The sequence below is a fragment of the Streptomyces sp. NPDC058579 genome (assembly GCF_042718575.1).
Taxonomy (GTDB): domain Bacteria; phylum Actinomycetota; class Actinomycetes; order Streptomycetales; family Streptomycetaceae; genus Streptomyces.
Map to the genome: position 1 here is coordinate 1 of NZ_JBHXPI010000002.1, position 57,671 is coordinate 57,671.

General features: G+C 71.1%; 44 protein-coding genes and 2 pseudogenes (1 of these 46 running past the window's edge). 32 read left to right on the plus strand and 14 right to left on the minus strand.

All coding sequences use genetic code 11. The features are described from left to right. The 7 genes and pseudogenes from ACFWRO_RS03110 to ACFWRO_RS03140 form a co-directional block, all read left to right on the plus strand. Window positions 1-170: SOS response-associated peptidase family protein (locus ACFWRO_RS03110; RefSeq protein WP_384504478.1), on the plus strand; the 170-nt coding region annotated here is incomplete at its 5' end. Between the two features lie 487 nt (window positions 171-657). After that, the gene (locus ACFWRO_RS03115) at window positions 658-984 is read left to right on the plus strand and encodes a hypothetical protein (protein ID WP_384503759.1); all 327 of its coding nucleotides are present in this window, start codon (window positions 658-660) and stop codon (window positions 982-984) included. A gap of 176 nt (window positions 985-1,160) precedes the next feature. After that, window positions 1,161-1,832, plus strand: a complete 672-nt coding sequence (locus ACFWRO_RS03120; protein ID WP_384503761.1) for a TetR/AcrR family transcriptional regulator — start codon at window positions 1,161-1,163, stop codon at window positions 1,830-1,832. After that, a complete protein-coding gene (locus ACFWRO_RS03125) occupies window positions 1,832-2,416 on the plus strand; it encodes a DUF2867 domain-containing protein (protein WP_384503763.1) in 585 nt (194 codons plus the stop codon). Before ACFWRO_RS03120 ends, ACFWRO_RS03125 begins: the two co-directional genes overlap by 1 nt. Window positions 2,417-2,523: 107 nt before the next feature. Next, the gene (locus tag ACFWRO_RS03130) at window positions 2,524-3,054 is read left to right on the plus strand and encodes a hypothetical protein (protein ID WP_384503765.1); all 531 of its coding nucleotides are present in this window, start codon (window positions 2,524-2,526) and stop codon (window positions 3,052-3,054) included. A gap of 227 nt (window positions 3,055-3,281) precedes the next feature. Then, window positions 3,282-4,034: pseudogene (locus ACFWRO_RS03135) on the plus strand (transposase family protein); the annotation flags it as partial. Window positions 4,035-4,777: 743 nt separating this feature from the next. Continuing rightward, window positions 4,778-6,196, plus strand: a complete 1,419-nt coding sequence (locus ACFWRO_RS03140; RefSeq protein WP_384503767.1) for a DUF2252 domain-containing protein — start codon at window positions 4,778-4,780, stop codon at window positions 6,194-6,196. Window positions 6,197-6,435: 239 nt separating this feature from the next. Here ACFWRO_RS03140 and ACFWRO_RS03145 read toward each other — a convergent pair whose 3' ends face one another. Continuing rightward, on the minus strand, window positions 6,436-6,765 hold the full coding sequence (locus ACFWRO_RS03145) for a hypothetical protein (protein WP_384503768.1): 330 nt from the start codon (window positions 6,763-6,765) through the stop codon (window positions 6,436-6,438). Between the two features lie 490 nt (window positions 6,766-7,255). On the opposite strand from ACFWRO_RS03145, the gene ACFWRO_RS03150 reads away from it, so the two are divergent. Further along, window positions 7,256-7,687 carry a hypothetical protein gene (locus ACFWRO_RS03150; protein WP_384503770.1) on the plus strand — a complete coding sequence of 144 codons (432 nt, stop codon included), beginning with the start codon at window positions 7,256-7,258 and terminating at the stop codon, window positions 7,685-7,687. Between the two features lie 418 nt (window positions 7,688-8,105). Here the strand turns inward: ACFWRO_RS03150 and ACFWRO_RS03155 are convergent, their stop codons facing one another. Next, on the minus strand, window positions 8,106-8,369 hold the full coding sequence (locus ACFWRO_RS03155) for a hypothetical protein (protein ID WP_384503771.1): 264 nt from the start codon (window positions 8,367-8,369) through the stop codon (window positions 8,106-8,108). After that, entirely contained in the window at window positions 8,359-8,571 is a 213-nt protein-coding gene (locus ACFWRO_RS03160; protein WP_384503773.1) for a hypothetical protein, read from the minus strand. The genes ACFWRO_RS03155 and ACFWRO_RS03160 overlap by 11 nt, the downstream gene beginning before the upstream one ends. A gap of 263 nt (window positions 8,572-8,834) precedes the next feature. Between ACFWRO_RS03160 and ACFWRO_RS03165 the strand changes: the two genes are divergently transcribed. The 4 genes from ACFWRO_RS03165 to ACFWRO_RS03180 all read left to right on the plus strand — a co-directional run bounded on the left by ACFWRO_RS03165 (window position 8,835) and on the right by ACFWRO_RS03180 (window position 10,808). Further along, a complete protein-coding gene (locus tag ACFWRO_RS03165; RefSeq protein WP_384503775.1) occupies window positions 8,835-9,143 on the plus strand; it encodes a hypothetical protein in 309 nt (102 codons plus the stop codon). A 135-nt stretch (window positions 9,144-9,278) separates the two neighbouring features. After that, entirely contained in the window at window positions 9,279-9,959 is a 681-nt protein-coding gene (locus ACFWRO_RS03170; RefSeq protein WP_384503777.1) for a hypothetical protein, read from the plus strand. 161 nt (window positions 9,960-10,120) lie between these two features. Next, window positions 10,121-10,576 (plus strand): hypothetical protein, encoded by a 456-nt coding sequence (locus ACFWRO_RS03175; protein ID WP_384503778.1) that lies wholly within the window; start codon window positions 10,121-10,123, stop codon window positions 10,574-10,576. Then, window positions 10,569-10,808, plus strand: coding sequence for a hypothetical protein (locus tag ACFWRO_RS03180; RefSeq protein ID WP_384503780.1), 240 nt, complete (start codon window positions 10,569-10,571; stop codon window positions 10,806-10,808). Before ACFWRO_RS03175 ends, ACFWRO_RS03180 begins: the two co-directional genes overlap by 8 nt. A gap of 304 nt (window positions 10,809-11,112) precedes the next feature. Here ACFWRO_RS03180 and ACFWRO_RS03185 read toward each other — a convergent pair whose 3' ends face one another. After that, window positions 11,113-11,379 (minus strand): hypothetical protein, encoded by a 267-nt coding sequence (locus ACFWRO_RS03185; RefSeq protein WP_384503782.1) that lies wholly within the window; start codon window positions 11,377-11,379, stop codon window positions 11,113-11,115. Here ACFWRO_RS03185 and ACFWRO_RS03190 point away from each other — a divergent pair. Both ACFWRO_RS03190 and ACFWRO_RS03195 read left to right on the plus strand, forming a co-directional pair. After that, on the plus strand, window positions 11,374-11,802 hold the full coding sequence (locus ACFWRO_RS03190; RefSeq protein WP_384503784.1) for an RNA polymerase sigma factor: 429 nt from the start codon (window positions 11,374-11,376) through the stop codon (window positions 11,800-11,802). The two genes, ACFWRO_RS03185 and ACFWRO_RS03190, sit on opposite strands and share 6 nt — an antisense overlap. A gap of 283 nt (window positions 11,803-12,085) precedes the next feature. Further along, entirely contained in the window at window positions 12,086-12,361 is a 276-nt protein-coding gene (locus ACFWRO_RS03195; protein WP_384503786.1) for an Imm21 family immunity protein, read from the plus strand. Window positions 12,362-12,465: 104 nt separating this feature from the next. Here the strand turns inward: ACFWRO_RS03195 and ACFWRO_RS03200 are convergent. Continuing rightward, window positions 12,466-12,546 (minus strand): annotated as a pseudogene (locus ACFWRO_RS03200) (IS5/IS1182 family transposase); the annotation flags it as partial. Between the two features lie 1,223 nt (window positions 12,547-13,769). On the opposite strand from ACFWRO_RS03200, the gene ACFWRO_RS03205 reads away from it, so the two are divergent. Next, complete coding sequence (locus ACFWRO_RS03205; protein ID WP_384503788.1) at window positions 13,770-14,789, plus strand: abortive infection family protein; 1,020 nt, start codon at window positions 13,770-13,772, stop codon at window positions 14,787-14,789. 625 nt (window positions 14,790-15,414) lie between these two features. On the opposite strand, the gene ACFWRO_RS03210 is transcribed toward ACFWRO_RS03205, so the two are convergent. Continuing rightward, window positions 15,415-17,358: a recombinase family protein gene (locus tag ACFWRO_RS03210; RefSeq protein ID WP_384503790.1), complete on the minus strand. Its 1,944-nt coding sequence runs from the start codon at window positions 17,356-17,358 to the stop codon at window positions 15,415-15,417. Window positions 17,359-17,934: 576 nt separating this feature from the next. On the opposite strand from ACFWRO_RS03210, the gene ACFWRO_RS03215 reads away from it, so the two are divergent. From ACFWRO_RS03215 to ACFWRO_RS03240, 6 genes are all read left to right on the plus strand, one after another. Continuing rightward, window positions 17,935-19,533: an FtsK/SpoIIIE domain-containing protein gene (locus ACFWRO_RS03215; RefSeq protein WP_384503792.1), complete on the plus strand. Its 1,599-nt coding sequence runs from the start codon at window positions 17,935-17,937 to the stop codon at window positions 19,531-19,533. Window positions 19,534-19,676: 143 nt separating this feature from the next. Beyond that, window positions 19,677-20,657 carry an NlpC/P60 family protein gene (locus tag ACFWRO_RS03220; RefSeq protein WP_384503793.1) on the plus strand — a complete coding sequence of 327 codons (981 nt, stop codon included), beginning with the start codon at window positions 19,677-19,679 and terminating at the stop codon, window positions 20,655-20,657. Next, window positions 20,657-20,932 (plus strand): hypothetical protein, encoded by a 276-nt coding sequence (locus ACFWRO_RS03225; protein WP_384503795.1) that lies wholly within the window; start codon window positions 20,657-20,659, stop codon window positions 20,930-20,932. The genes ACFWRO_RS03220 and ACFWRO_RS03225 overlap by 1 nt, the downstream gene beginning before the upstream one ends. 11 nt (window positions 20,933-20,943) lie before the next feature. Then, window positions 20,944-22,236, plus strand: a complete 1,293-nt coding sequence (locus ACFWRO_RS03230) for a hypothetical protein (RefSeq protein ID WP_384503797.1) — start codon at window positions 20,944-20,946, stop codon at window positions 22,234-22,236. A 14-nt stretch (window positions 22,237-22,250) separates the two neighbouring features. After that, the gene (locus tag ACFWRO_RS03235; protein WP_384503799.1) at window positions 22,251-23,321 is read left to right on the plus strand and encodes a hypothetical protein; all 1,071 of its coding nucleotides are present in this window, start codon (window positions 22,251-22,253) and stop codon (window positions 23,319-23,321) included. Beyond that, window positions 23,318-25,501 (plus strand): hypothetical protein, encoded by a 2,184-nt coding sequence (locus ACFWRO_RS03240; protein ID WP_384503801.1) that lies wholly within the window; start codon window positions 23,318-23,320, stop codon window positions 25,499-25,501. The genes ACFWRO_RS03235 and ACFWRO_RS03240 overlap by 4 nt, the downstream gene beginning before the upstream one ends. A gap of 344 nt (window positions 25,502-25,845) precedes the next feature. Here ACFWRO_RS03240 and ACFWRO_RS03245 read toward each other — a convergent pair whose 3' ends face one another. Genes ACFWRO_RS03245 through ACFWRO_RS03255 form a run of 3 tightly spaced genes read right to left on the minus strand, consistent with a single transcriptional unit; the run spans window position 25,846 to window position 29,503 of the window. Continuing rightward, window positions 25,846-28,221: an FtsX-like permease family protein gene (locus tag ACFWRO_RS03245; RefSeq protein ID WP_384503803.1), complete on the minus strand. Its 2,376-nt coding sequence runs from the start codon at window positions 28,219-28,221 to the stop codon at window positions 25,846-25,848. Window positions 28,222-28,232: 11 nt separating this feature from the next. Continuing rightward, window positions 28,233-29,000, minus strand: coding sequence for an ABC transporter ATP-binding protein (locus ACFWRO_RS03250; protein ID WP_384503805.1), 768 nt, complete (start codon window positions 28,998-29,000; stop codon window positions 28,233-28,235). Continuing rightward, complete coding sequence (locus ACFWRO_RS03255) at window positions 28,997-29,503, minus strand: PadR family transcriptional regulator (RefSeq protein ID WP_384503807.1); 507 nt, start codon at window positions 29,501-29,503, stop codon at window positions 28,997-28,999. The genes ACFWRO_RS03250 and ACFWRO_RS03255 overlap by 4 nt, the downstream gene beginning before the upstream one ends. Window positions 29,504-29,665: 162 nt before the next feature. Between ACFWRO_RS03255 and ACFWRO_RS03260 the strand changes: the two genes are divergently transcribed. From ACFWRO_RS03260 to ACFWRO_RS03295, 8 genes are all read left to right on the plus strand, one after another. After that, window positions 29,666-30,937 carry an ABC transporter substrate-binding protein gene (locus tag ACFWRO_RS03260; protein WP_384503809.1) on the plus strand — a complete coding sequence of 424 codons (1,272 nt, stop codon included), beginning with the start codon at window positions 29,666-29,668 and terminating at the stop codon, window positions 30,935-30,937. A 228-nt stretch (window positions 30,938-31,165) separates the two neighbouring features. Beyond that, window positions 31,166-32,842 (plus strand): glycoside hydrolase family 13 protein, encoded by a 1,677-nt coding sequence (locus tag ACFWRO_RS03265; protein ID WP_384503810.1) that lies wholly within the window; start codon window positions 31,166-31,168, stop codon window positions 32,840-32,842. 38 nt (window positions 32,843-32,880) lie between these two features. Next, on the plus strand, window positions 32,881-34,215 hold the full coding sequence (locus ACFWRO_RS03270) for an ABC transporter substrate-binding protein (RefSeq protein WP_384503812.1): 1,335 nt from the start codon (window positions 32,881-32,883) through the stop codon (window positions 34,213-34,215). Window positions 34,216-34,228: 13 nt separating this feature from the next. After that, the gene (locus ACFWRO_RS03275; protein ID WP_384503814.1) at window positions 34,229-35,557 is read left to right on the plus strand and encodes an ABC transporter permease subunit; all 1,329 of its coding nucleotides are present in this window, start codon (window positions 34,229-34,231) and stop codon (window positions 35,555-35,557) included. After that, entirely contained in the window at window positions 35,554-36,474 is a 921-nt protein-coding gene (locus ACFWRO_RS03280) for a carbohydrate ABC transporter permease (RefSeq protein WP_384503816.1), read from the plus strand. Before ACFWRO_RS03275 ends, ACFWRO_RS03280 begins: the two co-directional genes overlap by 4 nt. 54 nt (window positions 36,475-36,528) lie before the next feature. Next, window positions 36,529-37,479 (plus strand): 2-hydroxyacid dehydrogenase, encoded by a 951-nt coding sequence (locus tag ACFWRO_RS03285; RefSeq protein WP_384503818.1) that lies wholly within the window; start codon window positions 36,529-36,531, stop codon window positions 37,477-37,479. Between the two features lie 11 nt (window positions 37,480-37,490). Beyond that, a complete protein-coding gene (locus ACFWRO_RS03290) occupies window positions 37,491-38,693 on the plus strand; it encodes an acyl-CoA dehydrogenase family protein (RefSeq protein ID WP_384503820.1) in 1,203 nt (400 codons plus the stop codon). Window positions 38,694-38,705: 12 nt separating this feature from the next. After that, complete coding sequence (locus tag ACFWRO_RS03295; protein WP_384503822.1) at window positions 38,706-39,458, plus strand: SDR family NAD(P)-dependent oxidoreductase; 753 nt, start codon at window positions 38,706-38,708, stop codon at window positions 39,456-39,458. Between the two features lie 13 nt (window positions 39,459-39,471). Here the strand turns inward: ACFWRO_RS03295 and ACFWRO_RS03300 are convergent, their stop codons facing one another. The 4 genes from ACFWRO_RS03300 to ACFWRO_RS03315 all read right to left on the minus strand — a co-directional run bounded on the left by ACFWRO_RS03300 (window position 39,472) and on the right by ACFWRO_RS03315 (window position 50,147). Further along, the gene (locus ACFWRO_RS03300) at window positions 39,472-42,267 is read right to left on the minus strand and encodes an AAA family ATPase (protein WP_384503824.1); all 2,796 of its coding nucleotides are present in this window, start codon (window positions 42,265-42,267) and stop codon (window positions 39,472-39,474) included. A gap of 188 nt (window positions 42,268-42,455) precedes the next feature. After that, window positions 42,456-44,012, minus strand: coding sequence for a hypothetical protein (locus tag ACFWRO_RS03305; protein ID WP_384503826.1), 1,557 nt, complete (start codon window positions 44,010-44,012; stop codon window positions 42,456-42,458). A gap of 58 nt (window positions 44,013-44,070) precedes the next feature. Beyond that, window positions 44,071-46,767 carry a hypothetical protein gene (locus ACFWRO_RS03310; protein ID WP_384503828.1) on the minus strand — a complete coding sequence of 899 codons (2,697 nt, stop codon included), beginning with the start codon at window positions 46,765-46,767 and terminating at the stop codon, window positions 44,071-44,073. Then, window positions 46,764-50,147, minus strand: coding sequence for a right-handed parallel beta-helix repeat-containing protein (locus ACFWRO_RS03315; RefSeq protein WP_384503830.1), 3,384 nt, complete (start codon window positions 50,145-50,147; stop codon window positions 46,764-46,766). Before ACFWRO_RS03315 ends, ACFWRO_RS03310 begins: the two co-directional genes overlap by 4 nt. Window positions 50,148-50,371: 224 nt before the next feature. On the opposite strand from ACFWRO_RS03315, the gene ACFWRO_RS03320 reads away from it, so the two are divergent. Then, window positions 50,372-51,547: a S8 family serine peptidase gene (locus ACFWRO_RS03320; RefSeq protein WP_384503832.1), complete on the plus strand. Its 1,176-nt coding sequence runs from the start codon at window positions 50,372-50,374 to the stop codon at window positions 51,545-51,547. Window positions 51,548-51,610: 63 nt separating this feature from the next. On the opposite strand, the gene eccCa is transcribed toward ACFWRO_RS03320, so the two are convergent. Continuing rightward, complete coding sequence (gene eccCa / locus ACFWRO_RS03325; protein ID WP_384503834.1) at window positions 51,611-55,558, minus strand: type VII secretion protein EccCa; 3,948 nt, start codon at window positions 55,556-55,558, stop codon at window positions 51,611-51,613. 185 nt (window positions 55,559-55,743) lie between these two features. Between eccCa and eccD the strand changes: the two genes are divergently transcribed. Together eccD and eccB are read left to right on the plus strand one after the other, a co-directional pair. Next, the gene (eccD, locus tag ACFWRO_RS03330; protein WP_384503836.1) at window positions 55,744-57,135 is read left to right on the plus strand and encodes a type VII secretion integral membrane protein EccD; all 1,392 of its coding nucleotides are present in this window, start codon (window positions 55,744-55,746) and stop codon (window positions 57,133-57,135) included. 106 nt (window positions 57,136-57,241) lie between these two features. After that, window positions 57,242-57,671, plus strand: partial view of a type VII secretion protein EccB gene (eccB, locus tag ACFWRO_RS03335; protein ID WP_384503838.1) — the 5' end (the start) only. The gene runs 1,103 nt beyond the window's last position; 430 of the gene's 1,533 nt are visible here — the first part of the coding sequence; its start codon is at window positions 57,242-57,244; its stop codon lies off the right edge, out of view.

Sequence of the window (57,671 nt, forward strand, 5' to 3'; positions counted from 1 at the left end):
TCACCCCTGACCACTACGACGCCTGGCTCGACCCCCACCACCAGAACACCGAAGACCTCCGAGCCCTGCTCACCCAACCCGCGGAAGGACAACTCAACGCCCGGCCTGTATCAACGGCCGTGAGCAACGTCCGCAACAAGGGTCCGCACCTCGTCGACCAGGTCACCTGACACCTTCCCGGCGGCTACGTGAACGTTTGGCCGGTGAGGAGGGAGGGCGCTCGTTGGGGACGCGGCCAAGAAGTTGCCGCCCTCCTCAAGCAGGCCGAGGGGCCTTCGCAGTGGCGGAGCCCCTGTCCGGGGTGGGCGCACTGGTCCGTGGTGTGGGCCGGGGGAGTTCACGCGCAGATCGGTGATGCCCGGCGGCGGCCGACCGCCGGGCCTCCTCCCGTTCCCCGATCTGTGCGTGCACTCGGCGTCGGCCCGGTCGTTGGTCGGGTGTGACCTCCTCTTCCTCGCCGCCCGTAGTTCACCGGCAGCTCCCATCCGCTCCCGCCGTCTGCCATCTGTGCGGGACGACGCTGGACAACACCGGCACGCCCACGCGGTCCGTGCTCGTCCAGTACGGCAGCCTCGGGCTGCCCGCCCGGTGCCGCTGTGCGCACCGTGCTGGACGGGGCGCCCCGGGCGCGGGTCGGCCGACCTGGAGAGCACGGACGTGGCCTGGCGCTCGCTCGTCGAGCGGTGCGAAGCAGTGACGGACAACTACCTGGCGGGCCGCTGGCTACCCTCCCTGTGCGAGGTGGAGGTCGCGGAGGCTTTGGGCCGTACGACGTGGTCCGAGACGACGATGACCACCTCCCGCGACGCCGTCGCGTCCGTGCCAACTGGTCTGACGGCCGGCCTGCTCGCCGCCGCCTGCATCCAGCAGGTCACCCTCGAGAACCAGCACCTGCGACAGCAACTTGATGACGCCGTCGGCGTCACCGCCCTGTCTGCACGGCGAACAGCGAGGGCGACGGCCACTGGCAGACGCGGAGACTGACTTGCCAGCGCTGCACCCCAATCAAGCAACGGCCACTTCGTCAAGGCGTGATCAAGTGGTGTCCGCGTACTCGTAGTAGAAGTGCTCAGCCAGGTACAGATGAACGTGCCCAGCTGTCAGGTGCGGCTCTGTGGCCCAGTCGGGCGGCCACCCGGGGCGCCCGCTAACATACATACATGCATGTACGAAACCAGTTGGACCGGTCAGCCGGGCGGGGCTCGGCCAGTCGTCCCCGTTCCAGCCCGACCGGACGCAGCGCGCAGACCCGCGGCGCCCTGCTGGAGTCCGCCGCCCGGGGCTTGTCCCGGTACGGCTACGGCAACCTCGTGCTGGAGCAGGTGGCCAGAGACGCCGGGTACACCCGGGGGGCCCTCTACCACCAGTTCAAGGACAAGCAGGACCTGACCCTGGCCGCGCTCCACTGGATCCTCGACACCTGGGAGCAGGAAGTGGGCCGCCTCGTCGGCCAGGAGTCGGAGCCCGTCGCGGCGCTGCTGGCCATGGCGCGCGGACACGCCGTCTTCTGCCGACGCGACTTCGCCCGCATGGCGATCGCGCTGCGGCTGGAGTTCACCGGGCAGGACCATCCCGTCGGGCGCGAGGTGGAGCGGAGCTACGACGAGCTCGTCACCCACTGCGTCCAGCTCATCGACGCCGGCCGCGCGGCGGGAACGATCCCGTCCGGCCCTCCGGCCCGTACTCTCGCGCTCGCCTTCGTCGGCGCCCTTGAAGGAACCGTCGTTGCCCTGGCTGGCCAGGCTCCGCATGACGAGCTGCTCGCCGAACGCGCCGTCGCCGGCGTGCTCGGACTCGCCCCTGCTGCCCCCGACCGGACGGAGGACCACTGATGAGAATCCCGAAGAGCGCGCACACGTCCCTTCACTGGCGCATCCACGAGATCGCCCCGGACTTTCGCGTCGAGGACGTCTGGGTCCTCCCGACGCCCGGCGGCCCCGACGACCTTCCACTGCTGGTGGATTGGTTCGCGAAGGACGACGGCCCGAACCCGTTCTCCGGTGTCGCCCGTGTCCTCTTCGCGATCCGCTGGCGCCTCGGGAAGCTGTTCGGCTGGGACAAGGCCGGCTCCGGCGTCGGCTCCCGGGTGCCGACGCTGCGTACTCGGTTGCCGGAAGATCTGCGCGAGGGTCCGTGCGGGCCGGATCTCCAGTCGGTGCCGTTCACCTCGGTCTACCTGACGGGCACCGAGTGGACGGCCGAGAGCGCCAACAAGACCGTGCACACCGTGATGCACATTGGCTGGGTCCCGGATGACGCCGGCGGCTACCGGGGTCAGATGGCTGTGCTCGTGAAACCGAACGGCCTGCTCGGCACGATCTACATGGCCGCAATCGTGCCGTTCCGGTACCTGATTGTGTACCCGGCGCTGATGCGCATGATCGGACGCGGGTGGCGGGTCGGCACGCCGACCTGACTGCGGGCACCTCAGCAAGACCCAAGACCGTACCCGGCCAGTCGATGAAGACGCCGCTACTCGCACTCGCCCGAGGCAAGTTCCCGAGGGAAGTTAAGGAGATGAAGGTGGAAGCAGGAACCAACCATCCCGTCCACCGAGACGGAGCGAACGGGGATGATCGCGTGCTGACCGTCCGTCAACAGCACAACATTCCCCAGGTGATCCGCGCTCTCAGCCCGACCGACCCCGACTACATCGACGTCTTCACGCTCACCACGAATGACGCCTCACACAGGTCACCGGATCAGTGGGCCCGCGCGGCGTTGGAAGACGTCGCGGGCCTCAAAGGCCAATTCATCTGGCGGGTACTTCTTGGCCTGCGTCTGAAGCGGCGGGCATCACCGGACCACGTGGCCGGATGGATGATCGCTGACCGCTGCGACAGAGGGATCCGGCTCGAAGCCCACTCCTGGATGCTGACCGGCCACCTCGTCGTCCACGTCGATGACGAGCAGGTGTCGCTGGCCACGATCCTCCGCTACGACCGGCCGATAGCGGCACGCATCTGGTCGCCGCTGTCCGCAGTACACCGCCGATTGGCGCCCGACCTGCTGCGCGACGCGCACAGGGTTCAGCAGCCGAGGCAACACCGATGACCCCGTCCGCGAAGTACGACGAGATCGCGCGGACGGCACAGGTCCTACTAGCAGAGCAGAGCGGGCCAGGAAGCTCGGACACAGGAACTGGGCACGTTCACCCGTACGTGGGCTGAGCACTCCGTGATCCTCGGCCCGTCCAAGACCTCCGAACAGATCCGCAGGCAGATCTTCTTCGACCTGCTAGAGGGTGTTGCAGAAGGCTCAGTTCCGGGCATTTTCCCTGTATGGGTGGGGTGTTGCGGGCTGAGCCGGTGTGGGTGGAGACGTTCACGGGCTTGCGAATCGAGCGATTCGCGAAGCTGGTGAATGTAGTGAAGGAGCGGGGCGGGAACGGTCCCGGTGGTGGCAGGCCGTGGTGCCTGCCGCTGGCCGACCGGGTCCTGCTGGTGGCCGTCTACTACCGCACCAACGTCACCATGCGGCAGCTCGCCCCGCTCTTCGGGATCTCCCCTGCCACCGTCTGCCGGGTCATCCACCGCCTGCGTCCGTTGCTGGCCCTGGAGCCCGCCCCGCGGCCGGTCGCCGACGTCGACCGGCTGTGGATCGTGGACGGAACCTTGATCCCGGTCCGCGAACGGACCGTGGGAGCCTCCTCCCGCAACTACCGGTTCTCGGCGAACGTGCAGGTCATCATTGACGCGGACAGCCGCCTGGTCGTCGCCTCGGCCCGGCCGGCGCCGGGCAACAAGGCCGACGCCCACGTGTGGCGAGAGTCAGGCCTGCCGGGCACGGCGGCCGGGACGACGGTGATCGCGGACGGCGCCTACCTCGGCACCGGCCTGATCGTCCCGCACCGCACAAGGGCCGGACGTCCCCTCCTGCGCGGCCAGGAAGAAGACAACGCCGTACACCGACGCGTCCGTGCCCGCGTCGAGCACACCTTCGCCCGGATGAAGAACTGGAAGATCCTTCGCGACTGCCGCCAGAAAGGAGACGGCCTCCACCACGCGGTCCAGGCCGTCGCCACCATGCACAACCCTCGCCATGACACGGTGAAACAACAGGCCAGACGCCACTTCGACCTGCCGAAACCGGACCTTCTGCAACACTCTTTAGAGGAGATGGTTGACTACCCCGAGCAGGGCGTCCGGACCGCTGCCGAAGGGCTGATGGAGGCCATTGCACAGTGCGCAGGGGACCAAGGCGCCAAGAGCGATTGAACCCCGACAACGGTCAACGGTCACATCTAAAGTCTGGCCACAACCAGCGCGGCCATCAGGTCGACGACCTGCCCGGCCGCCGACGCTGGCGTTCACCGCGGCGGGCAACAACTTCGAACTCGCCATTGCGGTCGCCATCGCCACCTTCGGCCAGGCCCTTGGCCGAGGCTCCCGCGCACGAGGGAGTAACGACTCAGTGACGCATAGTCAAGTGCTCGGCGGTGCAAACCAGAACGGGCCCGGGGCCGGAGCTGGTCCTGGGGCTCATCGTGATCAGCCCCAGGACCCTCCTGGAACCGATTCCGCTCGTGGCGTTCATTCTGCTGTTGTCCGCCGAGCGGCGCGTGTGTAAGGGGCGGGCTCCTTCACTCGCCTGGTTGGCCTGCCTGGTCACGGTGATCACCGACGCAGTCCAGCAGGACACGGCTTCGCCCTCTACCGAGCAGTCCCCGGCTTCCGGGTACGGACCAGACGGGCGCGGCCCTCCGCACCGGCCTAGAGTGGGACGGGGAGGTCCGGAACGCAACGCGTGTACCTCGTCCGGGACGGAGGATATCCCGATGACCAGCGACACCGGGACCCTTGAGGGCCACCCTCATCCGAGCCCACGTGAACGCGCTGCTGTCGGCAAGGCCGCCCGCGCCCGGGTGCCTCGGTCGAGCCATGCCGAGTACTCCCCCTCGAAGCGTCGGGTCGATCCGCTGGAGATCCTCGAGAGGCAGGCGACCGCGAGGGTCCAGGAGCTGGTGCCGATCCGCCGCAGCCGGATGAGGGAGTCGCCGTTCCGGTACTACCGCGGCGCGGCCGCGCCCATGGCGGCCGACCTCGCCAACACCCCCGTCACCGGGATCAGGGTCCAACTGTGCGGCGACGCGCACGTGCTGAACTTCGGGCTCTTCGCCTCTCCCGAGCGCCACCTGGTGTTCGACGTGAACGACTTCGACGAGACCCTGCCAGGCCCTTGGGAGTGGGACGTCAAGCGGCTTGCGGCCAGCCTGGCCATCGCCGGCCGGGAGAACGGCTTCACCGACCTGGAGCGCGCGTACATCGTCTCGGCCGCGGTGCGCTCGTACCGCGAGTGGATCCGGACCTTCGCCGGCATGCACAACCTCGACGTCTGGTACGCCCAGACCAAGATGGAAGGGATCGAGGCCCTTGTGGCCGACCAGCTCGGGAAGGGCAAGCGCAGGAAGCTCTCGAAAGTCATGGAGAAGGCCCGCGGGCGGGACAACATCCAGGCGTTCGAGAAACTCACCGGCATCGTCGACGGGGAGCGCCAGATCATCCCCGCCCCGCCGCTCGTCGTGCCGATCGGCGACCTGCTCCCGAATGTCGAGCGCGCCGCCCTGGAGCACGAGATCCGCGCGCTGATCGCGCGGTACGCGGGCACGCTGCGGCCGGACTACCGGCAGCTGCTCTCACAGTTCCGCCTGGTCGACATGGCGCGCAAGGTGGTCGGCGTGGGCAGTGTGGGCACCCGCTGCTGGATCATCCTCATGCTCGGCAGGGACGAGGAGGACCCGCTGCTCATCCAGGTCAAGGAGGCCGAGCGATCGGTACTCGCCGAGTACGCCGGAGAGAGCGAGTACGACAACCAGGGGCAACGCGTGGTCGCCGGACAGCGCCTGATGCAGGCCGCCAGTGACATCTTCCTCGGCTGGGAGCGCGCCACCGGCATCGACGGCCGAGAGCGGGACTTCTACGTCCGGCAGTTGCGGGACTGGAAGGGCAGCATCGACACCGCGGTGATGTTGCCGGAAGGCCTGCGGATTCTCGGCGAGCTGTGCGGCTTCTCGCTGGCCCGGGCTCACGCCCGGTCAGGTGACCGGATCGCCATCGCGGCCTACCTGGGCGGCGGCGACTCCTTCGACCGGGCGTTGACCGACTTCGCGGAGAACTACGCGGACCAGAACGAGCGCGACCACGAGGCTCTGGTCGAGGCGGTCGACTCCGGTCGGCTCGTCTCGGACGCCGCGTGAACGAGATGTGCCTGGAGAGAGCCTGACAGTCGGTCGGGCATTCCGTGAACCACGCCGGGGTGGTTCAGCGCGCCACCCGCGTGGAAACCCGGCGGATCCGGCTGCATGACACCTACTCACGGGCGCCGCGCAGGCGGGCACAGTTCCGTGGCGGTCCGCTCCCGGGTCGCCCCGCGACGGACGTCACCGGCGGCGGCGACCTTGATCGACAACATGCTGTGTCGGGCGCCCCGACACGGTCAGGAGTACCAGTCGGCCTCCGTCGGGCGCGCCCGCCGTGGCACCTCCCGAGCGGGCATGGGTCTGCGTTCGCCACCCGCGAGCAGGGTGCTTGCCGGGTCGCCGCCGAAAGCGCGCGGGAGCGCCACCTCGACCTCGATACCGCGCGGCGGGTCGGTGGGCAGGATTGTGGTCATCACCATCGTCTGGGCGTGGTGTCCATGGGCGCGGGCGGCGGCGACCTGCTTCCCGTCCACGAGGAGCTCCAGCTCCCGCGTCCCGCCCATCCGCAGGTCCACGGTGACCGAGCAGCCAGCGTGCTCACAATGAAACTGATACTCGCGGCTCATGATTGCCTCCCTGAAGCGCCTGGCATCAAAGCCTCTTCCCTCCATCGTGACACCGGGTGGTGGCTGCGTCGGTCCTGGATCTCGCTCCCGCGGTCGTCACCGTGATCCTCACCCGCTACGCCACCTCTCCCAACCGCCCGCACCACCATCGCCGAGCAGGGGAGGGCTCCGGCGTCCTTCCCCTCGGACAACGACAGCCACCGCGACCAGATCGCCGTGCCTCCCCGTTGGGCGCCCCACCCACAAGCTGGTGCCCTGAGCTTCAGGTCTGACGGCCTTAACAGACCCACCATCGCCCCAGCCCGCACCAGCGGCCGGGCCTCGCCCGCAGGCGACCCTCCGCCGCAGACACCTCCGGGCGCGCCCCAGGAGAGCGGGCATGGGGCAGTCCGGAGGTGCCGCCCGGCCTCCGTCATGGCAGCCTGGATATGGAGTGCTCCGACCAGGTCGCCCGATTCGGCGACGAGGTCTTTCTCGAAGGAGCCCGGACATGGCCACCACCGTCAGCGGAGCGCCGACGGGTGCCCAGCCTTCCCGACGGCCGTTTGCGACCGGCTGGACCGTCTTCGCCGCAGTTCTGATGATCTTCGGCGGCGCCATGGCGATCTTCGAGGGGATCGCCGCCATCGCCAAGGACGACCTCATTGTCGTCACCCGCGACTACGCCTACAGGATGAACACCACCGGCTGGGGCTGGATCCATCTCATCTTGGGCATCCTCATCGTTCTGGCGGGTCTTGCCCTCTTCACCGGCGCCATGTGGGCACGCATCGTCGGTATCGCCCTCGCCGGGCTCGGCATGATCGCCAACTTCCTGTGGCTGCCGTACTACCCGTTCTGGGCCATCGTGCTGATCGCCATCGACATTTTCGTGATCTGGGCTCTCTGCGCCGGAACGACCAGAACAGCCGGGCAGGATTGATTCGCCGCCGCCGGCCCGCGACGCGCGAGACCGGTGGCGCAGGGCTGACCGAGAGATGACCTCGTTCAAGGAGCCCGGGCCCTGACGGAGACGGCGGACCCTCGCCCGAGTCGTATTCCTGGCCTGGCATGTGGCCCGGTTGTGCCGCCACAGAGAGTCGTCCCCCGCCGCAGATGCCCGGCGGTGTAGGAGTTGACGATCCGACAGGCTGGCGCGTACGGAATGCGGACGAGGGTTCGGTCGGGACCGAGCTGCAGAGGAGAAGGGCATGGCGAAGGACTACAAGGGGAAGATCGCCCTCGACACGTGCGAGACCACCGTCGTCCACTACACGCCGGCCCCGTAGCCGCAGAACCACGACGAGCGCGGACCCGCGTGGGGTCCGCGCTCGTTGCTCATCCAGCGCTGGGCGGTCGTATCAGTCGACGTCGACGTACGTGACGATCAGGATGCTGCCGAGCGCGGTCGCGAAGAACACGATCCGGACGCCGGAGTGCTCGTAGTCGCGCACCGCCGTCGCCGTGGCGTGCGGCTTCACGTCGGCCGGGTCGGCGGCGATCTCGTTCAACGCCACGTCCAGCTGCGCCACCTGGACGGTGGTGAGGGTGCGGACCTGGGTCTCGGCCGGCTCGATGAACACGATGCGCGGCCGCCGACCGCCGCGGGAGTGCTTAGGCGACATGCGGGTCCTGGTCGCTTCGGTCACTGTCGGGCAAGCCGCGCTCGGCGCGGATGTCCTCCCAGTCGCGGCACCGGTCGAGGTCGATGCCTTCGGACGCGAGGTTCTCGAGGACGTAGGCGAGCGCCGGGTTCCCGGGGAACTCCGTACGCGCGGCGTCGCGGAGCTCGCGCTGCTCGGCCTCATCGAAGATCAGGTGCGCCATCGGATCCTCCGCCGGTCGGGTACGCCCTGAGGCTAGCGCAGCAGCCTGCCGGCCGGGATGGAGTCAGGACGAGTGCGCCCCGCTGACCTCTCAGCGGACCGGAATCGAGCCCCGGGATCACTCGAACGAGATGGTCCGTGTGTGGCGTGGGTCATAGGCGGAGTAGGCCCGCGCGACGTGAGGGGAGCGCGCGGCTCACATGTCCCCAGACCCGCCCCAGCGGGCGTGCCTACGCTCCCGCCCATGACAGAACCCACACCCAGGTGCAGCTCCGCCTCGGCTACTTCAAGGACTTCTGTAACGTCGCCGGCCTCCTACGTGACACCGGCGCCCGCCGTACCGACTCGAGGGTCTTCGTCGCCGACCACACCATGAGCGCGCACCAGGTCCTCGCCCTGGTGCAGCTCCTCGAGTTCGACCGCCGCTGGGGCCACGGAGCGGTCACCGTGGAAACCACCCCGAGACTGCCGTTCAGGCCGTACTCCACGATGGGTGACGAGCTCGCGTCGTGGTGGGGCACGGTCGATGAGAAGCCCTGGCTGACCTGGATGCCGCACGAAGACGGCCCGTGAACCGGCTGGCGGCGCCCAGGAGCGCGTGGCAGGATCGCCGCCGTCAGAAGCGCCGAAACCCAAGTCGGAATCCGCCACGCCATACGCATCTCGGCCAGATCCTCTGGAACGGCGTTGTGGCCAGTGGGGTGCGCGGTGGACGATCACGCCATGGCCATGGGGGAGACAATCGTGGCGGCGGTCGCAGGAGCCAGCGGCGCAGGAATCGGCGCCCTCGCCGCACTGCTGGTCCAACGCGCGAAGCGCCGCGACGACGCCGACGCAGCAGCAACCGCTGCCAAGAACGTGCAGCGGGAACTACAGCTCGACCTCCGCGCGACAGCACGTGCTGCGGCCAGGGCCTGGCTGACGAGCGCCGAACGCGTGATCTCCGACCTTGAGAACGGGCGGACGTCCGAAGCCCAGCGCCATGAAGAGGTGCTGGAAGCCGAACTCAAAGAGCTCACCACAGCCCTGTACCGATTCACGGGCCGTGAGTACCCCATGATCCCCGACCAGTTGCTCCGCCAGCCACTGACGGAACACGTCACGAATGTGTCGCATCGCCTCCGGGCCGCCGTCCACGGCAGGACCGAAGCGCGACCCGCGCCCGGCGAAGATGAGCAGCTGCCTACCGACGTACGGGTGACGTACGAGGCCCTCAACCGATACCTCGTAGAGGGCATCGAGGTCAGCGATCAGATTGCGGCGAAGATGGCGACCAAACCCGCAGGGGTGGACGAGGCAACTGTCGCCTGGCTCTTGGCTCGCCCCGAGGTAGACGAGGCCTTTCTCGCCACCCTGCTGGCCGAGCAGCAGGAGAATCGGGATGAGTGAGTGTGGGATCGCCCTGACCGCCGCCGCATCGGCCATCGTCGGCAGCATCACGACCGCGTGTCGCCCTCGGCACCTCCTGTGTGGGTAGCGATGGCCTTTGTCCGGCACGCAAGCAGGCTACGGAGCGCTTCTGACCCAGCTTCGTTGCCCATGCGCTCCTCATGAACGAGGAGCCATCGCGCTCCCGCTTCGACCTCAGCCCACGCCAGCCGACTGCGCCGGTTCTCGGCACGTCGTACGTCACTGCGGAGAAAGCCTGCCCCTGCTGCGAACCCTGCGGCAACGAGGGCCAGCAGTGCCGCAGGAACACGGGCCTCTGGCGACGCCAACCCCGCAGCGCCAGACAGCCCGGCAAGCACCGCAGCGGGGAATCCGAGCGCGACATCCATGAGGGACCAGAAACGGACGCGAAGGTGGGCAGCGCGTTCCAGTCGCTCCGCTTCAGCCAACACACGCTCGACTTCAGCTCGGAAGCGCGCCCCCTGCCCCTGCGAACTGCCCGGATGCTGCCTGTTGTCATCAGCCACGAGCCCATGATGGCCCGGATTCCGAACAATGATCACTCGGACCACACCCGTGCCGTCGGTCCGGGCTGGCAGGATCCCCGGCATGAGTGAGTGGGGGATCGCCCTGATCGCCGCCGGAGCGGCCATCCTGGGCAGCGCTGTAGCCGGGTTCTTCGCGTGGAAGGCCGGCCACCGCCAGGCTGCGGCAGCCGAAACAGCGGGCCAGGCGCAGGCGAACGCACTGATGGCCACCGTCCAGGCAACGTTGGACGAGCAGCGCCGCGCCCGCGCCGATGAAACGACGCCGGCAGGTCTACCTAGAGGTGCTCTTGGCGGGTCGTGATTGCCAGTTGGACGGGTCCGTCGAGAATGCCACCCGGGCGCTGAAGGCCACGGAAGCGTTGTCTCTGGAGGGCCCCGAAAGCGTGTACGAGGCTGCGCTCCACTACGGTCTCCTATCGTTCCGAGACTCGGGCGATGCGGGTCTGGAAGAGGTTGACCAAGCTCGACGGGCGTACCTAGAGGCCGCCCGCCGCGCCCTCGACACCTGACTCCCTGGCCCCGTCCAGAGCGCGAAACGGGCGGGGGAGGCAGATGAAGCACTCACCCGAAGGCGAACCACCGCCGGCCTCTCGTCGTCGTGAAGCTCAGGAGCACTCGTGGTGTCGGCTGACTTCCTCGACGCTCCACCCCACGAATTCCGCGGTGTCTTCGTCAGGGGTGGAGGACATGCCCAGCCAGTCCTGCAGCGCCTCGGAGAGGCTGTGGGGGACACCTGCCGGATCGACGGGCGCCATGCTGTCCTCGGGCCTGTCGAGGTGGCGGTCGTTGTCGATGAGGATCCACTTGCCGTCCGGGTCGTCCGTGTGCGTGACGCGGCCGGCCCGAACCTGGGCCACGTTGGCGGCGTGCACACGACTTTCCCGTTGCCGCTCGACTTCGAGGCGTTCGTCCTCAGCCACCAGGAGTTCTTCCACCTCTACGCCGAACTCCACTGCGGCAACCGCACGGCCGCCGAGGTCGTCGTCCACGAAGTCTTCCTGAAGATCCTGACCGGGTGGGACGGGCTGCTCCAGGAGGACGAGCTCGAGCGCCGGACCCTTGCGGTGCTGCACCGTCACGTGACGAAGCGCCTTGCGCGGGAGGGCCGCGACCCCGCGGACATCATCAACGGCCCGATCAGCCAGAACCTGGGCGCGCTGTGCGGTGAACTGGAACTCGCGCCGAGCCCGATCGGTCTGTATGAGGCGATCTCGGAACTTCCGGCGCGCTCGTACACCGTGATCGTGATGCGGTTCCTGATGGGTACTCCACCAAGCAGGCCGCCCGATACATGAACATCGACGAACGCGCCGTGAACTACCACTGCCGACGGGCCAAAGAGCGCCTGGGCAGGAAGCTGGGCCTGCCCACCTGCGCCGCAGCCCGGCAGAAGGAAGTCCAGCAGCGACCCGCACCATCGACGACCTTCTGGAGAATGCCGCGGTCCCCGTCACCGGGAACCCCCACTTCGACGTCGGCACGGCCTTGCACCGGCTTGCCGCGGACGCCAGCCGCAGCACCACCCCGCCCTCGGTACACCTCGCCGGCGCCGCACGGGCCGGCCGCCAGCTGTCCACCGTGTGCCGGTGGGCAATCAACGCCCCCAGCGCCCCCGCCGACATCGGCCGCCTCGCCGACGCCCCCGCCTGCGGCACCGAAGGCGAGTTCGACCTGAGTGCCGCAGCAGACGCTGTCCTCGCAGACCCGGCCACGGTGTGGGAGGAGTGCGGCACCTGGGTCTTGGACGGTACGGCGGTGATGGACTCCGCCGAGGCGGGTTCCGACTTGGGCATCGAGTACCCCGACGCTGGGATGCCGGCCGAGGCATCGGTCCCACTGCCCGCCGGCCGCTGAAGGGTCCGCGCCACGCAGACCTGGGTGGGCGACGAGAACTGGGTCGGCCGGGTCCAGCTCCTGCCCGCCGAATCCTGAACGGGCCCTGCTTCGGTCATGTGTGGTCAGCCGCGGCGCGCAAGGTTGTGCAGATGAGCGATGCCGAGCATCGCGTGGTGCACGCCATTGCCCTTGAGGCGGCATTCGCCCCGGATAGCTCCCATGCCCCTCCCAGAGCAGCGCGAGGGGCGTGCGGTGCTGAGCAACTCCGGGACCACCGGCGTTCTGGCAGACGGCGAGGCGACGAGGCGGCGGGCTCAGGAGTCGGGGAGAAGGTTGGGGACACGGTCACCCGTCACCCCTCACGCGTGCGTGGTGACGGGTGACCAGTCAGGAGTGACGGCCGTCTGACTGCTTCGGCGTTCCTGTACCCAGCATCTGCGCGGCATGGCTAACGTGTCTGTTCCTGCCGTTCGCGCGGCAGAGACGTGGGCTGGAGTCAGAGGAGCAGATGTGGATCACCAGCGCATCCCCGAGTCCCCAGCGGTGTTACCGCTGTTCCCGAGGCCTGTACGGCCATGGTGGAAGCGGTCCGTGGTCGCGCTCACGGTCGTTCTCTCAGCGGCGTCGTTCTCCGTCGGAGCTGTGCTTGCCACTTCCGGCGACAGTTCGAAGGCTCCCTCCGAATCGCCTCGGCAGTGGCAATCGCGACCTGTCGAGCCCACCGGGCTGACCTACCAGCAGAAGCAGAGCATTCTGTCCAAGTTCTGCACGTCGTCCCAGATGCGTGGACCTGCAGGGGACAGCTCGGCCTTTCCGACCTGCATGGGGGACTACTACGTGACGGACCAAGGCATGGTCATGCCGAAGTAGCGAGGTTGTGGCGTGCGGGGCCCACACACTTGCGACAGGACGGGCGACCGGTCAGGCACCCACTGACGAGGTATCGCCGTGAGCACTGAAGGGCGCGGGAAGGCCTTGTGGCGCCACGGAACGACCGCGCCAGTCTCCGGTCGTCGACTCCGCGAGCGGAGGCAGGGAGGTTCGGTCTGATGGCGTACGGCAAGAAGGGGTACACGGTGACTGTGTTCTCCAAGACCCCGACCGCTGGTTGCAGCTGGAGGTCCAGGGGTGTGACGTCCCGGTCTGCCCCGTGCGCACCGAGCCGGCCGTTGAGCCTCTGGCGACCGACATCGCCCAGTGCTGGGGTCCGGCTCCGGACTGGAGCCACGGCGACGGGAGCCCTGTGCACCGTCGTCGGCACGGATGCCATGAAGGGCCTCGTCATCATCGAGTCGGCCGACCGGCGGCCTCCGGAGGGTTTCCGTGCGGGCCCGTGGTGAGCGACCGCCCTTGCGGAAGGTCGTCGGCAAGTTCGTGACTCACCAGTTGCGTTTGGTCGAGTGGGACCGCCATGAGGCCGCCCTGGGTGGAGCTGCAGTTGGCGACTACGCCGCTGCTCGCGGTCGGCCAGACTCGGATGCTTCAGTCGAGTGAGGACGGAACTGTCCCGGGCGGCTCGGCGTGGACAAGGACGTTTGTCGGAAAAAATCATGACGGTCTCAGGGTCTGCTCGTATCTTCAGTTCATGACCGTCATTGCCCGCCGGGAGCTGGTGAGTCCAGCCACCCGCAACGCGTTCCGCTCGCTGGCCACGGACTTGACCGTTCGGATCGTGGCCGAGCTCTGGGAGGACCACGGTTTCGCGCCCATTCCTCCGGAGGAGCTGAAGTACGAAGACCCCGGGCAGCGGCGGACCATGTTCATGCTCTACGCCGAAGGGGTGGACTGGTCTGATCCTGACCACGTCCGGAGGGCCCTTCTCGTCTTCGAGGACTTCATCCGCGCGTACCGGGAGCCCGGCCAGCAGGACACACCCAAGTGGTGGGAGGACATCCGCGTTCGGCTGGAGCGAGACGGATTCGCTCTCGACGAGAGCGGAAAAATCCTCTGGGCGGCGCCGCCTGTTCTGGTCCGGGACCTCAGCAGCCTGAGCGATCCCTCCGGCATCACAATCGAGCTGGAGCGCATCAGGCGAGACCTGACGACGGACCCGCCGGGAGCGATCGGGGCGGCCAAGCAGCTCATCGAGGCGACCGCGAAGACTGCCCTCCGGGAGCTGGCCATCGAGATCGACAACAACGCGGCCCTGCCCTCGCTCATCAGCACCGTGCAGAAGTCGCTGAAGCTCGATGCCGCTTCGGCACCGGACGGCCCCGATGGGAGCAAGGCGATCAAGAAGGTCCTGTCCGGTGCGATCAACATCGCCGTCGGTGTGGCCGAGTTGCGTAACCAGGGCTTCGGTAGCGGCCACGGCCAGGCGAGCGCCCCGAGTGGTCTGGGGGTTAGACACGCCCGCCTTACGGTCAACGCCGCCGTGACCTGGTGCGAGCTGATCCTCGACACGCTGGCGGACCCGGCGGCGCCGTGGCGTAGGGCCACTCCTTGAGCCCCTTCCAGATCCTTCGACCCGGTCCGATTTCCAGGCCGTATGCGTGGCGGGCATCGGTGTCCCCTGCCGACGTCGTTGGCGGCGCGGGCGTCCGCGGGGCGCCCCATGTGCCGGCGGCAATCGGATCGAGGACGGGACCGGAATTGGCAACGCATAAAGCCGGCACCTGGCGAGAAGGCACGGGGCGCCAGCCGTGGCTGTGGAGAGATGGCCGTGCGTCCCGCTTGGCGCCGCATCGGGATCGCACAACGGACCCATGATGCGCTCCTCGCCGCCTGGAATGAGCCGTACGTGACGCTGATGGTCAACGAGGCGGCTGGTAGAGGGCGGCAAAGTCCATGCCCTCTACCAGCCGTGGGGGTACGAAGACCTCGGAATCAGCCAGCCGTCGATGGCGTCACGTCGCCTTACGGTGATGATCCGCCCGACGGCCTGATAGCACGGGGAAGAGAACATCTACGAGGGCCGCAGATGGGACTGAAGGGCGCCCACTGCCCCCACCACGACAGCTCCGGGCTCGGCGCCCAGAGGAGCCAAGCGCCAGGGCCTTGGCCGCGTGGCGGCTCTGCGGGCTGGCCCGCCCTCGAAGGCCCATCTGTGGCAGGGGAGACCGCCATCAGCGTCATCGGCAACCTGCTCGACGGCTCCGATCCTTCTCGTCAGCCATGCTGGACTCCAGAGCGTGAGCACGCAGGCCGACCTTGATCTCGGTGCTCTCGGGGCGCCAGACCGCCGTCCCCGGCGCACCTTCCAGGCGCTCCATGAGCGCCTCCCAGGTGCCGGACTTGAGCCAGCGGTTCGCCTGGGTCTGAAGGTTCCTGTAGTTCCCGTACTCCTTGGGGAGGTCCTCGTAGCGGGCCCCCGTGCGAGCCTTCGTCAGGAGCGCTTCGAGCTTCGGGCGAACCGGCAAGGCGTCACTACGGCGCGGCCGCAGCAACGGCTCTACAAGAGCCCACGCCTCGTCCGTCAGCTCGGGGACGCTTCGGTCCTTCTCTACGAACCACTCGGTGATCCGGCAGGAAACACCCTGCTGCCGTGGTACGGCCCGGGTGACTCTCGCTTCGATGTCGAGGAGGTCCACGAGCTCGGCCATCAACTCCGGTGTCAGGTCGGACAGGTTGTGCCTCGCCGCCTCCGCGATTCGCGCGAGGTCTGAGGCGCGTCGACTGCCAAGGTGGGCTTCCCGCTGCCAGCTCAGGGCTTCCGCGCGCAGACGTTCCAGTGCGGCCAGCTCTTCTTCCAGGGGCTTGATCGCCGCCTCGACCGCAGCCTCGGCCTCACTTCCCGTGAGGCCTCGCTTGGCGACCTGCCGGGCAGCGACGCCCACGGTGATGGCGATGACCTGAGACTGTTCGGCGATCTGTTGATCGAGCCGGGAAGCGCGACCCACGTGGTCGACGTGCTCGGAGGACGATACGTCGAGCCACCCGCGGGCCATGGTCTTCATACGCTCGGCGTTGCCGAGGAGCGACACGATGTCACTCCAGACCGCCCCTTCAACAGTGTCGACATCGAGCTGCGGACAGGTGCAGGTGTTCCCAGCGCCGGGGTATGCCTCCCGTCGACCCTCGCACTGGTAACTGTAGACACCAGCGCGGTGGTTATGCCCGGCGTACACGCTGCCGCACGGACTGCCGAGCTTCATCGAGAGCAGGTAGGCCCGGCTCCTGGATGGGGTCCGTCCGACCCTCTGTGCATCCAGAAGCTCCTTGGCTTCCTCCTTGGAGAGGATCTCCGGCAGCTTGATGACGACCGGCACACCGAATGTGCTGATGCCGTCCGAATTCCGCGCGCCCTTCCTGCGCCAGGTGATCTGATTGCTCAGCGACGCCTCGCTCAGCATCATGCGACGCAGGTTCTTGCGCGTCCACGGGCGGCCGGAGCGGGTGTAGTTGGCGTTCATGTTGAGTTCGAGTGCCACAGTCTCCCAGCTCCGCACGGCCAGGAAGCGCGTGCGAATCCAGCATTTGAGTGCTGCGTCCTTCTTGGCGACCTTGAACTCGCCGTCCTTGACGCGCCACCCGAAGGGGATGTTCCCTCCGACATAGAGCCCTTCTTCGGCCTTCTCCTGGATACCGCCCTGGGTGCGGAGGCGGATCAGTTCCCGCTCCTCCTCGGCGTATTCGGCATCCTTCCGCATCTGCGACCGGCCGTCGGCTGTGGAGTTGTCGTAGTCCTTCGACGCCACGGCAACGCAGATGCCGAGGTCTTCCAGCTCCCACACCCACCGCCAGAAGGCACGACCTGTACGGCCGATGGTTCGGCTCTCGTTCACACCGACAATGTCGAAGGGCCGTGGGTGCTCCCGTGCCATCTCCATCAGGCGGTTCAGGTCCGGGCGCTCGTGCGCCTCGAGGCTTCCGCTCAGACCTTCGTCAGCGAAGGTCTCGATGTGCAGGTACCCCTTCTCTTTGAAGTAGGCGAGCATCTTCTTTGCGTTGTAGGCGATGCCGTATCCCTTGGCCTGCTCCTCCGTGCTCACCCGAAGGTAGGCGACGGCTCGGAGTGGACGACTGGGGACAACCCTGTCCGCGTCGTTGATGGCAGACGTGAGAACATTGGTCATGTCAGTCCCTTCGCGACTGGCCGGACCCCGGGGCGTGGCTGCGCCGCCGGGGTCACCCATGTGGCTGTGATCTTACGCTGAAGGAGTGTCAGCCCGTGGGGTGAACAGGATCTCCAGGGCGCGCGGTTGGCATCGGATGGGGCTCTAGGCGCTTCGATCCGAGATTTGGCAGTCGGGCTCTTGGCTCCGTCCTCAACGGAGCTGACGAGAACTCACTGTCGTTCCCGCCGAGCTCGAATGGCATGAACGTGCGTTCTGCTCGAGGTTGCTTCGCATCACGACTGGCGGGGGAAGCCCAAGGGCGCGGCACCTACTACGCCATGCCAGCAGCCTTCCTGGTCCTTGCTCGTAGGCCTCCCTCCACTCCCAGGGCGCCACGCCGCGCACGCCGGTGTCCTCGCGGTCGCCGTGGTGCTGTGAAGCCCCCCGCCGGCCGGGAGCGGAGCGTCGAGTTGGCGGGACCCGGGCCGAATAACCCCCTTTAATAAAGAGGATGTTCGTTATGATCGGCGACTCCTTGATTCCGAGCAGGGGCGACTAATGGGGGAAAAGCCAGATGAGGACGTCTACGGAAGCATGGCCGGCGCCATCGGAGGACTCGCGGTCGCGGCCGGGGTCCTGGCCGCGATCAAAGACCGGTTGGGCCTGTCGTGGCCCGCGACCGTCCTGCTTACCGCCGGCGCCCTCGTAGTGCTCGGCTACGGGGCTTGGAGGGCCAAGGCGGCGCTCACCCGCTGGTGGGTCAGCAAGCCCGCCGCGGAATCTTCCACGGCCGCCGGGAACCCTTCCCCGCACGGCCCGTCAAGCAGCCTCCACGCGGCCGACGGAGGTGCCACCGAGACGGAGTCGGCACACCCGCTGACTGTGGTACTGAGTCGAGCCGGTGCCATCGGGCGGGAGCAGATCATCCGAGCCGCCGATGTCCGCACCGACCCGGTGCCCGGCGTCGGCATCGTCCATGACATCGAGCTGCCGGGTGCATGCACGTACGACGACGTCGTGAAGAGACTCGGGCCGATCGCGTCCATGCTCGGTGTGACGCGGCTTCATCTGAAGCCGGAGAGGAACCGTCAGAGTGAGCGGCGCGTGCGGCTCCTGGTCCTGGACGAGCCTCCGTTCAGCCGCCCATTCCCCGCTCCGGGGCGCCGGGAGATCGAGGCCTTCGCGGGGGTGCCGCTCGGGCATGACGTGACCGGCCAGCTCGCCGGGGTGCCGAGCTTCAACAAGGCCTCCCTTCTGGTCGGCGGTATGACGCAGATGGGCAAGACCACGCTGATCAACGGGCTGATCACGTGTCTGCTGATCGGCTACGAGGAGTTCGAGCTGTATCTGCTCGACGGCAAGCTGTGCGGGCTGACAAAGTTCGAGAAGACTGCCGTCCGGTATGAGGCGTCGGACGATCCGGCCGTCATGGAATCCATGCTGGACGACCTTAACGGCCGCGCGGAGAGCCGCTACGTGCGAATTCAGGAATCCGTACGTTCCCGGAAGCCGGTGCCCACTTTTAAGCCTGTGTTCTTCATTGTGGACGAAGCGGCCGATTTCTTTGCCGATGATGGAAGCAAGGTTTCTAGAGAAATGGCGCGGCGCGTGGAGGAAAAGGCGCGCACGCTAGTCGCGAGGTCTCTGGAATCACTGATTCATGTCATCATGATGACGCAGCGCCCTGCCAATGACGCGATCCCGGTCAAGGTGCGTGACCAGTTCGTCTACCGTCTGTGTCTCTATGTCGCTTCCGAAGGCAGTGCGAAAGTTGCCCTTGGCGATTCCTATTTCAAGACTGTCGCCCCGATCCATCCCGCTCTGCTCGACCCGGACATCAAGGGTCAGGCGGTCTTGTTCGCGAACGGAACCTCCACGCTCCTGCGGGGCTTCAACTTCGCTGATCAATTCATCTGGAACGTCGTGGACGACGTGTTCGATCGCCGTCAGGAATTGCTCAGCAAGGCCCCGGCTACGCCACTCATTCAGGCAATTGAATTGATGCGGAGTCAGAGTGTTGATTTCATGCTCACGGCGGACCTTGCAGCTGCCTTGGGAGTCTCCGGACAAAATCCGACGGACACCGGGAAGCGACTGAACAAGCTTCTTGGGGTGCCGTCCTATCGGGGGGCGAAGGGTATCCGCGGGTACAGGCTGTCCGATCTTGCCTCCGCCGCCGTGTCCGGTGACTGACCCGTCGCCGGCACCGCACCGCGACTGCACCCCGACCGTCACCCCGGCCCGTACGACCGTCACCCGCTCTACGGGGTGACGGTGCGGGTGCGGTGCCGGGTGACGTTTCTGACCAGCTAGAACGACAGATAGAGGGGGATCTGATGAGGAGTGCCGCAACCGTCACGATCGGCCTGGGGGCGACCATCGCCGTGGCGTTAGCCGCGCTCGCCCAGGCGGCTAGCGGCAACGGGGTGGCGGGGGCGGCTCTCAGTGTCCACGTCCCCGCCCAGTACCGCGCGTTGATCGAGGATGCCGGCACCTACTGCCCGGAAGTTCCCCCGGATCTCCTGGCCGCGCTGATCCAGCACGAGTCCTCCTTCAATCCGGGGGCCGACTCGGGACCGGCCAAGGGAATCGCCCAGTTTCGGCCGGGAACCTTCGAGGAGCGCGGAATCGACGGAAACGGGGACGGGAAACGCGATCTGTGGGATCCCGAGGACGCGATCCCATCGGCCGCCAAATATCTATGTGAAATCTACAAAGAGCTCGATGACGTTCCCGGAGACAAGCAATCGAACATGCTCGCCGCATACAACGCCGGGCCCGGGGCAGTCCGTGAGCATGGGGGAGTCCCGCCGTACACGGACACGCAGAACTATGTGCGGAACATCCAGGCAACAATCCGGCCCGGCGGCGGGGTGGGCTCCTCGAAAACCGCTGCCGTTGTCATCGGTGCCGCGTCGAAAATGATCGGGCTGCCGTATTCGTGGGGCGGAGGGAACGCCAGTGGCCCGACGAATGGATTCTGCTGTTCGCCCAACGGACGGTCCGGCGCCGGCATTCGTGGGTTCGACTGTTCCGGACTTGTCGTCTACGCGTACGCGAAAACCGGTGTGTCGCTGCCCAGGACGGCGGCGCAGCAATACGCCGCATCCGAACACGTAAGCCCGCGTGACCTTCGGCCGGGAGACCTGGTTTTCTACGGGACGGCCGCCGCCAATATCCATCACGTCGGCATCTATATCGGCGATGGCCTGATGATCAACGCGCCCCGCCCCGGGACGGACGTCCGTACCGACCCGATCAAAGCCCTGCCCGACCTCTACGCCATCGCGCGCCCCGTACCGAAGAAGGAGATCTGATGTCCCAGACCAGCAAGCTCGCCGCGCCCACCGACCTGTCCACGGGATTTCAGGACTTCTTCGACACCATCGGCCTGACCGGCGGCGGACTCGTCACCAAGGGCATCGCGGCCGTCATCGCGGTCATCGCTGTACGGATGCTGCTCCAGCTCTCCAACGACCCCAAGGGCGCCCTGCGCAAGGGCAGCATGGCGGTCGGCACGCTCTTCGTGGCCGTGGTCCTGGCCCTGTACGGCGACACCCTGTTCTCCACCGTGACCAACGCCAAGAGCTGAGCTGATTCGGGATGCCCGAGAAAGACCCCTGCGATCTACTCAAGGGGACGCCGGTCTACGAGGACTGCGTCAACCCGGACGCGGGCGGGCCCACCGCTCCCGGCCCTCCGGGCGCGGTCACCGACGGCGCAGCCGAGGGCGTCCAGAAGCTCGCGCGCGACCTGATCGAGCACATCAGCGCGCTGGTGGCGCCCGGCGAGACCTGGGTACCCAGGACGGCCGACAGCGACCTGTACGCCCCGTTCTTGTGGCTCGGCCAGCACCTGGCCGTGGCCGTCTTCATCTGCGTCGTCGTGGTGTGTGGCCTGACGGCGTGGCAAGGGGCGCCGCGTCTGCGGCAGATGGGCCACTCCACCGGCTGGACGCTGGTGGCAGTGGCGGGCATGGCCCTGGTCCCGGGCACGGTCACGCTCCTGAACAAGGCCGTCAGCGAAGCCTTCACGGCGCTGCTGAACAGTAACGAGATGACCTTGTTCGCGACCATCAAGCGGGACATGGCGTCCGGAGCGGACGCGCAGGACCCACTCGCGATCCTGATCATCGTCTCCGCGCTCGTCGTGGCCCTCGCGTTCGCCGCGCTCGTGTTCATGACGCGGCAGCCAGCCGTGCTGGTCTTCGTGTGCATCGCGCCGCTGGTCCTTGGCTCGCTCGCGCGCGGGGGCGACACCAGTGCCCTGCAGAGGTGGGCACACCGGCTGCTGGGGCTGCTCTTCGCGCCCCTCGCGCTGATCCTCGTCAGCCCGTTCGTGGCCCTGGCCAAGGGCTCGTTGGTCATGGACGCCGTCATGCTGGTCGCCGCCGACGTCGTCATGCTCCGCATGATCTTCCACGGCGTCCCTTACATCGGGCCCCGCCTCGCCAGAGCCGCACGGGCCCTGGTGGAGCAGCAGACGAACAGCCGGGTGATACGGGCGGTCGTGCGCGCGGGTGTCCCCGACGTCTACGAGCAGGAGAACACTCCGCGCGGCCCCCGCGTGGTGCCCACACCGGGCCGGGGCATGTCCCAGGACGCAGACGGACTCTTCGCCGCGTACGGGGCCCAGCAACCACCACGGCCGGGACGGCTCACCGCCCCGTCGGCCATCGAACAGACCAAGGCGGCCACAGAGCGGACCGCGCAGATCTGCGTGGCTCGCCGCGAGGCCCGCGCCGCTCATCAACAATCGGCGACGACCAGCTCGGGCACGACGCCCGCAATCCCGGCCGCGAGGCCCGCCCCGCCGCCCACCCGCCCGGCGTCGGCACCCGCGCCCGCGCCCGGTCCCCGCCCGGACCCCGCGCCGACGCAACCGCCCACCCCCTAGGAAGGGACCCGCCCGTGTACTCTCTGTCCCCCGGCTACCGGGTACCCGCCCTCCAGCGCGGCCTCAGCCCCGCCGAGATCGTGCTGACCAAGCTCAATGCGGGAGCCGGGGGAGCGGTGCTGGCATCGGCGCTGCTCACACCCCCACCGATCTGGACGTTCGGCGCGGTCGCCGGTACTGCCCTACTCCTCAACGTCGCAGCCGGGCGCCGCAGCCTCGCGCGGTGGGCGACCGTCGGCGTACGGCACCTGCGCGAGCGTTCCACGCCCGATCTAGCCACCACGTCGGGCCTCACCTGGACGTGGACGCTCTACCCGCACCACGGCACGATGCAGGACCCGCTCACCCGCGAGGCGTTCCACGACGGGTTCGCCCGCGCGCTGACATTCGCGGCGGGGCAGGCCCGTGTCGCAGGAATCCAGCTCCACGTCACCCACCACTCCACGGCGGGCGAGCACACCAGCCACACGCAGACGATCACCGTGCACATCCCCAAGGGGCTGGTCGGCTACCCCGACCGGGTCATGAGCACGATCGGTGGCGAACTCGCGGCGCTCGGCGTGCTCACGGACGCGACTCCCGACGACGTCCCGGAGTTGACCGACAGGGCCGCCGGCTGGGTCGAGTTCGAGGACGGCCGGTACGCGGCCACCGCACGGATCACCGCGTGGCCGTCCGAGACCGGCGGCGACATGATGCCCCGTCTGCTCCTCGGCGAACAGGCCGAGCGCTCCCTCTCGGTGCTCTACCGGCCGCTCCCAGCCGCTCAGTCCCGCCGCTCCGCCCGCTGGCAGGCCGCCGCCGCTGGGGCGTTCACCACCGACCCCGTCAAGCAGGACGCGCACTCGGCACACAGCGGCACGACACACGGCGCCTTGGTAGCGGGAGCGTGCCTGGTCGACATCGACGCCTACCTGACCGTATGGGCGGACAGTGCCGAGTCGGTCTCGGACGCCCGATGGGACGCGGACCTGGCCGCCGACCGGCACCGCATCGGCCTCGACTGGCTCACCGGGCAGCAGCCGCGGGCCCACCTGATGACCACCCCGCACGGCGCACCCACCCGGAAGGGAGCCATCCTGTGATCCGACTCCCCGCGACCCAGGCCGCCATCACCGCGCCGCTGGTCGCCTCCAGCACCTCCTTCCCCGGCATCCCGATCGGCCGCTCCCTCACCGACGGCCGCGCCTTCCACCTGTCCCCGGTCCTGGTCGACGCCGCCGTTCTGCCCGCCACGAACTCGCTCGCGCTGGGCGGACTGGGTTCGGGCAAGTCCACGACGGCCAAGGCCCGGCTGCGCCGCGAGATCCTGCATCACGACCACCAGGCCGTCGTGATCGACTCCTTCGGCGAGGACGGACCCGCAGGCGAGTGGGCACTCCTCACCCGCTCGCTCGGCGGGAAAGTCATCAAGGCCGGAGAGTTCACCCTCAACCCCGTCTCGCCGCTACTCCCACCTGAAGTACGCGAGCAGCTGGTCCGCTCACTGATCGCGGCCGTCGAACCGAGCGCGCTCACCCACCAGTCCACCCACGCTCTCCAGCACGCGCTGAACAACCCGAAATCCGGCGGGCTCGGCGGCCTGGTCGACGCGCTGGTAAGCCCCGAGGCCGGCCGCTGGCCTGCTCCCAAGCTTGCCGAGTGGGGTGAAGGCGCCGCCATAGCGCTCTCCCGCTACACAGAAGGCTCGCTCCGGGGACTGTTCGACGGACGGGACGCGAGCCTGCCCGAGACCGACCTGCCCATCGTCTCCTTCGACTTCTCCAGCCTCGACAGGAACTCGCCCGCGATCCCCGCCCTGATGGCCGCGATCGCGTGCTGGGTCGAACACGTCTGGTTGCCGCAGTCCACAGCCGTCCACCGCCACCTGGTCCTCGAAGAGGCGTGGCAGATCCTCCTCTCCCCGGCCACGGCCGAACTGATCCAGAGACTCCTGAAGAACTCCCGCAAGGCCGCGCTCTCGCTCGACGTCGTGATGCACACGCTCTCCGACCTCGGCGACGGCCGCGCCCAGGACCTCGCGCGACTCTGCGAGATCGCGCACATCGGGCGCCTCGGCCCCGAGGAAGCCGCCGCCGTCGGAGCACTCCTCGGACTCCCCGCCTGGGCCATCGCCCGTATCCCGGCGCTGGAACCGGGACAGGCCGTATGGAAGGTCGGCCCCGGCTTCGTGGACGTCGTGCATACGACGCTCGCGCAGGAAGAGATCCGACTTACCGACACGTCCACCCGCCGACGCAGGGCACAGGAAGCACACGCTGGCGCCGCGGTGACCCCGGGCCTCGAAACCGCTTCCGATCCGGAGATGGAGGCCTACGGGTACGACGACGGCGAGGCGTACGGAGAAGAGGGCCCCAGCGACGGCGAACACGCCGCCTTGGGCGACATGTTCGGCAAGCCCCATCCGGACCCCGAACCGGAGCCCCAGGCCGCCCCGGTGCCCGGATTCCAGCCCGACCACCAGCACGCGCTGGTGCTCCATGCCGCCGCCGAGGGCCGTTACAGCGAGGCCGCCGACATAGCTGCGATCGGGGAGCGCGGGGACATCACCGCCCACGGCATCGACTCGCCCCAGGCGATCGCGTGGCTGATGACGCGAGCACGGGTGGCCGTCCTTGCCGGAAACCCCTCTCAGGCCGCGCAACTGCGCGCTACCGTCGCCCGCATGGGTGGCAACAACGACGTGTGGACCAGCAGTACTGAGCCGAACTGGTACAGCGAGGGGCCGCCACCGCCACCGCCAGGTGCGGACCCGGCGCTCGTCGAGCAGCCTGCCCCGCTCAAGCGCAGGCGCCTGTGGCCCTACGCCGCCGCGATTGTGGTTCTGATCCTCGCCACGGGTGGTGTGTGGCAGAAGAAGCACGACGACCAGGCCGCGCAGGAACAAATGCAGAGGGCGGCCGCCTACAAGGGCCGGGCGTCAGCGGATCTTCAGATGGCCGGTGTCAGCGCAGGGTTGGAAGCTGAGTGGAACCGGGCCGGGGACGCCGTCACCCTGGAACTGCGCAGCTACATGGACCCCAACGCGACGTACCTGCGGATCGAGAGCGCGGGGGAGAGCGCCGAGAGTGTGAAGAAGGGGTATCACCTGGCGACCCCCGAGATCTCCCTGCCCGTCAGGGACCGATACGCCGACGTCACCGTGAAGGTGACCATCGGCGGCAAGGCCTGGACGCAAGGGGCGCACACACCGACGCGCGAGATCCGACTCTCTCCGACGGGTGTCGCCTTTGACGCGGCAACGGGGGACGAACTCGCCTCCTGAATCGAGGCATCGCCCGCCCGCGAACAGCGAGGCACGGTGATCGTGGCTGGTGGCTTCGCCGGGTTGGGGAGGGGGTTGCTGTCGACTGGGACGAGAAGGATCGGCGGGCGGGCCAATACTCTGCAACCTGGACACGGACGATGGTTGAGAAGCGGGCGTCGTGATCGTACGGCCAGACCTTAGGCCAACGACATCTGTGCCTCGCCCGCCACTACTGACGTCGGCCACCGCACGGGGGCTCGGTATGGGGACGCTCGGTCCGCACCTCGCAGAACGCGGCCTTGAGTGCGGGAGAACGGTGAGGTGGGGAGCCGACACCATCGCCGTGCACCCGACGAGATCCCCTACAGCGTCTCGCTCGCCGAGTCGATGAGGCGGCGGCGGGCCGTCTTCACGGCGGGCGCCAGCGCGGCCGCGGCGCCGACCGCGGTCGCTGCGGCGACCAGGGTCGCCAGGACGAGCGGCGAGGGTACGTGGGCGATGCCCGAGCCGATGCCGCTGGAGCGGCCCTCTGCGTCGACCAGCCACCGCCCGAGCGCCGCTCCGGCCACGGTGCCTAGGAGGGCGGCGACCAGGGTGGTGAGGGCCGCCGCCGTGACGATGACGGCGCCGATCTGGCGGGGGGTGAGGCCGATGGCCTTCATCGCGAGGAGGTCGCGGACCCGGGCTCGTACGCCGGAACTGATCAGCGTGAGCAGCTCGACGAGGGCGATGAAGCCGAGGACGGCGATGAGCGCCGCGATGACTCCGCGCGGGGTGTCGAGCCGGTCGGCGGGGGTGGGGGTCTCCCGTATCTCCAGGGCGCCGTCGACCGCACCGGAGACGGCGGCCGCCACCTCCCTCGGGTCGGCCCCCGGGCGCAGGACGAGGGAGTGGAAGCGGGCCTTCATCGCCGGGTCGCCGTTCCTGAGGCTGTCGAGCGAGGTGGAGATGACCCGGCCGCCCTGCTCGGGTTCGACGCTGCGGCCCACGACGTGCAGGATCTGCGGGCGGCCCTCGACCGTCATCCGGACCCACTCCCCGACCCCTACGCCGAGCAGGTCGAGCAGTCCCTGTCCGGCGACCGCCTCGTCCGGTCCTGTCGGCGCCCGGCCCTCGACGACGCTGTGCGGGTACGGTCGGGCCTGGCTGCCCAGGCCGCGCAGGGTGATCGTCCCGGTCTGGCCGGGGACGAGCGCGACGAACTCCGCGCCGGGGAAGCTGTCTTCGACGCCAGGGACCGAGGCGAGGGCCCGTGCGAGCGCCGGGTCGTCGGCCGGACCCGGCTCCTCGGCGCGTACGGTCAGGGCGGCGGCGCGGCCCATCCGGGCGGGGTCGCTGCCGAACTGGTCAAGGGTCGACCAGGCGACGAGGGCCACGGTCATCAGGGCGACGGGGAGAGCGAGCCGGGATATCGGCACCAGGCTCCGGCCGCGGCCGGAGAACGCGGAGCGCCAGCCGAGGACCAGGGCCGGTGACAGGCGCAGGGCGATGGCGCGGCGGCCGAGGCGGGTGAGCGGGGCGGCGGTGAGGAGCGCCGACCTGGCGGCGGGTACGGGCGGTACGCGGCCGGCCCGCCAGGCGGCGAGCCCGGTGGCCGTGCCGATGAGGAGGACCGCGGCGACGGGCAGACCGGCGACGATCGCCCGGTGTCCCGGCAGCTCCGGCCAGAGGACCACGGCCTCGCCGATCCGGCCCGGTATCCAGCGGCCGAGCGTCAGGGTCGCCACCGTGCCGAGCCCGGCGCCGAGGACCGCGAAGCCCAGGTGCTGGACGAGGAACCCCCGCGTCACCTGGCCGGGCGTGAAACCGATGGCCTTCAGGACCGCGATGTCCTTGAGCTGGCCCCGCACACGCGCCCTGACCGCGCCGGAGATGGCGACCGCCGCCGCGAAGAGGGCGGCCAGGCCGAAGGCGGCGAACATCTGGCCGAGCATCCGGTCGTCGCCGCCCACATCGGCCTTGGCCTCCTGCCAGTTCGTCACCCGGTCGACCCGGTGGGCGCCCAGCAGGGTCACGGCCCGCTGGACGACGTAGTCGGTGTCGTCCGGGTCCTTGAGCCGCAGCCCGACGCTCTGCCCCGTACCGGCCGAGGCCACCTGGCCCGTAGCCATACCCGTACCCGTACCGGTCGATGCCACGCGGTCGAGCGACCCCGGCAGCACCCAGGCCACGCCCGCTCCCTGGCCGGTCCGGTAGAGGGGTTCGGCGCTCTCCGCGATGCCCGCGACGCGCAGGGCGAGCGGTGCGCCGTTCGCGCCGGTGACCGTCACCGTCTCGCCGGGATCGGCCCACAGGGCCCGCGCGAGCGCGCTCTCCAGGACGATCTCGCCCGGGCCGCCGCCGGTGGGCGCCGACTCCAGCCAGCCTCCCTCGGTGATGAGGGGGCGGGCCACCGTGGGCGGCTGCGGTCCCGTGCCCCGCAGGACGACCCGCGCCCGCGCGCCGGCCACCTCGACGGTGGCCTCGGTCGTACGGAAGGGGCCGGAGACCCCGGCGACCTCGTCGAGGGAGGCGAGCGAGGCGACCGAGGAGGCGTCGAGGTCACCCCGGGTGTGCAGCCAGATGTGCGCGCCCTCGGACTGGTTGAACACCCGCTGCCAGGGGTTGACGGCGTAGCTGAGGAGCGCTCCGGACAGCAGGAGCGAGGCGATCACGCCGGCGCTGGCGAGCACCACGAACAGGGCTTCGCCGCGATGGGCGCGCAGGTCGGAGTGAGCCCACCGCAGAATGGCCCGCACGACGCACCGCCTCAGTCTCGCAGTTCGAGCACGCCGGAGACTCCCGGCCGTGCGGTGCCGCCGTCGCCGAGGGCCGCGTCGTCGGCGACCTGGCCGTCGAAGAAGCTGATGACCCGGTCGGCGGCGCTGGCCATCCGGGCGTCGTGGGTGACCATGAGGATGGACTGCCCGCGCTGGTGGAAGCGGGAGAGCAGCCGCGCGACGTCGCGGGTGCCCTTGCTGTCGAGGCTTCCCGCGGGCTCGTCGGCGAGCAGCAGCGCGGGGTTGTTGACCAGGGCGCGGGCGAGCGCGACCCGCTGCTGTTCGCCGCCGGAGAGCTCTCCCGGCATCGATCGCTCGCGGCCTTCGAGCCCCAGCTCTTCGAGGAGTTCCGCTCTGCTCTTCCGCGCCGACTTGGGGGAGACCCCGGCGAGGAGCGCCGGCAGTTCGATGTTGTCGGCGACGGTGAGGTTGGAGACCAGGTTGAAGAACTGGAAGACGATGCCGATGTGGCGGCGCCGCAGCATCGCCCAGCGGGCCTCGGAGTAGCCGTCGACCTGCTCTCCGTCCAGCCACAGGCGCCCGCTGTCCGGCCGTTCGAGACCGCCGACGAGATGCAGCAGGGTGGACTTCCCGGCCCCGGACGGGCCGGTGATCGCGACGAACTCGCCCGGCCGCACGGTCAGGTCCACGCCTCGTACCGCCTGGACAGGGGCGCTGTCGCCGTGATGGGTCTTGGTCAGACCCTCGGCGTGGACGATCGTCTCCTGTGGGGGCGCCGCGACGGGACCTCCGCTCATTCCAGCTCCTCCTGACAGCGCTCCAGCCAGTCGAGGTCGGCCTGCAGGTGCAGCATGGCTCCCTCGATCAGGAGTTGGGCGATCTTGTTGCCGCGGTCCTCCGTGGCGGCGAGCTTGGAGAGGGTGCGCATGGTGTTCAGGTGTTGGCGCCGCTGCTTGTTGATCAAGGTGACCGGGTCGGCGAGTCCCGACAGCGGGGCGAGCGCGAGCTTCATGAAGAACTCGTCGCGCACCCTCGGTTCGTCGGCGGTCTCCTCGAACCACGCGGAGACGGCGTCGCGCCCCGCGTCCGTCAGCTCGTACGTCCGCTTGTTGGGGCGACCGGACTGTTCGACATCCTCACCCTTGATCAGACCGCTCTTCTCCAGCCGCCCGAGGGTCACGTAGACCTGGCCGACGTTCGGCTGAGGGTATGCGGAGCCGAGGAGTTGTTCAAGGCCCTGCTTGAGCTCGTAACCGTGGGCGGGACCCCGGGTGAGGAGTGCCAGCAACTGCTGCCGCACACGCTCCCCCTTCTGTGTCGTTCCGGAACCCGATGCCGGAGCTGTGACCGGTGTACCAGGTGACGGCCAAGTGATCTGGGGGCCCAGTATCCCCGATTCGCCGGGCTCGACATATGCCACGATGGTCCCCGTCGCGTCCGGGACCACGTGCAGGAGGAGCCCATGCGGTGGATGCGGGCCGTACGGAGGGGGATTCTCGCGGCGGCGATCGTGCTGGCCGGGTACACCGGCGTCGCGCAGGGTGCCGGTGAGCCGGCGGCCGGGGGCCGTGGTCCGCTGACGTTCGTCACGGCGGGCGACCTCACCCACTACCTCGGGCCGCTGGTCGACGACTGGAACCGGGAGCATCCGGGCGAGCGGGTCACCCTCGTCGAACTGCCGGACTCGGCGGACGAGACCCGGGCGCAGATGCTCAGCGAACTCCGCTCCGGCAGCAGCCGCTTCGACGTGCTCAACCTCGACGTGGCCTGGACCTCGGAGTTCGCCGCGGCGGGGCTGATCAGCCCGCTGGACCGCGACCGGTTCGAACTGGACGCCTTCCTGCGTCCCGTGGTCGACACGGCCACCTTCGACGGGCGGCTCTACGCAGTCCCGTACGTGACCAACGCCGGGCTGCTGTACTACCGCAAGGACATTCTGGACGCGGCCGGCGAAAAGCCGCCGACGACCTGGGCCGAGCTGGCCCGCCAGGCGCGCACGCTCGCGCCGCGGCACGGCCTGGAGGGGTACGCGGGGCAGTTCCTGCCCTACGAGGGGCTGACGGTGAACGTGACCGAGGCGATCCAGTCCGCGGGCGGGACCGTCCTGCGCGACGACGGCACGCGGGTCGCGGTCGACTCGGACGCGGCGCGGGCGGGCCTCGGGTTCCTCGCGGACGGGCTGCGCGAGGGCTGGATCCCCGCCGAGGCCCTGCGGTACAAGGAGGAGGAGTCCCGGGCCGCCTTCGAGGAGGGCCGGCTCCTGTTCCTGCGGAACTGGCCGTACGTCTACTCGGACGCGAACGGCCCCGGATCGAAGGTCGCGGGGCGCTTCGGCGCCGTGCCGCTGCCCGGTCTCGACGGGCCGGGCACGAGCGTGCTCGGCGGATCGAACCTCGCCGTGTCGGCCCGCTCGAAGAGCGCCGCCACGGCCGCCGACTTCCTCGCGTACCTGACGAGCGAGCGGGTGCAGCGCCAGGTGCTCACGCGGGGCGCTCTGCCGCCGGTGAGGGTCTCGCTCTACGACGACCCGTCCCTCGTCGCCTCCCATCCGTACCTCCCGATCCTCCGGCAGAGCGTGCTCGCGGCCGTGCCCCGCCCCAAGAGCGCGCGGTACGACCAGGTGAGCCTGGTCGTCCAGGCGGTCGGCCAGGACGTGCTGGCGCTCCGCGAGACCCCCGAGGAAGCCGTGCGGCGACTGACGCGCGAGCTGGGCGCCATCTCCGGCGGCTCGTGAGGCTCCTGCGCCGACTTCCGCACTCCTCCCTGGGCCACTACCTGCATGTTGGGTAGTGGCCTTCCCCTTTGTCCTACCTCATGGTTCAAACAGTCTGCCCAAACAGCCATCTTCACAAGCAAGTTCTGCAGCGTCGTTGACATCATGCCGTCACTGATACTTAACATGAATGCATAGCAGAGGCCCTTTCGGGTGCTCTCGCCTTCACTGCAGACAGGTCGACGCGAGATGCTCAGCACTCTTGCGGCCGATGCCGGCCGCCCTTCCCACCCCCGCTCCGCAGCCACCCCCTGGTGGCGGGACGCGGTGATCTACCAGGTCTACGTACGCAGCTTCCTCGACAGCACGGGGGACGGCGTCGGAGATCTCGCCGGCGTCCGCGCCGGACTTCCGTACCTCAGGAAGCTCGGCGTCGACGGCGTCTGGCTGAGCCCGTTCTACCCCTCGCCCCAGCACGATCACGGGTACGACGTCGCCGACTACCAGGACGTCGACCCCGTGTACGGCGACCTCGCCGAGTTCGAGCGCGTGGTGACCCAGGCCCATCGGCTCGGGCTCAAGCTGCTGATCGACATCGTTCCCAACCACTGCTCCACCGAGCACCGCTGGTTCCGGGAGGCGCTGGCCGCAGGGCCGGGCAGCCGGGCCCGGTCACGGTTCCACTTCGCCCCGGGCCGCGGACCCAACGGCGACCTGCCCCCGAACAACTGGCACGCCATGTTCGGCGGCCCCGCCTGGAGCCGTGTCACCGAACCGGACGGCACCCCCGGCGAGTGGTACCTCCACCTGTTCACCCCGGAACAGCCGGACCTCAACTGGCGCGACCCCCGCGTGGGCGACCACTTCGAGCAGGTGCTGCGCTTCTGGCTGGACCGCGGAGTGGACGGCTTCCGCATCGACGTGGCCGCCGGCCTGTTCAAGCACCCCGAACTCCCTGACTCCGACGACCCGACGGCCGACGAGCGCACCCGTGACTCGGTCAACCCGCTGGCCTGGAACCAGCCCGAGGTCCACGACGTGTGGCGCCGCTGGCGGTCCGTGTGCGAGGAGTACACCGCGCGCGACGGCATCGAGCGGCTCCTCGTGGGCGAGGTGTCCGTGCCGACCGCGCGCGAACACGCCCAGTACGTACGGCCGGACGAGCTGCACCAGGCGTTCTTCTTCGACCTGCTCAGCGCCCCCTGGGACGCCAACGCCTTCCGGGCCGTCATCGACGAGGCCCTCCGCGACATCGCGGGTACGGGGTCCACGGTCACCTGGGTCCTCAACAACCACGACCAGGTCCGCACCGTCACCCGGTACGCGGGCGGCCCCGGCGCCGAGCACGTGGGCTCCGCGCGGGCCCGCGCGGCGGCGCTCCTCATGCTGGCGCTGCCGGGCGCCGCGTACGTCTACCAGGGCGAGGAACTCGGACTGCCCGAGGTGCTCGACCTGCCCGACGACGTCCTGACGGACCCGATCTTCCACCGCACGGGCAGCCGCGCGCGGATCCGGGACGGCTGCCGCGTCCCTCTTCCCTGGTCGGGCCAGGCGTCCCCGTTCGGGTTCAGCGAAGGCGCGGCCGATGTGCGCCCCTGGCTGCCGCAGCCGGAGTGGTTCGCCGAGTACGCCACCGACCGCGCCCTCGCCGACACCCGCTCCTTCTGGCACCTCTACCGCGACGGACTCCAACTGCGGCGCGGCCTGCCCCAGTTGGGCGAGGGGGAGCTGCGCTGGCTGGAGGCGCCGCCCCAGGTCCTCGCCATGGCACGCGGTGACGGCCTGGTCTGCGCCGTGAACTTCGGTTCCGAGACCGTCCCCGCCCCGGTGTCCGGTACGCCGCTCCTCGCGAGCGGACCCTGCCCGCCCGGCGAACTCCCCGGCGCGACCGCCGCCTGGTGGTCCACCGACATCCCCACCTCCTGACCTGCTCGGCCCCTCTCCCCAAGGAAGGAAGGACCGTCATGAGACGATCCGCCGCCATATCCCTCCGTACCACCGCCACCGCCTCCACGGTGCTGGCCCTCGCGCTCACCGCCACCGCCTGCGGCGGGAACGCCGAACCCGCCTCCGGCGGCGGTGAACTCAGCGGCAAGACGGTCACGGTCGCCGGAGTCTGGACCGGCAGCGAGCAGAAGAACTTCAAGAAGGTGCTCGACGCGTTCAGCGCCAAGACCGGCGCCAAGACCGTCTTCGTACCCTCCGGCGACAACGTCTCCACCTTCGTGGGGAGCAAGATCGAGGGCGGCAACGCCCCCGACGTCGTGCTCGTGCCGCAGGTCGGCGTGCTCCAGCAGTTCGCCAAGGAGGGCTGGCTCACGGCCCTGTCCCCGAAGACCACGGAGACCGCCACCGCGGGCCTCGCCCCCGTCTGGAAGAACTACGGCACGGTCGACGGGAAGTACTACGGGCTGTACTTCAAGGCCGCCCACAAATCCACCATCTGGTACGCCCCCGAGGCGCTGTCCCAGGCCGGCGTGAACGAGCCGAAGAGCTGGGCGGAGCTCCTCACCGCCGGACGGACGCTCGCCGACTCCGGCCGGCCCGCCTTCGCGGTCGCCGGCGAGGACGGCTGGACGCTCACCGACTGGTTCGAGAACGTCTACCTCTCCCAGGCCGGACCGGAGAAGTACGACCAGCTCGCCCAGCACAAGATCAAGTGGACGGACGAGAGCGTCGTCGCGGCCCTCACGACGCTCGCCGAGGTCTTCAAGGACAAGCAGCTCGTGGCCGGCGGAGCCCAGGGTGCCCTGCAGACCGACTTCCCGGGCTCCGTGGAGAAGGTCTTCGGCCCGCAGCCCGAGGCCGGCATGGTCTACGAAGGCGACTTCGTCGGCGGCGTCGCCAAGGACGAGTTCGGCAAGAAGCTCGGCGAGGACGCCAAGTTCTTCCCGTTCCCGGCGGTCGGCGCGGGCACCGCGCCCGTGGTCAGCGGCGGCGACGCGGCGGTGGTCCTGAAGGACGCCAAGAACGCCGACGTCGGCATGAAGCTCCTCGAGTTCCTCGCCACCCCGGAGGCGGCCGAGGTGTGGGCCGGGGCCGGCGGCTTCCTCTCCCCGAACAAGAACGTCAAGCCCGAGGCCTACGGCGACGCGACCACGCGGGCGACCGCCGCCTCGCTCGTCGCCGCGGGCGACTCGGTGCGCTTCGACATGTCCGACCAGGCCCCCGCTGCCTTCGGCGGCACCAAGGGCGCCGGCGAGTGGAAGCTGCTCCAGGACTTCCTGCGGGACCCGTCGAACCCGAAGGCGACCGCGGCGGCCCTGGAGGCCGAGGCGGCCAAGGCGTACGGGAACTGAGGCCGCCACCGTCATGGCCCACACCCCGAAGGCAGGCGCCGCGGACAACCCGCGGCGCCGTGCCCTGCGCAGAAGGCGCCTCCTCGGCGCGCTCTTCGTCCTCCCGGCCCTGCTGCTCCTCGGGGCCCTGGTCGTCTACCCCGTCGTGTTCTCGATCGGGCGCAGCCTCTTCGACGCGACCGGCGACCGGTTCGTCGGCGCCGACAACTACCTGGAGATGTTCCAGGACCCGGCCACGCTCAAGGCCGTCCGCAACAGCGCGATCTGGGTCGTCGTCGCGCCCGTGCTCCTCACCGGGCTCGGGCTCGTCCTCGCCGTCCTCACCGAGAAGGTGCGGTGGGCCACCGCGTTCAAGCTCGTGCTCTTCCTCCCCATGGCCGTGTCCTTCCTCGCCGCGGGCATCATCTTCCGCCTCGCCTACGAGCAGAACCCCGACCGGGGCGTGCTCAACGCGGCGATCGTCGGCGTCCACGACGCGATCGACGAACCCTCCGCGTACCCGACGGCACGCGCGCGTGAGGGCAAGGGGCTGAGCGGCAGCCCCGGCGAGGGCTACACGACCGTCGAGGTCAGGCCCGGCGACGACATCACCCTGCCCTTCGTCGGCATCGCGCCGGAGGCCGTACCCAAGGGTGCGGTGCCCGCGCGGATGCCGGAGGCTTCGGCGGGGAGCCTGTCGGGCGCCGTGTACCTGGACTTCACACCGGGAGCGGGCGGCCGGCAGGGCCAGATCGACCCGAAGGAGAACGGCCTTCCCGGCGTGACGGTCGAGGTGGTGCGCGCGGGCACGGTCGTCGCCTCCCAGGAGACCGGCGACAACGGCTCGTTCACCTTCACCGGACTCGACGACGACGCCTATACGCTGCGGGTCCCCGCGTCCAACTTCGCCGCCGGGTACGCCGGCGTCGACTGGCTCGGCCCGACGCTGGTCACACCGGCCATCATCGGCGCCTACCTGTGGGTCTGGACCGGGTTCTCGATGGTCCTGATCGGGGCCGGGCTCGCGGCCATCCCGCGCGACGCCCTGGAAGCGGCCCGCGTGGACGGCGCGACCGAGGGCCAGATCTTCCGCAAGATCACGGTCCCGCTGCTCGCCCCCGTCCTCACCGTCGTCTTCGTGACCCTCGTCATCAACGTCATGAAGGTCTTCGACCTCGTCTACATCATCGCCCCCGGCCCCGTGCAGGAGGAGGCCAACGTGCTCGCCACGCGCATGTGGCTGGTCTCCTTCGGCGGGGGCAACGACCAGGGACTCGGCAGCGCGCTCAGCGTGCTGCTCCTCGCCCTCGTCGTCCCGGCGATGATCATCAACATCCGGCGCTTCCGGAAGGGCGGATCATGAGCAGCCACACCGGAACGAGCAGCCGCACCGGCGTGAAGAGCCGTAGCCGTACGGAGAGCCACGGCGGCACGAAGAGCCGTACCGGTCCGACCCGTTGGCTGAGCAGCACCGTGGTCCAGGCCCTCCTGGTCCTCGTCGCCCTCGTCTGGATCACCCCGCTCGCCGGGCTCTTCCTCTCCTCCATGCGCTCGGAGCAGGACAACGCCTCGAACGGCTGGTGGACCTCGCTGGTCGACCCCGCGCAGCTGTCGGTCGACAACTACCGTGCCCTCTTCGAGGATTCCGGTCTCGTCCAGGCCTTCTGGAACACGGTCCTGATAGCCGTGCCGACGACGGTGCTCGTCGTCGGCATCGCGGCCCTCGCGGGATACGCCTTCGCCTGGCTGAGCTTCCCCGGCCGGGACGCCGTCTTCCTCGTGGTCGTCGGCCTGCTGGTGGTGCCGGTGCAGATCGGCCTGCTGCCGGTGGCCAAACTCTTCGGCGCGGTCGGGCTGTTCGGCACCGTCGCGGGCGTGATCCTCTTCCACGTGGCGTACGGCCTGCCCTTCGCCGTCTTCCTGCTGCGGAACTACTTCGCGGAGATCCCGAAGGAGATGCTGGAGGCGGCGCGGCTCGACGGCGGCAGCGAGTGGCGGATCTTCCTGCGCCTGATCCTGCCGCTCGGCAGGCCCGCCATCGCGAGCCTGGCGATCTTCCAGTTCCTCTGGGTGTGGAACGACATGCTCGTGGCGCTGCTCTTCGCCGACAGCGAGTCGCAGCCGCTGACCGTGGCGCTGCAGTCCCAGATGAGGCAGTTCGGCAGCAACATCGGCGTCCTGGCGCCGGGCGCCTTCCTGTCGCTCGTCGTTCCGCTCGTGGTGTTCTTCGCCTTCCAGAAGCACTTCGTCCAGGGGGTGATGGCCGGCTCGGTGAAGTAGTGGGCCAGGATGAGCGCGTAGTCCCTCTTGGCCCCGAACGGAAGGCTGACCGCGGTGCCCCTCGGCGCACCCTCGGACTCCCGACAGGTCTGGCTCCCCGCGGAGTTGACCTCTCTCACCGGCCTGCCCGCCGGACTGCGCTACGCCCACTGGGACGGGCGTTCGCCGTTCCCGTCGGATCCGGCCGCCGTGGAGTTCTACGTACCTCCCCTCGTCCAGGACATCGGCGTCATCAGCAGGCCGCTGGACCGCATGACGCGCCTCAAGGCCGTCCAGGCCCTCAGCTCGGGGACCGACGGGCTGGGGACGCGGCTTCGCCGGCTGCCGGGCCGGGTCACCCTGTGCAACGCCCAGGGCGTGCACGCCCGCAGCACGGCGGAGCTGGCGCTGACGCTCATCCTCGCGTCCCTGCGCCGGATACCGGAGTTCACCGGCGCCCAGGGGCGCGAGGCCTGGCGGCCCGAGGCGTCGGCGTCGCTGTACGGGCGTTCGGTACTCATCGTGGGGTACGGGGCGGTCGGCTCCGCCCTGGACGAACTCCTCACCCCTTTCGGCTGCGCGGTGACCCGTGTCGCGCGCACGGACCGGGACAGCCCGCGCGGGCCGGTGCACCGCGTCGGCCTGCTGCCCCGGCTCATCGCGGGCGCCGACGTCGTGGTGCTGACGACCGCGCTGACCGCCGAGACCCACCACCTGGTCGACGCCGAGCTGCTGGCCCGGGCGCGGGACGGCGCGCTGCTTGTGAACGTGGCCAGAGGAGCGGTCGTCGACACGGCCGCCCTGCTCGCGCGGCTGCGCGACGGCCGGCTGCGGGCCGCGCTCGACGTCACCGACCCCGAGCCGCTGCCGGCCGGCCATCCGCTCTGGTCCACGCCGGGCGTCCTGATCACCCCGCACGCCGGCGCGCTCACCACCACCATGTGGCCCCGCCTCGAAGCCCTCATCCGCCGGCAGCTGGAGCGTTTCGCCGCGGACGAGGAGCTGGACAACATCGTCGTCTACTGAGAAGGGCGGGCATGACCATGGGCCCCGCAGCCCCCGACACCGCGCAGGCAACCGGCGCCGACTCCCCGGTGGAGACCGCCCGCTCACTCGTCCCGCTCCTCGCCGCCGAGGCGCCCCGTACGGAGGAGCGGCGTCGGCTCACCGACACGGCCGTGACCGCCCTGCGCCGCGCCGGACTCCTCAGGCTCGGCACGCCCGAGGAGTACGGAGGCCGGGGCGCCGGCGTCCGTACGGCGGTGGACGTGTGCGAGGAGCTGGCGCGGGGGTGCGCCGCGAGCTCCTGGACCGTGGGCATCGCGTACGGGGGTGCTCTCTTCGCCTCCCAGCTGGACCACCCCGAGCGCAAGGCCCTGTGGCAGGACGGCCCGGACAACATCGTTTGCGGCACCGCCAACCCCTCGGGAACGGCGCGGCGCGAGGGCGACGGCTGGACGCTGAGCGGCAGTTGGCCCTGGGTGTCGGGCATTCACCATGCGGCCTGGACCCTGCTCGGCTTCTCGTGGCCGGGAGCGGACGGAGAGCCGCAGCGCGGCATGGCCGTGGTCCCCACCTCCGCGCTGACCGTCGACGACATCTGGCACATGGCAGGCATGCGCGGCACCGGGAGCGACACGGCCGTCGCGGAGGAGGTGTACGTGCCCGACTCCCGCACGCTCTCCCTCACGGACATGGCGGACGGCGTCTACCGGCGACGCCACCCCGACGAGCCGCGGATTACCTTCCACCTCTCCATCAACCTGCCCCTCGTGGCCACGGCGGTCGGCATCGCGGCGGGCGCCCTGGAGCGGGTGCTGACCGCCGCGGCCCGGGGCAAGCGGGCCGTCTCCCCGCTGCACCACCTGGTCGCGGAGGCCCCCGCCCATCAGCTCAACGTCGCCGACGCCGCGACGCTGATCGACACCGCACGCCTGCACCTGCGCCGCGCCGCCGACGAGGTCGACACGCACGGCCGCGCGGGCCGCCGCCCCGAACTCACCGAGCGGGCGCGGCTGCGCATGGACGCCGCCCACGCCATGCGCTGCTCCCGGGAGGCCGTGAGCCTGCTGCTCGACACCGCGGGCGCGGGCAGCTTCGCGGACGGCTCGGAGCTGCAACGGGCCTGGCGCGACATCGAGACGGCGTCCCGGCACGCCGCGCTGAGTCTGCAGACCAGCAAGGAGATCTACGGCCGAGCGCTCCTCGGTGCCCCGCTTCCGCCGAACCCGGCCATCTGAGTGGAGCCGACCATGACCACAACCCCCACTCGCGTTGCCCTGGTCACCGGTGCGGGACGCGGCATCGGCGCCGCGATCGCCACCCGGCTGCACGGCCTCGGCCACCGCCTGGCGCTCCTCGACCGCGACGGAGACGCCGTGACGGAACTGGCCGGCTCGCTCGACCCCGACACGGGCGGCACCGCGCTGCCGCTCCTGGTGGATGTGGACGACACCGACGCGGTCGCGGCCGCGCTGGACGAGGTCTCCGGGAGGTGGCAGGCACCCGAGATCCTGGTCAACAACGCCGCCCGCACCGCCCCCGGTTCGGTGTGGGACATCGACCTTGACGAGTGGGACGCCGTGATGGCGACCAATCTGCGCAGCGTCCTCGCCCTGACCCGGCTGTGCGCGCCCGCGATGCGTAGCGCCGGATGGGGCCGCGTGGTCAACCTCGCCTCGCTCGCGGGCCAGCAGGGCGGCACCCTGGCCGGCCCCCACTACTCCGCCGCCAAGGCGGGCGTCCTCGTGCTGACCAAGGTGTTCGCCCGGGAGCTGGCGCCGCACGGCGTGACCGTGAACGCGGTCGCCCCGGCGGCCGTCGAAACACCCGCGGTGACAGAACTCGGAGCGTCGGCGGTCGCCGAGGCGGTACGGAACATCCCCGTCGGCCGCATGGGCAGCCCGTCCGAGGTGGCCGGCCTCGTCGCCTACCTGGTGAGCGAGGACGGCGGGTACGTCACCGGCGCCACCTTCGACATCAACGGCGGCACCCACATGCGCTGATCTCGTACAGCCTCTAGGCCGGCCGGGTCTCCTCCTGGTAGCCCAGCTCCGAGAGCTTCTGGTAGAGCGAGGCCCGGGAGGTGATGCCGAGCTTGGGGAAGAGGTTGTACAGGTGGGTGCTCACCGTGCGCGGCGAGAGGTAGAGCCGGCGGCCTATCTCCTTGTTGGACAGGCCCGATGCCGCGAGGCGGCCGATCTGGAGCTCCTGCCGGGTGAGGTCGGCCGGGTTGTCGGCCGGACCCGCGGGCACCGGCAGCAGCGGGGGCACCGCCGCCCGCTCGTGGTCGCGCTGCGGCCGGGGGATGACCGCCCGGACCGTGGGGGTGGCGCGCACTTCGGCCTGCGGTACGACGCTGCCGGCACCGCCCGGCGTGCGGCGCCTGCGGTCGAAGGCCAGGCGCAGGCGGGTGAAGGCGAAGGGGTGCAGCTCCCGCTCCGAGGCGCCCACCGACGCCTCGAAGAGCGACTCCGCCTGCTGCGGCGGGGCGAGCAGGGCCCGCGCGCCCGCGAAGAGGACGAGGTGCCGGGCCGAGCGGTGGGGTAGGCCCGCGGCCTGGGCCGCCGCCAGGTGCATCTGCCCTTCGTTGGCCCTGCCGGTCAGTACGGCCGACTCCACCAGGGTCAGGAACACCCAGGGTTGCAGCGGCGACAGGGCGGCGCTGTCCGCCGCCGCCCCCGAGGCCCGCAGGGCGTGCGCGTAGGCCTCGGCGTACGCGCCCTCGGAAAGGGCCGCCCAGGCGCTCGCCTGATGAACCATCAGGGACGTGAGCCCTGAGAGACCGTTCACCGCAGTCAGCTCGCGGATCAGCGTCCGCGCCGTCCCCGCGTCGCCGTGGGCCGCCGCGATCAGCGCCGACTGCGCCTTGGCGCGGCGGGCCGTGAGGACGAGTCCGTGCTCCTCGGCGAGGCGCAGCATCCGCGAGGTCGCCTCCTCGGCGGCCTCCCGCAGGCCGCCGAGGAGGAGGTCGAGGCCCAGGACGCCGAGTCCGTCGGCGCAGTCGACGACGGCACCGCCCTCCTCGCTCGCTTCCACCACCTTCCGCAACCGGTCCTGGAGCGGGCCGAGTCCGTCGAGGGCGAGCGCGAGGTGGGCGAGCCGCAGGACCTCGGCGCCGCCGGCGTGCGGGGGCAGGTCCTTGACGGCCGCGTCCAGCGGCGCCGGGGACCTCGGGACCCCCTCGGTGAGCGGCGCGGACAACTCCTTGACGAGCCGGGCCCAGGAAGGTCCCGTACTCAGCCGGGAGGCGATCGCGTGCCACTGCTCCGCGTCCCCCGAGACCACGGCGAGGGAGAAGAGCCGGGTGAGGAGTTCGTCGCGCCAGGCGCCACGAGGGCCCGAGTCGGGGCCCGGCGCGTCCCCGCACGAGTCGAAGGCACCCAGGAGCAGCTGGAGGGAGGCCCGGCTGTCGCCGTCCCGTTCGGCCAGCAACTGCGCCTGCGCGAGGGCGAACGCCGGGCCCTCCGGCCGCGCCGCCCCCGCCGAGGCCCCTCCAAGCAGCTCCGTCGCGAGCGTGAACCGCCCCGTGCGCCCGGCACTGTGGGCGGCCAGCGCCAGCAACTCGGCGCGCTCGGCGGAGCTTTCACACAGGTCGGCCGCCCGGCCGCGCGCCGTGAGGGCCAGCTGCTCAAGGCCGTGCCGAGCCGCGCGGGCCGCACCGGCCGCAAGTGCGTCCGCCACCTCGGGATCGAGCCCCACGGCCGAGGCCACCAAGTGCCGTACCTGCTCGGCCGGTTCATGGTCGAGCACGGAGGCCAGCGCCCGGTGCGCGGCCCGCAGCCGGTCGGGCGCCGCGGTCGCGACCACCGCGGCGCGCAGCAGGGGCTCGGTGAACACGAGCCGCCCCCGCTCCCCGGCGATCCGCAGGACGCCCGCGTTCTCGGCGGCCACCAGCGCCTCGCCCGCGGCCTCCCAGCCGTGGCGGTAGGCGGCCCACACCGTACGCGTACTGCCGTGCGCCTCAAGGGCCGCCAGCAGGAGCAACTCCCGTACCGGGTCGGGAAGATCCTCCACCTGGGGCCCGTACACCCTGCGGAGGGGCTCGCCGAGGGGCAGGGCGGCGGGCAGCGGCTCGCGGCCCGCCCGCTGCGCCTCGGAGAGCGCCCCGGGCAGTTCCACGAGCGCCAGCGGGCTGCCGCCGGCGGCCTCGACGATCCTGCGCCGTGGCTCGGCGGCCAGGGCGGGGTGCCGCGCGTCGAGCAGCGCTGCCGCGGCGGTCGGGGACAGCGGGCCCACGGGGCACGCGGCGCTCGGCGCGTCGTCGAGGAAGGGGCGGGAGTCGTCAACGGTGGCGGCGACCAGCGAGATCCGCGTACCGGTCAGCCGGCGGGCGAGGAAGCCGAACACCGCGTGGCTCTCGGCGTCGAACCAGTGGAGGTCGTCGAGCACCAGCAGGACGGGCCGCTCCTGGGCCGCGTGCCGCAGCAGGGCGAGGACCGCCGCGGAGAGCCGGAAGACGTCGGCGCCGGAGGTGTCGCCGGTGTCGAGGGCGGTACGGAGCGTCGTGCGCTGCGCCTCGGGAAGCCCGTCCAGGTCGTCCTGGACGGAGCAGAGGACCTGGTGCAGGGCCGCGTACGGCAAGGACGCCTCGGTGCGCACGCCCGCCGCCCGGAGCACCAGGGCCCCGGCGGCCCGGGCCCCGGTCGCGCAGTGGTCGAGAAGAGCGGTCCTGCCCATGCCGGGGCGGCCGTGCAGCGTCAGCACCTGGCCGGCGTCCTCGTGGGTCAGCCCGTGCGCGAGTGCGTCCAGTCGGGCCGACTCCCGCTCCCTGCCCATCAGTTGCCGGGGGGTCCTCGTCTCTGCGGACTCCATCGTGTTCGCCCCCTGGTGTCGCGTGCTCTTCGGTACGACCTTCAGCACAGCACGCGGCACCAGGGGATTCACGCGTCTGAGAGCGCTCTCCGCCTCTTCGTGCAGGAGGCGTGCCCGGCCGGGCAGCGGCGAGGCCCCCGCTCGGCGACTGCTGCCGGGCGGAGGCCTCTTGGGTGCCTCTCTCTAGGTCAGTACTGGGTGCCGCTACCCCAGAGGAACCGGCCGTCGGCGGCCTGGATCGTGACGTTGCCGTCGGCCTGCAGGACCATCTGGGCCCCCGGGTTCCCGTCCGTACGGGAGGACCACACGGTCCTGCCGTCGGCCGCGAGCACGGTGAAGTTGCCGTCGCCCTGGAACACCGCCCGGTCACCCTGGCCGGACGTGCCCGAGGACCAGCGGGCCCGGCCGTTGCTGTCGAGGATGACCAGATTGCCGTTCTGCTGCATCGTCAGCGAGATGCGGTTGGTGGTGACCGACTGGCCGCGCCCGATCACGTAGGTGCCGTGCAGGACCTTGGTCTGCCCCTCCTGCGCCGTCGGCGTGGAGCGTACGGCCGGGGTACGGGGCTTGGCGGGCGCCTGGGTCCGGGCCGGGGCCGGAGCGGCCGCCTTCACCGGCTTCGGAGCGGCTGCCTTCACCGGCTTGGGAGCCGGAGCGGGGGCCGGCTTGGTCGTCGTCCTGGACCCGGAATCCGAACGGGAGTCGGAGTCCGAGTCCGAGTCGGCGAGAAGGGTGCGCTGCACCCCGGTGTTCGGCTTCGGGTCGTCGTCCGTGGTGTTCGAGACCGCCAGGACCGTCCTGGGGGGCTTGACCGTCCGGTCCGTGTCCGTGTCCGTGTCCGTGTTCGGGTCCGCGTCCGGGGTCGTGGTGCCGGGCTTGTCGGTCGTCCGGACGGGCGGGAGCGCCCCGCGCGGCCCGGTCGGCAGGCCGTCGGGCGCCTTGCGGCCCGCCGCCATCGCCTTCTCGTCGGCGGGCGTGATCACCGGCGGCTTGTAGGCGGAGGTGTCCACCACCGGATCAGGCTTGCCGGGAGTGGACTTGGACGGCTGGTTCGCCGGAGGCTGCTGGAGCCGTTCCGAGTGCTCCCGGACCTGCTGGTCCGTACCGCCCTGCGTGCTGGGCCAGGTGGCACCGCCCTGCTCCCCGAGCAGCGCGACGGGGACGGAGGCGGAGGTGGTGACGTCGCCGATCGCGTGCGTCGCCTTCTCGGAGTCGGAGTTCTGGCTCACCACCAGCGGTACGGAGACCAGTACGGCTCCCGCGATGGCCGCGGCGGCCATCAGCGGACGCCCACCCTGGCCGCCGCTCCCGCTCGCGGCCCTGCGCGTCGGCGGCGAGGAGGTGTTCGCCGCGGCGCGCGGGGGCGTCGCCGTGGGAGCGGCCGCCGCCGTGCCCGTGGGGGCGGAACCGCCCTCGTCGGGCCGCTCGGCCGCCGTCGTCGTCGATGCGGCCTGTGCGGCCGGCGCGGTCGACGGCACCGCGCGGAGCGCGGGGCGGGGCCGCTGAGTGGCCGTGGCCCGCTCCGTGGCCCGCTCGGCGGACCGGGCGCGCCGGAGGGCGCGCCTGGCCTGGCGCGAGGGTGCCTGCTCCTGCTCGGCCGCGGGTTCGGCGGCGGTCGGCTGCGAGACGAACACCGGACCGGAGGAGGTCCGTTCCGACGCGGTGGCGCCGTGCAGGGCCACCGCCTGCCGTATCCTCGGCCGCTCCGCGCCCTCGGGCCGGGCGCCCGGAGGGCCCTGGCTCATGGTCCGTTCCTCTTGTGACACGGGAATCTCCTCTGTCGATGGATGTCGGGCCTGCCCTTCAGGACAGGGCAGGTGCGGGACCCACTGCCGGGGGCCGCGCACCGGGCCGCTCCGTCAGCCGGCCGACACAGCGCTCGGGCCAGACGGCCGACTCGTCCCACCGCGGTTCGGCGTCCGCGAGCCAGGTGACCAGCCGCTCCTGGAACAGCGCGTCCTGGGGGTCGAGTTCGCCGGGTACGGCCGGCGGAGCGGAGTCGGGCATCTCCCGGAGCAGGATCAGCCGGCCGCCGGCCAGGCCGTCCCGTACGCCGATCACGCGCAGCCGGGTCCCCGCGCCGAACACGACCTCCTCGACCGTGTCGGCGCCCGCCGCCGCGTCGTCGAGCAGCGGCCTGATCCGGCGCGCGGTCGCCGACCAGATCACGTACCGGTCGCCGCTGCCCCCGGGCAGCGCCCGGTCGGCGGCGAGCGCGCTGATGGGAGCGTCGAAGCTCAGCTCCATACCCGGTACGGGATCCTCCGCCCCGGCGCCCGGGCCGGTGCTGCGCAGCGCGGGCCCACGGTACGAGGGGAGTCGGCGCAGTCCCGCGTTGATGGCCTCCCGACGCCGGGCTTCCGGCAGGACGGCCGACTCGCCCGTGAGGTGGAGGTGCAGGGCGACGAGGTCGGCCCGCATGGTGTCGTCTGCACGGCTGCGTACGGACGGCAGCCGGGTCAGCGCGCGGACCACGGCCTGGTGGTGCCGCTCCCACGCCGGGCCGAGCATGGTGCGGAGGTCGGTCGAGCCGCCGCCCGCCGGCGCCGGAGCGGGCAGGATCGACGCGGGTGCGGGCGGCGGGGGAGCCAGTACGGACGCGGGTTCGGGTGCGGTCGGCGGCGGGGGAGGCGGTGCGTGCTCGGGCTCGGGCGCGGGTGCGATAGGTGGCGGGGGAGTCGGCGCCGCGGCAGCCGGTTCGGGTGCGACTTCCGGCGCCGGTTCCGGTGCCGTCTCCGGTACGCGCTCCGGTGCCGGGGCGGGCTCCGCCTCGGCTGTCACCTGAGCTGCGGCCGGAGCCGGAGCCGGAGCCGTAGCGGGTGCGGGAGCCGCTCCTGTCTCCGCCGGCTGGGCGGCGGGCTCCTCCGTGCGGATCGGCGTGCCGGAGGTCAGCCAGCCCGGCAGGGCGCTCGCGGAGGCGGCCGCGCCCGGCCCCCCGGCGATGCCGACCTGCGGCAGGGCCAGGACCTGCGTGGTCTCCGGACTCACCGCCTCGGGGGCGGGGGCAGCGGCGGGCTCGGGCTCGGCCGGGTCCAGCGAAGGGGCCGTCGAGGACATCAGGGAGGCGGGCGCCGAGGCGACCGTGGCCGCGGGTTGTTCCTGCTGCTGGGGCGGCTCGGCGACCACCGTCGCCGGGGCGTGGCCCGGCAGGTACGCGTTCGAGCCCACCCCGGGCAGCCAGCCGCGGCGAGCCAGGCCGATGCCGTGCCGGACCGTGATCCGGCGCAGTTGCGTCAACTGGTCGGCGGTGCACTCCGCGTGGACCTGGAGCATGGCCCGCTCACGGCCCGAGGTCTCCAGCCTGGCGAGCATGCCGTCGAGCGCGGGCAGCAGCGAGTCGTCCGTGGCGACGCCGGGCAGTCCGACGTCGATGGCCAGGACCTCGGCCTCCACCGGGCGCTCCCACGCGCGCGTGTCCTGGCCGGTGGGGCCCACCCAAAGCCCCGCGCGGGTCACCGTCACCTGCCAGTCGTCGGAGAGGCGGTACGTACCGTCGTGCGGCCCCGGGGCGAGACCGGGCAGCGGTGGCCGCCAGCGCTTGAGGCGTCCGCCCGGGCCGTCCTGGGGTCCGTAGACGACCGATTCGACGTACGAGTGCCAGGTCGGGTCCCCCTCGGAGGAGACGAGCAGGGTCCGCGACTCGGGTGCCTCGCCGTCCGCCGCGTCGAGCAGCAGCGGCAGTCCCCCCGAGACTTCCACCTCGGTGTCGAGCAGGTGGGCGACCTCCTTGGCCAGCGGCAGCAGGTCCCCGGACCAGGGGATCAGCCGGGTCGCCCGGCGGATCCGGTCCGGCAGGGCGGCGAGCACGCTGGCGACGGCCTCGGCGGAGGTACCGACGGCGCCGGGACCGCCGACGAGCAGGACCGCGCTGGTCGGCTCCATCGGCACGGTGTGCGCGAGCGCGGGCACCGGGGGCGCCGCGTACCGGTCGGGGCGCAGGATGATCCCGGCCGGGATGTGGTCGATGCGGTGCCCCTCGGCCGTGTCGGCGGCGAGCCGGGAGAACGCCGCCTGCCAGACGGGCGCCGGGTAGCGGCGGCCCACGGTCTCGGGGGCACGGCCGGGGGCGAAGCGCAGCCAGCCGTGGTGGGTGAAGAGCGTGCCGCCGGGGCCGACGACGGGGACGCCGTGGCAGGCGAGCACCTCGACAGGCCAGGCCTCGGTGATCCGCTGGGCGATGCCGGAGTCGGCGCCGTCGGCCATGACGAGCGCCACGCGGCCGACCCGGTGGCCCACCGCGGCGGCCAGGATGGGGGTGAACTGGTCGAGGAGCGAGGCGGTGTCCTCGACCCCGCTGTCCACCAGGAACACCACCTGGTCCGGGGCCACGGGCGTCAGCCAGTGGGCGGCGTCGGTCAGGTGCTGGGGGGCGTGCTGCGTGGCGTGGAAGAGGTAGACGCCGGCGGCGCCCTCGGGCTGGTTCCGGTCGCCGCCCGCCGGGGCGTTCCGGCCGCCGCCGGCCGCCCCGCGTCGGCCCAGGAAGCTCTGCCACAGGCTCATGAGCGGGCACCCCCTTCGGGCTGGAGGACCTTCCGCTGCTCGCCGCGTACGACGGGGGCGCCCGGCAGGTCGTCGGGCAGCAGTTGGCTCAGGGCCTCCAGGCTGGGCTCTGCGACGCCCCTCAGCCGGCCGGCCTGGCGGGTCATCATGGTCTCCACGATCTGGCGGGCCAGGCGCGCGTTGCCGAAGGACTTGCCGCGCGGTGTCGCCTCGAAGAGCAGGCGCAGCGCCTCCAGGGTGTCGGGGGCGCACTGGTAGCCGAGTTCGAGCGTGTGCCGGTCGGCGATGGTCACCAGTTCGTCGTTCGTGTAGTCCTCGAAGGTGACGTGCCGTGAGAAGCGGGACGCCAGACCGGGGTTGGAGTCCAGGAAGCGGCCCATCTCGCCGGTGTAGCCGGCGACGATGACGACCACCTCGTCGCGGTGGTCCTCCATCAGCTTGAGCAGGGTGTCCACCGCCTCACGCCCGAAGTCGGACGGGGAGTCGAGCGGCGTGAGGGTGTAGGCCTCGTCGATGAAGAGCACGCCGCCCAGGGCGCGTTCGAAGGCCTCGCGGGTGAGCTGCGCCGTGTGACCGATGTAGCGGCCGACGAGGTCGGCGCGGGCCACTTCGACGAGCTGGCCCCGGGGCAGCACCCCGAAGGAGCACAGCAGGTCGGCGTAGAGCCGGGCGACGGTGGTCTTGCCGGTGCCGGGAGGTCCTGCGAAGACGAGGTGGTGGCTGATCCTGGGCGCGGCGAGCCCGGCGGCCTTCCGCTGCAGGGTCGCCTCCAGGAGGTCGACCATGCCCCCGACCTCCGCCTTCACGGCGGAAAGGCCGATCATGTCGTTGAGGCGGGCCAGTACCTCCGAGTCCGCGGGCCGCTCCTCGCCGCCCGAGCTGATCACGGCCGCCTCCTCCTCGCCGACGTCCTCCGCGACGAGCTCCGCCAGGTCGGACTGGCTGATCTCGGCGCGGGACGAGAGCCGGTACGCCTGCCGGTCCACCATCTCCTCGAACACCTTGCGCGCGGCACGGCCGTTGCCGAAGCTCGCGTCCCGGGGCATCCGGGTGAAGTGCAGGGCGAGCGCCTCGCGCGCGGTCGGCGCCAGCTGGTAGCCGTGGGCGGCGCACATGTTCTCGACGATGGTGACGAGTTCGTCGACGGTGTAGTTGATGAACTCGATGGACCGGGTGAACCGGGAGGCGAGTCCGGGGTTGGCGGAGAGGAAGGCCTGCATCTCCTTGGAGTAGCCGGCGACGATCACGACGACCTCGTCGCGGTGGTCCTCCATGAGCTTGACCAGGGTGTCGATGGCCTCCTGGCCGAAGTCCGCCCCCGAGCCCTTGCTGTCGGAGAGCAGGGTGTACGCCTCGTCGATGAACAGGACGCCACCCAGGGCCCGTTCGAAGGTCTCGGTGGTCTTGATGGCCGTACCGCCGATGATCTGGGCCACCAGATCGGCGCGGGAGACCTCCACGATGTGGCCCGAGGGGAGCGAACCGAGCTCGGCGAGGATGCTGCCGTACAGCCGGGCCACGGTGGTCTTGCCGGTGCCGGGCGGGCCCGCGAAGACGAGGTGGCGGCTCATGGGCGGGGCGGGCATCCCCAGGCTGGCGCGCTGCTGGGCAAGCCGGTTGAGGTTGATGAGCGTACTGACCTGGTGCTTGACGCCTTCGAGGCCGACCAGGGCGTCCAGTTCGCCGAGCGGTCCCTTCGGCGGCTCCGGGGCCGCGCCGCCCGGGGCGGACTCCGCCGCGCCCCCGTTGGCGGCGGCCGCGGGGGCCTCCTGCTTCGGGGCGCCCTCCCAGATGTCCGCGGCGCCGTTGCCCGTGCTCACCAGGCCGTCCACCGAGAGCCGGGTGCCCGGTCGTGAATGCCGCAGCCCGGCGCCCCGGTTGGTGCGGACCGAGCAGCCCGCGATCGTGACCTGTTCGGCGCTGTCGACGCGGATGCCGTCGCCCGTACTGTCGGCGAACCCGCAGGAGTTGAGGGCGGCCCGCGCGCCGGCCGCGACGAGGATGCCGTGGGCGCCGGCCTCCTTGACGGTCACCCGGGTCATGGAGAGCTCGCCGCCGTCCTCCACGGACACGCCCTCGGTGCCCGTCCCGCTGATCTCGCAGTCCCGCAGCGAGCCCCGGCCGAGGGAGCCCACCGACACCCCGGCCTGCTTCGAGCCGCGGATGGTGCTGTTGCCGACGTGCGGGTTGCCGTGCCCCTCGATGCGCAGGGCCGCCGAACCGGTGTTCTCGACCTCGCAGTGTTCGAGCCTGCCCCGGCCGTCCTCGGCGACCTCGATCCCGTACCCCTTCGTGCCGTTGACGCGCACCCGGCGCAGCAGCGGGTTGGCCCCCGAACGCACCGAGACGCCGTGGCCGCCGGCGTCGAGGACGTCGAGCCGGTCGATCTCCGCGACCGACTCGTCCACGAGGAGCACGGCGACGCCCTCGGTGTCCCGGACGGTCGTACCGGTCAGGACCGGGCCGCTGGACTCGGCGACGCGTACGGCAGCCTGCGCCGAGGTACGGAAGACACAGTCCTCGTACGTGCCACGGGACTTGCCGGTGACGAGCAGGCCGCTGCCCCGGGTGTCGGCGGTGCCGCAGCGGCGCATCACGGGGTCCGCGCCCGAGGCGACGACCATGCCGTGACCGGTGGTGTCGGTCACCTGGACGTTCTCCAGGACGGTGCGGGAATTGCTCGTCACATAGACGCCGACGGTCACGCCGGTGACGGTGACGTCCTGCACGGTGACGCTGCTGGAACCCTCAAGTGCCACGGCCGGCTTGTCCGTCGAGGAGATCTCGCAGTCCTCGACGGAGCCGCGGGCCTCGCCGTTGGCGAGGATCCCGTTGCCCCGCGCGTCGCGCAGCCGGCAGCCGCGCACGCTGATCCGGCCCTGGTCCACGACCACGACGGCCGAGGTCCCCAGGTGCTCGATGACGGAGTCCTCCACCGCGCTCGGCTGGGCCGAGGTCACCACGATCCCCGCCCCGTCCGGGTTGGTGATCCGGCAGTTCCGCAGCGCGAGCGAGCCGGAGTCGGAGGCCGACACGGCCGTCCAGCCCTTGCCGACCACCTCGCAGTCCCGCATGGCCAGTTGGCCCCGTGCGGCGTGCACCACGGGCACGTCGCTCTCCCCGCCGCGCAGCAGCAGGTCGGTGAGCATCACCGCCTCGGCGGCCAGGGTGATCGCGGTGTCGCGGCGCGGGGTGATCTCCACGCTCCCCTTGGGGCCGTCGGCGACGATGGTGACCTGCGTGGTCACCAGGAGGTTCTCCACGTACCGGCCGGGCTGCACGCTGATCACCGCGCCCGTGCGGGCGTGGGCGAGGGCCTCCTTGATGGTCCGGTACTCGCCGGAGCCGTTGTGATCGACGGTGAGTACCTGGCGAACCACGGCGGTGCCTCCCCTGATGGTGCGGTGATGCGGCGGTGCGCGCGGCGTGTCGCGCAGGCTCACAGGCTGCCGGGGGCCGGGGGACGGCACCACCGAACAATGACTGGTTCACGCGACGTAGGGCGCCGGGCCGATGACGTAGATTTCGCCGCTACGGACCACAGGGATGCCGAACTCCGCGTGCGGAGACACCTGTTGAGGTACGGCGCTTCTACGCTGCGTCCATGAGAGCGATGCGACGGGGCGCGGCCCCCCTGATGTCCGCGATGGCTCTGGTCGCCGCCGCGGCCGGCCCCGGCGCGGCCGCCGGGTCCGCGGACGAGACCCTGCCGGTGGTGGTGCAGACCCTGGCGGACCGCGCGCCCTGCCGCCCGGCCTCCGCCAAGCGGGCCGAGAAGCCGCCGTGGACCCAGGACATGCTCGGCCTGGACCGGGTGTGGCGCATGACCCGCGGCCAGGGGGTCACGGTCGCCGTGGTCGGCACCGGGGTCGGCACCGGGGTCCCCGCCCTCCGCGGCCGGGTCACCCCGGTCGGGGCCGGGAGCGGCCAGGACTGTGTGGGCCACGGCAGTTTCGTCGCCGGGCTGATCGCCGCCGCGCCGCGCGAGGGCTCCGGCTTCACAGGCGTGGCCCCGGAGGCGCGGATCCTCGCCGTCCGGGCCACCACATTGCGGGGCGCGGCCACAGCGGCCACGGTGGCGCGGGGGATCGAGGCCGCCGTGCGCGGCGGGGCCGAGGTCATCGCCGTCCCCTACGCCTTCCCCGCCCGCAACGCCCAGCTGACCGCCGCAGTGAAGCTGGCCCGGAGCTCCGACGTCCTCGTCGTGGCGCCCGCCGCGCCGGACAAGCCGCCGAACCAGGGCGGCTCCGAAGCCGTCAAGCCCCGGGACTACTGGCCGGCCGCCGAGCCCGGCGTGCTCTCCGTCCTGGACTTCGGCGCCGACGGCTCCCGCCCCCAGAACGCCGTCGTCCCGCTCCGGGCCGACCTCGGGGCTCCGGGGGACCGGGTCGTCAGCGTGGGCCCGGGCGGCGAGGGCTCCTTCACCGGCTCCGGCTCCTCCCTCGCGGTGGGCTTCGCCGCGGGCGCCGCCGCCCTGGTCCGCTCGTACGAGCCCGGCATCGGCGCCGACCACACCCGTACCCGGCTGCTCGGCGGCTCGTACACCGCCACCGTGCCGCGCCTGGACCCCTACGCGGCCGTCTCGGGTGTGCTGCCGGCGGACTCCGCGGCGGCCCTGGGGGAGGGCGCTCCGGTCACCCTTCCGGTGCCGCACGACGACGGGGGCGCCCGCTCGCGCAGCATGCTCATCGCGACCGGCGGCGTGTCCCTGGTCCTGATCCTCGGCGCCCTCGGCTGGCTGCTGCCCAAGGCGCGGGCGCGCGGCTGGCGGGCCGGCTGAGCGAAAGCCGCTCGGCTGGCCCCCGGGGCCCGGCTCCTGTCCGCCGGGCCCCCGCCCCAGCCCTCAGTCCTCCAGGAGCGCGGTCTGGATCATCAGGCTGCGCCGCCTGGCGATCCGGACGGCCCGCCCCGGCGGCAGCAGCTTCGGCTTGACGTTCCCGATGAAGGTCCCCTCGCTCGGAGGGCAGGACATCAGCAGCGCCGTGCTGTTCGCGTCGAGCAGGCCCCGGATCATGCTGTCCGACGCGCCCCGCATCCCGCCCGACGAGGCCCTCGCCAGGACCATGTGCAGGCCCACCTCGTAGCCGAGGGGGATGTGCGGGAGCAGCGACTCCAGCGGCGAGTTGAAGCCGGTGCCGACCATCTCGTAGTCGTCGACGAGGACGAAGAGCCGCGGCCCCTCCCACCAGTCGCACAGCTTCATCCGGGCCGGCGGGATGTCCTCGCCCGGGGTCCGCTCCGACATGGCCTGGGCGACGCCCTGGGCGTACTCGCGCAGCGCGTCCCCGGACACGGCGTGGCCGAGCCGGTACTCCGGCGGCACCGCGTCGACCAGTTCGCGCCGGAAGTCAGCGATCAGGATCTTCGCCTCCGAAGGGGAGTACCGGGAGACGATCGAACGGGCCAGCGAGCGCAGCAGGTTGGTCTTGCCGCACTCGGTGTCCCCGACCACGACCAGGTGCGGGCTCTCCGAGAAGTCGTGGTGGACGGTGGAGAGTTCGTTCTCCTCGATGCCGATCGGCAGCCGGTGCCCGTCCGGCGCGGGTAGCTGCCCGTACCCGAGGCGGGCCGGGAGCATACGGACCGCGGGCGCCCCGGGCTTCCCCGCCCAGCCGTCCGCCACGGCGCTCACCAGGCCCGCGACGCCGTCGGCGAGGTCGTCCGCCGACTCGGCGCCGTCGATCCGGGGCAGGGCCGTGAGGTAGTGCAGCTTGGTCTGGGCGGTAAGGCCTCGGCCGGGTGTGTTCGCGGGGACGGTCGCGGCCTTGCGCATGTCGATGACGGAGTCCATCGGATCGCCCATGCGCAGCTCCAGCTTGCTGCCGATGGCCTCGCGCAGCACGGGGGTCAGCTCCATCCAGCGGGCGGTCGAAAGCATCATGTGGATCCCGTAGTTGAGCCCGCGCTGCGCGATCTTGTTGATGTCGTCGACGAGGTGGTCGAAGTCCTGACGGACCGTCGGCCAGCCGTCGATGACGAGGAAGACGTCGCCGAAGGGCTCGTCGGCGAACTCCCCGGCCGCCCGGCGCTGCCGGTAGGCGGCGACCGTGTCGATGCCGTGGTCCAGGAAGAACTGCTCGCGCCGGCGCAGCAGGACGCTCACCTCGCTGACCGTACGCCCCACCCGGTCCTCGTCCAGGCGGCCCGTCACCCCGCCGACGTGCGGGAGCCCGGCCAGACCGGAGAGCGAGCCGCCGCCGAAGTCGAGGCAGTAGAACTGGACTTCGCGTGGGGTGTGGGTCAGCGACAGCGAGGCGATCAGGGTGCGCAGCATCGTGGACTTGCCGCTCTGCGGACCGCCCGCGATCCCCACGTGCCCGCCCGCCGCCGACAGGTCGACCGTGAGCAGGTCGCGCAGCTGCTCGAAGGGCTTGTCGACCACCCCGACCGGAACCCGCAGCCGCGGCTCCCCGTCCACGGCGGTCAGACCGCGCTCGTGGTGCGGCTCCAGCGGCGGCAGCAGCATGTCGAGCGGCGGGGAGGCGGTCAGCGGCGGCAGCCACACCTGGTGGGCCGCGGGCCCCGAACCGACGAGCCGGCCGACGGCCACCGAGAGCAGCGAGTCGGTCTCCTCCTCGGCCGCGGCCCGCGCCTCCTCCTCCGTCGGCTCCACCGGCTGCCGCGGCACCACCCAGGTGGTCGTCCACGGCACGATCTGGTTGGCCACCCGCGAGGTGGAGACGGCGCCCGCCCGGCTCCGGTACGTCCCCGACACGTACGCGGCGCGGAACCGGGTCAGCTCCTCCACGCCGGTCTTCAGGTAGCCGTTGCCCGGCTCGGGCGGCAGCAGATAGGCGTCCGGCACGCCGAGGACACCCCGGCTCTCCATCGCCGAGAAGGTGCGCAGGCCGATCCGGTACGACAGATGGCTCTCGAGCTGGTGCACGCGGCCCTCGTCGAGCCGCTGCGAGGCGAGCAGCAGGTGCACCCCGAGCGAACGGCCGAGACGGCCGATCATCACGAACAGGTCCATGAAGTCCCGGTGCGCGGAGAGGAGTTCACTGAACTCGTCGACAACGACCACCAGGCTCGGCAGCGGGGCGAGCCGCGCGCCACCGGCCCGCGCCTGCTCGTACTCCAGGGCCGAGGCGTAGTTGCCGGCCTGCCGCAACAGCTCCTGGCGGCGCATCAGTTCACCGTGCAGGGCGTCCTGCATGCGGTCCACCAGGGCCGCCTCGTCGGACAGGTTGGTGATGACCGCGGAGACATGGGGGAGGGTGTCGAGCCCGAGGAAGGTCGCGCCGCCCTTGAAGTCGACGAGCACGAAGTTGAGCCGCTCCGAGGAATGGGTGAGGGCGAGACCGAGCACCAGCGTGCGCAGCAGCTCGCTCTTGCCGGAACCGGTCGCCCCGATCAGCATGCCGTGCGGACCCATCCCGCCCTGCGCGGACTCCTTCAGGTCCAGCTCCACCGCCCCGCCGTTGCCGGCGAGGGCGATCGGCACCCGCAGGTGCTGGTGGGCGGAGCGCCGCTGCCACAGGGTGGCCGGCTCGTGGCGGCGCAGGTCGTTGATGCCGAGCAGCCCGGTCAGCTGGATGTCGGAGGCCAGCGGCTCGGCCGACTCCCCGCCCGTCGTCGCCCGGAACGGCGCCAGCTCCTTGGCCAGCGCCCGGGCCGCGTTCGGTCCGAGCGCGTCGGGGACACCGAGCACCGTCGACTGCTCCCGCCGGTTGCTGTCCGTACGGACCAGCTCGACCTGTCCCTCGTTCAGCGCGAGCCGCAGTGTGGTGCGGCCCGGACGCCAGCGCAGTTCCCCGGACAGGTCGATGACCACGCAGTTGCGGAAGCCCGCGCCGTCGAACCGGTGACCTGAGGGCACCTGGCCACCGTCGATCACCACGACCACCAGGGGCTCGTCCCGGGTGGGCGTGGCCGTCGGATCGAAGGGCGGCCGCTCGGCGAACTCGGCGCCGATCAGATCCGTCAGCTCATTGACCGCCGAGGCGGCCATCCGGGTCGGCCCGGCGCCGTCCGTGGCCTGCGGGTGCAGCGCGTGCGGCAGCCACTTCGCCCAGTCCCACTCCTCCTTCACCTCGTCCGAGACGCACAGCGCGATCCACACGTCGTCGGGGCTGTGCAGGGTCGCCAACTGCCCCAGCAGGGCCCGCGCGAAGGCCCGCGCCTCCTCGGGTTCGGCGCGGACGAGCACCCGCGACCACGCCCGCAGATATACGGCGATGGGCTGGTCGGGTATCTGCGCGTACGCCTCCACGAAGCACCGCAGCGCGTGCGCCGTCAGCGGCTCCAGGTCCTCCACCGGGCGGGTGGTCACCGGCGCGAGGCGCAGTCCGAGGCGCTGTGATCCGCGCGCGATCCGCACCTCGGCGAAGTCCTCGTCGCTCACCCGCCGTTCCCACAGCCGGCTGGAGGTCGCGAGCGACCACAGCGCCGCAGGCGCGGGATGGCGCCAGGCCAGGGCGTCGCCCTGCTCCACGATGGCCCTGCGCACCCGGCGCCGTACCTGCGACAGATAGCGCAGGTAGTCGCGCCGCTCCCCGTTCATCTTCGACTTGCGCTCGCCCCGGCGCTGCATGGCCTGACCGACCAGCATCGCCACCAGACCGAGGACCATCATGCCGACCGCGACGTACATGAACACGCCGCCCGAGCCGGGCCGCAGGAACATCATCATCATCGACAACGACATGATGCCCATGGGCAGGAACGTCCAGACGCCACCGGCGTTCGGCTGTGCCTCGGCCAGGACGGGCGGTTCCTGGAGGCTCAGCTCGCCGTCCGGCATCTCCGGCCCGCGCCGGCGGGCCGGCCTGCGGAAGAGGACCACGCTCACGGACTCGCTCCTTCGTCTGCGCGCGCCGGCGCGGGGCGATTCCGGCGCGGCGCTACGGGTTTCCGCACCCTAGGCCGCCCTCGGGCCCGCCCGGACGGGTCGCCGGGGAACACCGTCATCCGCACCGCGCAATTGCGTCATTCGTCGGAAGGGAGGAGCGCGGCTCCGCCCGTAGTGTGCGCCCCATGAGTGAGAGTCCCCTCGCCGGGCTGAGCCGCCTGACCATTCAAGTACCCGGCCGCAGAGTCGAGTTGGCGGCTCCAGCCGACATCCCCGTCTCCGATCTGCTGCCGGCGCTGCTCGGCTTCGCCGGCACCGCGGCCGAGGAGACCAACGTCGAAGGACAGGGCTGGGTGCTCCAGCGCCTGGGCGAGGCGCCGCTCGACCCGGAAGGCACGCTGTCCACCCTGGAGGTGCGCGACGGCGAGACCCTCTATCTGCGGTCGGCCGCCGACGCCATGCCCGAGGCCCACTTCGACGACATCGTCGACGGGGTCGCCACCGTGATGGGACGCCTCGGCGGCGACTGGACCGAGTCCAGCAGCCGTACGTTCGTCCGGGTCGTCGCCGCCACGCTGCTCACCGCCGTGGCCCTGGTCCTGGCCATGCCGGGCCTTCCGTCCGTCGACCGGGGCCTGACCGCCGCGCTGTGCGGGGTTCTCCTCCTCGCCGGCGCGGGCACCGCCAGCCGGGCCGTCGGCGACGCGTTCACCGCGGTCATGCTGGGCTGCGCCGCCGTACCCTTCCTGGCCCTGGCCGGCTGGCTGCTGCCCGGCGGACCCGCCGGCGCGGAGCTGCTCGGCCCCCGGCTCCTCTCGGGTGGGGCCGCGGCGGCCGGCGGCGCGGTCCTCGCACTGTCCGTGGTGGGTGCCTCCGCGGCCGTCTTCCTCTCGGTCGGGGTGGTCGCCGCCTTCGCGACCGCCGCCGGCGGGCTGATCACCGCCAGCGGATTCCCGGCCCCGGACGTGGCCGCGGTGATCGCCGTCGGGGCGGTGATCCTCGGCGGGTTCGTCCCCGCGCTCGCCTTCCGGATGTCCGGCATGCAGATGCGGCCGCTGCCCACCTCGCCCGAGGAGCTCCAGGAGGGCATCGAACCGCACGCGAGCGAGGAGGTGGCCCGGCGCTCGGCGACGGCGAACGCCTGGCTCACCTCCCTCTACGCGGCAACCGGGCTCGTCTGCACCTTCTGCGTCACCGTCCTCGCCCAGCACTTCGGCCTCGCCGAGGCCATCACCGCGGCCACCCTGACGGTGCTGCTGCTCCTGCACGGCCGCAACCTCGGCAGCGTCTGGCAGCGGGTCTCGATCCTCGCCCCCGGCGTCTGGGGCGTCGCCGTCCTCGCCATGGCCTGGGCCGACGCCCTCGACGGCGGTGGCGGCCGGCTGGGCCTGGTGGCGGTCCTGGTGGCGCTCGCGATCGTCCTCACCATCGCCATCTGGACCGTCCCGGGGCGACGGCTCGTGCCGTACTGGGGGCGCGCGGCGGAGATCCTGCACTTCCTGGTGGCGCTCGCGCTGCTGCCCCTCGCCCTGTGGGTCCTGGGCGTGTACGGCCTGGTACGCGGGATGACCGGCTGACACCGGCGACGCCGGCACCCGCCCCCGCGACCGGCTGACACCGGCGGCGCTCGCGCTGCCGCCCCCGTAGACCTTTCGAACACCGACGAGCAGGCCGGAGGGCCCCGTGCAGTCAAGGCACGACCAGGTGCAGGCCCATCTCTTCCTGATGGGCCGGCTCACCTCCGGAATGCTCCGCGAGAACCCGGACACCTTGGAGACCCCCGGCGGGCGCACCAACCGGGGGATGGCCTTCGGGCTGATCATCGGCGTGGTCGCGGTTCTCATCTCGGCACTCTGGGGCCTCTTCTCCCCGGGTGGCTCGACCAGTTGGCGGGCGGAGGGCACGCTGGTCCTGGAGAAGGACACCGGGAACCGGTACGTGTTCGCCCAGGGGCGGCTGCGCCCGGTCCTCAACTACGCTTCCGCGCGGCTGCTGTTGAACGGCGACATGAAGTCCGCGACCGTGAGCAGCTCCGCCACGAAGGACGCCCCGCACGGCCCGCCCGTGGGCATCCCCGGCGCCCCCGACTACCTGCCCGGCCGTAGCAGCCTGC

Bases quoted from the DNA above. Each gene is read 5' to 3' on its own strand.
- ACFWRO_RS03120 (WP_384503761.1), top strand. From the start codon at position 1,161: ATGCATGTACGAAACCAGTTGGACCGGTCAGCCGGGCGGGGCTCGGCC.
- ACFWRO_RS03125 (WP_384503763.1), top strand. From the start codon at position 1,832: ATGAGAATCCCGAAGAGCGCGCACACGTCCCTTCACTGGCGCATCCAC.
- ACFWRO_RS03140 (WP_384503767.1), top strand. From the start codon at position 4,778: ATGACCAGCGACACCGGGACCCTTGAGGGCCACCCTCATCCGAGCCCA.
- ACFWRO_RS03145 (WP_384503768.1), bottom strand. From the start codon at position 6,765: ATGAGCCGCGAGTATCAGTTTCATTGTGAGCACGCTGGCTGCTCGGTC.
- ACFWRO_RS03150 (WP_384503770.1), top strand. From the start codon at position 7,256: ATGGCCACCACCGTCAGCGGAGCGCCGACGGGTGCCCAGCCTTCCCGA.
- ACFWRO_RS03155 (WP_384503771.1), bottom strand. From the start codon at position 8,369: ATGTCGCCTAAGCACTCCCGCGGCGGTCGGCGGCCGCGCATCGTGTTC.
- ACFWRO_RS03160 (WP_384503773.1), bottom strand. From the start codon at position 8,571: ATGGCGCACCTGATCTTCGATGAGGCCGAGCAGCGCGAGCTCCGCGAC.
- ACFWRO_RS03175 (WP_384503778.1), top strand. From the start codon at position 10,121: ATGAACGAGGAGCCATCGCGCTCCCGCTTCGACCTCAGCCCACGCCAG.
- ACFWRO_RS03180 (WP_384503780.1), top strand. From the start codon at position 10,569: ATGAGTGAGTGGGGGATCGCCCTGATCGCCGCCGGAGCGGCCATCCTG.
- ACFWRO_RS03210 (WP_384503790.1), bottom strand. From the start codon at position 17,358: ATGACCAATGTTCTCACGTCTGCCATCAACGACGCGGACAGGGTTGTC.
- ACFWRO_RS03215 (WP_384503792.1), top strand. From the start codon at position 17,935: ATGGCCGGCGCCATCGGAGGACTCGCGGTCGCGGCCGGGGTCCTGGCC.
- ACFWRO_RS03220 (WP_384503793.1), top strand. From the start codon at position 19,677: ATGAGGAGTGCCGCAACCGTCACGATCGGCCTGGGGGCGACCATCGCC.
- ACFWRO_RS03225 (WP_384503795.1), top strand. From the start codon at position 20,657: ATGTCCCAGACCAGCAAGCTCGCCGCGCCCACCGACCTGTCCACGGGA.
- ACFWRO_RS03230 (WP_384503797.1), top strand. From the start codon at position 20,944: ATGCCCGAGAAAGACCCCTGCGATCTACTCAAGGGGACGCCGGTCTAC.
- ACFWRO_RS03250 (WP_384503805.1), bottom strand. From the start codon at position 29,000: ATGAGCGGAGGTCCCGTCGCGGCGCCCCCACAGGAGACGATCGTCCAC.
- ACFWRO_RS03260 (WP_384503809.1), top strand. From the start codon at position 29,666: ATGCGGTGGATGCGGGCCGTACGGAGGGGGATTCTCGCGGCGGCGATC.
- ACFWRO_RS03265 (WP_384503810.1), top strand. From the start codon at position 31,166: ATGCTCAGCACTCTTGCGGCCGATGCCGGCCGCCCTTCCCACCCCCGC.
- ACFWRO_RS03270 (WP_384503812.1), top strand. From the start codon at position 32,881: ATGAGACGATCCGCCGCCATATCCCTCCGTACCACCGCCACCGCCTCC.
- ACFWRO_RS03275 (WP_384503814.1), top strand. From the start codon at position 34,229: ATGGCCCACACCCCGAAGGCAGGCGCCGCGGACAACCCGCGGCGCCGT.
- ACFWRO_RS03280 (WP_384503816.1), top strand. From the start codon at position 35,554: ATGAGCAGCCACACCGGAACGAGCAGCCGCACCGGCGTGAAGAGCCGT.
- ACFWRO_RS03290 (WP_384503820.1), top strand. From the start codon at position 37,491: ATGACCATGGGCCCCGCAGCCCCCGACACCGCGCAGGCAACCGGCGCC.
- ACFWRO_RS03295 (WP_384503822.1), top strand. From the start codon at position 38,706: ATGACCACAACCCCCACTCGCGTTGCCCTGGTCACCGGTGCGGGACGC.
- ACFWRO_RS03300 (WP_384503824.1), bottom strand. From the start codon at position 42,267: ATGGAGTCCGCAGAGACGAGGACCCCCCGGCAACTGATGGGCAGGGAG.
- ACFWRO_RS03305 (WP_384503826.1), bottom strand. From the start codon at position 44,012: ATGAGCCAGGGCCCTCCGGGCGCCCGGCCCGAGGGCGCGGAGCGGCCG.
- ACFWRO_RS03310 (WP_384503828.1), bottom strand. From the start codon at position 46,767: ATGAGCCTGTGGCAGAGCTTCCTGGGCCGACGCGGGGCGGCCGGCGGC.
- ACFWRO_RS03320 (WP_384503832.1), top strand. From the start codon at position 50,372: ATGAGAGCGATGCGACGGGGCGCGGCCCCCCTGATGTCCGCGATGGCT.
- eccD (WP_384503836.1), top strand. From the start codon at position 55,744: ATGAGTGAGAGTCCCCTCGCCGGGCTGAGCCGCCTGACCATTCAAGTA.